Origin of the sequence: Leptothoe sp. LEGE 181152 (genome assembly GCF_032906605.1) — a bacterium.
Lineage (GTDB): Bacteria > Cyanobacteriota > Cyanobacteriia > Phormidesmidales > Phormidesmidaceae > Leptothoe > Leptothoe turfae.
The window spans coordinates 173,015-230,685 of sequence record NZ_JASATU010000006.1 but is presented as its reverse complement, the minus strand read 5'-3'; the positions used below and the strand labels follow the sequence as shown (position 1 = coordinate 230,685).

Genomic DNA, 57,671 nt, shown 5'->3' with positions numbered 1-57,671 from the left:
ACTGCGAGCACTCCAGGTATAGAGTATTCCGGCAAAAACTACTAAAATACTGCCCATGGAGAGACTAAACCACCGAGCTAGGTTAAGGCGACTGTGCTCGAACATCAGCTCTAAGACTCCGTTTCAGGGATAGCTAAGCGATATCCTATGCCATAAACAGTTTGCAGCCAGCCATGAGCCTGGATAGACTGTAGACGTTGGCGTAGGCGATGCACCAGAATCGCGACAGCTTTACTGTCGGGTTGCATGTCCCATTCCCATAAGGCTCGCTCAATCTGGTTGTGGCTGAGTACCTGACGAGGATGCCGTAGCAGATATTCCATGAGCTGAAACTCTCGCCCTGAAAGCTGAACGCTGGCATTTTGGTGTTGTAATTTTAGGGTGTCGAGATTTAGTTCTAGCTCTCCTAATGATAGATAATCTCCTACCCACAGCGGAGAGCGCCGCCCTAACGCTCGTACCCGTGCCAGAAACTCCATTAGGTTTACAGGCTTGACAAGGTAGTCATCGGCACCAGCATTGAGTCCAGTTACCTTATCGAGAATTGTATCTTTGGCGGTCAGAAACAAGACTGGAGTAGTTTTGCCCAGACGACGATACTGCTCACACAATGCTAGTCCACTGATCTGGGGCAGCATCCAGTCGAGCACGAGTAGATCGTAGGTGCGATCGCACATCAGCTTTTGGGCTGTCTCTCCGTCCACTACGGCATCGACACCATGCCCGGCTTTGCTGAGCGCTTGGTGAAGCGGTTGGAGCTGGGCTGCATCATCCTCGACCAGTAAAATTTTCATTGGGGGTACGATCCTTTGGAGACGAGTCGTATACTCACAATAGATACCGAGGCGGCAGCCATGCAAATGGGAAACACCCTCAAAATCAGCCTGGGATTTGGACTACCGATGCTGCTAACTGGGGCTGCATTTTGGCTAAGCAGCGGCTGGTTAACGAGGCAGGTTTTTGGTCAAAGTGGTTCAGACGTGGTTCCGATCGACACTACAGGCGCGCAGACAGTGAATGTTGCCTTTATGGTGAGAGTTCTGGCCATTGATGCAGAAATTGATCAGAACCTTCAGATAACTGAGGTGTCAGTACAGATTGGCGGGTCTTCTTTGCAAGAAATGGAATTTAAGTACCCCTTAGCAGACTATGACGAAATAGAGCAGGCGATTGCTCAGGATTTGGACATTCTCCCTGAAACAGTACGTAGCCTGATTCGGTATCGTATTGATTAAGATTTTTCCAAACAAGCAGAAGGCTGCCATACCCAGGGCTAACAGCATCAAAATTCCCATCATGGAGCCTTGAAGTTGCGGGTTAGCTCCACAACACAAAAGCCCGGCATGCTGCCAGGCTTTTGCCATGGGGCTTAATTGTCAGTTGTTACCCAGTCTGCGTTCTCACCCCTTAGCCTCGGTCGCCACAGAGGCTTTTACCTTGAGGTGATTGATGGCACTGCTAATTTTCTCGTAGCTGTGCAACGTAGTCGATCACTCCCTATATAGTGCAGCCAAATAGGCTGTCTAGGTAAAGTCTATTCACATGGGGCTGATTCGCACCATTTTGCATCAGAAAGAGAGAAAGTGCTGCCTGCATAACGCGTTCCTGACTCCATAGCTCGTGGGTGCTTAGATAATCTTGTATTGAATGGTGTAGCGTTTCAGGAATCTCGATCATCAGGCTGACAGTGACTGGAGCTGTTGTACTTGCTGAAGCTTTAGGAGCTGAAGTCATAAATCTAATATCTCTTAAATTAACGGGCACAACAAATCAGGGCCTAGTAGATCACCCTTACCTAAGTGCTGCAAATGGGGGCTAGCAGCAGCGGGGACACAGGGCAAGGAGGCCTTCACTAGGTCGCCTAATTCAGTGGAGCTTTATTGTGCAGGAGGAGGAGGGAATTCGCAAGCGCACCGATTCTTTATATTTTTCTAATGAGATTTTTGGGGTAACGACACCAAGAGGGTTAAGACATTTTTTTCGTTACATTCGTTTATAAAGTGAGATTGATCCCCATACTTAACCGTTTTCCACAGAATCGCTAGATCTGCTCATCAGTCGTAACACCCTGGGGAGAACTCTACTTAACCTGTGGAAAAACCAAGGAAAACCCTGGGGAAAACTTCTGTGAGTATGAATAAATGTATTTTGATAAAATTACCTAGATTGGCTGATTTTCATCAAAATGCTCCGGATGCTGGGTATTGGCCCATAAGGCTCTTTCAGAAGATAATTCGCCCTTAAATACGCCTTAATGATTGTATGAATCTCTGGGTGTAGAAATTACCAACTGACAGGTTAGTTCCTGTGGAGAACTGCAATTTGCCCCCGTAGCATTTTGAGTCGATTATCGAACTCCAGGGCAGCTGCAAACGGGTATTGGGTGTTAACACTGCGATCGCAGATGAGTCCATGTATCTTGTGTCCACTGTTAGAAAGCAGGTGAAGTAGACGTGCATGTGGTTGCCTGGGGCATCGGCTTTGCTGCATCTGCGATCGTAATGTTCAAGGCTAAATGAGTCAGTACTAACTAGACTCGGTTGAGACTGGAGCTTTCTGTTGGGCGTTGTTGTCGTATCTATTCAGCCATGGGAGCCCCATCTCAAATGTCAGGAAATCACGACGGATCAGCCAATTTTTTTGATTATGTAGCTTGCAATACGATTTGATAGGTTGTACAACTTAAGTAGCTTAAAAAGCGTATCGCTAAACACTTAATTGCCTCAAGTTTTATGGTGAGGTATCACGTTTTATCTGTTCGATCTTTCTGACTGCTTAGACAAACGCTTCGGTTCTTGAGTTGGTAGCCCATCTTTGCGATACAAACGCTGTTTGTATCGTGCATGGTCTGACTTGTTTTTTTACTGCTTACTATCTGGCAAAACTCAAACTAGCGCCTAGCTAGCCTTCTGTCCATGTCTATTTTGATTGGTTCAGGCTTTGTTGCACTGCATAGTCAACACACACTCCAACACGCTGACTGGTTGGCAGTTTATGCCCTCGCATATGATGAAGGTGTCGGTGAATGCCTTACTGCCTATGATTTTGAAGATTTTCTAGGGCTATCAGTTTATTTGTTTATTACTACTCAATCTCCAGGGACTCGCCAACAACTCTCTCAGCTATTCCCTAAATTTGGTAGCGCAATTGTTTTGCCGTTACTTAAAATTCTGTGTAGGAAAGAGCTTTTTGTTGAGCAAAACATCCCGATGTTGGCTCAACAAAGCTTAAATGAAATGACGCCCTATTCCTTAATAATTGGGCTCAATCGGGCATTAGACCTTACTGGTCAGAATAATTTGAAGGCGCTCACACTGCAAACAGTAAACCAGCTATTGCAGTCGTGTGAACCCTCTGTTCATTTAGTGTTGTCTCAGTTACTGTCAGAGACTAATCGACGCTTGGTCTCTGAATTTTCAGGAGCTCAGCTGCCTGAACGTGCGATAAGTGTGGCCGGGTACAGGCCTGATCAGCACCGTTTAAATGTCACTGTGCAGAAGCGTAAAGTCACTCAGTGTGTATAGTGTCATCGTTTGTTAACACTGGTACTTTAACGATTCAAAAACTCAGTTGTGTGTTCTTCTACAAGGGTATTGCCGGTTTCTTATACTTGGTCGGCAAATCTCTTCGGTACAACGTAGATCACCTCAAAAGATTTTTGTTGTAAAAAGTTTTAGGAGCAACTATGAGAATTTTTAACCATGATATTACCCTCAGTACCCATGACCAGGAAGCTGGTACAGCTCTCTTTTCGGGTCGAGTCCTTGCCTTGACTCATCCAGAAGACAAAATTCAGATGACGCCTGATCTCCAGTCAGAATGGGTGTTCATTGTGGATCACTATGCTCAAGTGGGGGTGTTTCACAGCCATGACGTTATTTGGTCACGTTCTCTAGACGAAATCAATCGGCATGGTGAGTATGAGCCCTCATTTTATTTCTTTGGAGATGCGGTCAACTCACACCATCAATATCGTCAATTCTTTACTCAGCTAAATCCTCAGTGGTCTGAAGTTGTTGAATTTATTAATTCTAAAAATAACTTTATTCAATTAGCAGAAGCTTTAGGTGTACCTGTTCCTAAGACGTTGCGATTTGCCAATCTATCAGCGGCGAGAGCAGCAACAGATATTCCATTTCCTTGCTATGTTAAGCCTGCTGTCTCAGATCATGGTGCAGGTATTACACGCTGCTTCGATCAAGCTGCTTTAGAAAGGGCATTTACACAACTGGCTCCAGATGCAGCACTGCAAATTCAAGCCGAAGTTCAAGCCTCTGCTTTTTTGAACTTGCAATATCGAGTGACCGCTGATGGTGTGCAACCTTTACTGGTGTCAGAGCAGATTTTAGAAGGCTGTGTCCATCGCGGTAACCGTTATCCGTCTCAACATGAGCCTTGGGAGAGTATGGAGCCCCTAGCAATGTGGTTAGGTGAACATGGCATGCAGGGGATCTTTGCTGTTGATGTTGCCGTTGTGCCAACACCTGATGGGGTGCAGTATTTAGCGATTGAATGCAATCCACGCTTTAATGGTTCATCTTATCCAACCCTCGTTGCCCATAGAATGGAGATTCCTTGCTGGAGCAGCATTACCTATAAAACGCCGTTGCGCTCACTTCAAAATGTTGATCTAACTGATATTACGTTTGATCCAGACAAAGGCCGAGGTGTCATTCTGATTAACTGGGGCACGATTAAAGTTGGTGAAATCAGTGTACTCTTGGCGGGATCCCTGGTGGAACAGTTTGCGCTAGACCAGGAGTTAAAGGCCCGATTAAATGGAGACTTTGTAGCACAGCCATCACCCAAGGCAACCCAACAGTTAGTATTGCAGAGATAAGCTGGCTATTTTTGTTGAATTCAGTAGGTAAACTAAAGCTCTGGTGACTGCCGGGGCTTTTTTCTGTTCTTTACCTTTTGCAAATACTGTGTTCCTTTTTTAGGCAAAAAAAGTCCCTACCGATCGATAGGGACTGAGAGGTTTTGCGCTAGCAAAGCGAGATACGAATTGAGCGTGAACGTCGAATCACCTAAATGTCATAAATTCGAGATTCAAGGGCATGGGGATTTTCGTCGCAGTAACGTGCAAAGGCCTCGTTGGCACTCACCCGTGGCTGGCGCGCCTTTGCCGTTTGTAGTTCTTCTACGGCTTCCCAAGCAATGGCCGCGTCAATGCTTCTTGGACCATGCATCTCTGTTAGGCGACGGGCATGTTCCAATGCGGCTTTGAGGCGGGTTGCAAACGCTGAACTATCAGAAGATGGCTGCTGTAGAGAGATAGGGATTAAAGGCGCTGTTGTCGTCGCGATAGTCGTGTAAGACATGGTAAAAACCGGGTGTATCGTGAACTGTTTATAGCTTATCTATAAACTCTGTAAATGAGTAGACGAAAATCATATAAGTTTCATCTATGTCTCATTAGCTTTCTTTACCTATCAGCATTGGCGGGAAACAAAGAATAGTCGGCTCAGCTTGCTTAATGGGACTGGCTACAATGCAAGGGATAATTGTGTTTGTCGCAAAACTGGGATGTCCCCCTCTCTTCTAGTCAGCCATCGACTTGGAAGCACCCTCTTCCAAGCTGAGAGTAGACTGGGTCAGTAGATGGTCTCAATTAGCTATAAGATATCCAGGCTCCTTCTGTCACCCAATTTTGGGGAAACTAGATTCAAAGGCCCCCAAATTAGGGAGTTGGGCTTCGGTTAGCTCAGCTGCATGGGCAAGCTCTAGGCAGTTGAACAACCTGTTTAACTCTTATCAAGGCTTGAGTTCACCTACTGATATCGTTTGGTCAGATAATTCTATGCGATCGCCCTTTTCCAAAGCTGCGTCTATTTTCTTTAATCCTGAAACTTTGTTGCCCTTTCTAATTGGGTCTATTTTTCTAGCGGTGTTGGGAAGTGCTGTTTGGGAGGTTTTGTTTTCCCTGGTTACTGACCTTAATGATAATAATGCGCTAGCTGCCGCTGTCCAGTTGGCGATCGGCTCCCTGTTAATATTTCTCTTGTCGGTGCTGTTATTTGCTAGAGGTCTAAAACAGCTGGAGCCTGAGACGCTGGCTGATGCTCGCACTCCCATCAAGCATCGTGGTTTGATTTTGCTGGTCAGTCGAGAGGAACCTTGTCGCGTGGCAATCCAGCATCATGCTGATCGCTTAGAGCGTTGTTGGCTGCTGCATTCAGACCAGACTAAAGCCATGGCAGTTGCAATTGCTGATACCTATTCTGGTAATCGCATGAGTTTCAAACTGATTCATGTGAATGATATCTATGACCCGATGGAGTTTTTTCAGCATATTCGTCGCATTTATGACCAGCTGCCCATTGGCTGGTTGCCACAGCAGGTGATGGCTGATTACACTGGCATGACGGCCCATGGTTCGGTCGGCATGGTGCTGGCTAGCCTTTCACCGAAGGCTCCTTTGCAATATACGCCGGTCAATCCAAATCGTTTGAATGAGTCTATGATGCCAATTGAGATTGCTCTGCGCTCAAGGGTAAAATCAGTGAGGCGCTAACAGGTTTCTCAATCACGACTGTAGCAACAGAGGTTGGTGTTCGAGCCAGGGTACTTGTTTGCCCAGCATTTCGATTGCGATCGCGACCACCATTACCCATTGCACCACCACCTTTGGCAAGCCGATTTGTTGCGCTAACCAGCTGGCCAGGTCTTCTAGAATCAAGCTGGATACCATCGCCTAAGATGCCCAAGCCCAAAATACCGACCAGGAAGTATATCACCCAGCTCTTGCCAGGAGCATTAGCTTTTTCTAAAAAACGACTACCTTTCATATGCTTCAACTAGATACTATCCCTGAATAGTTAAAAACCACATAGTTCAAGAAAATGTACGCGACCAGATTTTTCGCCTGCAACAATAATCATGTCAGGTGAGATTGCACAGGTTGTTATCTCACTGTCACCGGTGAAAGTTGCGATCTCACCATAGCTACCTTTTTCGTTTTCAGAATCCTCATCTTCAGGTTGATTAAGGAGTTCTTCAAGGTTCCAGACCTTTAAGCTATAGTCTTCTGAGGTTGAAACGACATAGCGATTGCAAGGTGATATAACTATTGATGTAATAGGCTGAGTATGTGCTGGGGTAGAATACTCCGGGAAATCTTTTCTTAATTTCCATGCTTCTAGGTCATTATTTTTATTTGTCGAGATTAAATATTTGAGATCATGAGTTACTGCAACAGCAGTTATATAACTATCTCCATCTTTAAAAGTATGCAATAATTCCCCAGTGCTCAGATCCCAAAAATTTATATCTGCATCATTCACGGTAATTCGATAATTATCTGGTGATTCAAATGCAATGTTGTTAAATCTATCTGGTTGTTTTGCAGCAGTCGCTTCTTTTGCTTCAAATGTGTATAAGCATTCAAAACTCTTCAGATCCCAGACAATAGTTCTATTTTCAGAGCCTGAAATTAGCCAATCTCTTTCGAGATTTATAGCCAGGAATTTAACATCATCATTATGTCCTAATAAAGTTTTATAGAGTTCTCTTGAACTTATATCCCATATCTTTAAATTATCATCTTTTCCAGATGAAGCAGATATCAAATGTTGTCCATCAGGTGTGTAAATAATGGAATTAATAAAACTACTATGGTTACCTAATGAAATCGGTTGAGTAGCTTTTGACAAATAATCCTGAATATAAAATATATCTTTCCCTATTTCAGTCTGTAGGCTATTTTCTGCTTCATAATTTTCTATTTTAGAATCAGATATAAAAACTATTTGTTGATTTTTAATCATAAAATGGCTGATTTGATTGTCAAATTTACATACTCTGAAACAAGAACCATTTTTGATTTGCCAAACCCTCAGAGTTTTGTCGTAAGAGGTAGAAATTGCATATTCTCCATTAGAAGTCACTTTAATACTGACAACTGTGTCTGTATGTTTCTCCTCAGGTAAAAGATCTTGCTTACTCAGTAAGTCCCAAATTTTAATTCTTTCGCCGGGTGATGCAGAAACAAAGCGTTGACCATTGGGCGCAATAGTGACTGCATTTATTGTTTGCTCATGATCTTTTAAGGTTACTGATCTTTTCTTGTTTTCCAAGTTCCATACGCAAATAATTTCATCAACTGATTTATCTGAAATAGGTTCGCTAGATGCAGTAATTATTTGCTTGCCATCAGGAGTAATGGTTAGAGCATTGATAGGTCTTGAGTGGCCTTCAATAAAATCTAATTTTTCAGATTCCCATTCCCAAATCCTAACTAAGTTATCGTCATCTATAGTGGTAAAAATAATAGAGTTTTCTATAGGATTTATGAGTATATCTTTGACTAAATATCCAGATCGAACCTTGGGTTTGGGCTCCATCTTAGGATTATGAAATATTTCGCTCAAATTCCAGACCTTTATAGTTTCATCATCAGAAATAGAAATTAAATTTTCTGAGTTAGAAGACAATAAAAGTAAATTAATACGTTCGCTATGAGCCGGAATTGAACAGACTATATCTTTGCTCTTAACCTGAATAATCTTTACAGAATTATCTACTGCAAGGAAAACATACTCATTGTTATGTGTTATGGCTATGCTAGTGACAGCATCATCATATTCTTCAGAATGCAGGCATTTTCCACTTTGCAAACACCAAAACTTTATTCTCTTATCATCAGATGCTGAAATGATCATCTGATTATCTGGAGTAACTGCAACAGCATTGATTGCTTCTTTATGGGCATTTATTAGAGGAATATTTATTAGAGGAATAGAAGTATCATTTAAGAGATTCCTGATCTTCAATGAGCCATCATCAGATGCTGAAATGATTTTTTCGCTATCAAATGTAATAGTAAAATCATTAATCAATGTTTTATGCTCTTGATATGTATGACTTTTTTTCCCATTGCCCAAGTCCCAAATGATTAAACTCCCATCGCTATAAGAAGAAAGGAGTTTACTGGAATGTACATCAATTTTTATATCTAATAGAGTTCTCTTTCTCTCTCGTATATTATAAATTAAAGAGGTGACTGGAGGTTCCAAGCTACTAGAAAGAGGTTTCAGCCAGGCTTTTTGATTCTGCTTCTGAGACTCTATGAATTTGCTAGATATTTTTCTGATTTCAGCTTCTTTAAAGACGAAAAGTCTTCCTAGTAATTGACTAGCCAATTGATTCAGGTCTTTACTTAAAACTTTCTCGGATTTCCTTAATGCCGCTTGAATGAGGCAGAGATTTTTTTTCTTGTCTCTAGGGATAGAAGCAGCGGGTTTAAGCGCAGCTGAGTAATCTTCAAACAGTGATGATAAGCTGGAATCAATGATCTCATTCCTGATAAAATCCAAATCGGTTAGATTTTTATATGTATTACTTTCTCCTTCGAAGAGCATTCTAGCTTTCTTCTTGTCATCAAGGATATTTTCTCTTTCAGTAGGATCACATATATCAATCGCTTGGTTATGTCGAATAAAAGTAACTGTTTTTGAATATGTTTTGTTTCTACCAGTCGTTAATTTCCTGGTTATCGCATGCAATGTGAACGTTGGTGGTATGGAAATCACGAATATCTTGGATTCTTCTATTTTATGTAGGTCGCATACAAGGCTCTGAATGGGAGGGCTGCAAGCATTATTAACTATCTCTAATAATGTTTGTTCTAAGGCAGAAAGGTTTTTGATCTCATTTTCCGTCGCAAAATATTCAAAGGAAAAGTCATAAAAAATATTCTGTCCATCAGACTCTGCTATTCCGTAAATCAGATAAGCAGTCTGATTAGCAGTTCCAATGCCGCCGTTTGTCAAAGCAAGAATATCTTTAATGAATTCGTCTCTTTGCCAGCGTTTTACATCTTGATTGGGATGATTTATCTTGTGTGGTTCTCGCTTGAAATCAAGTTTCAAACCTTCCCGTTCTTTCAATAAATTCTGAAGCTCTTGCTTGTTCATAACCTTTGAGTCAAGCTATAAATGACAGACTAACCGGTATATTTGATTTTTTTGGGAATTCCGGTATCTCGAAGCTCTAGGACTTCAACTTTTACAGCTTGACCTATTTCTAAGCTGTTATATCTTTTGGGCTCTTTTACCGTGAGTTTAATGCCACCTTCTAGTTCGTAAGTGACTGCATTACCCTTCTTTTTAGCTTTAACTTCTGCTGTTACTTGTTGCCCTACCTCATAGTTTTGAGTTTGAGCGATCTCACGAAGTTCAGCCTGTCTAGCCGACTCAGGAGGAGCAGAGCTTAAAGTAGCACCAGCTGTTAGGTTCTCGTCAAATGTTCCGCCTTCCTTGTAGTACCGCATCAAGCGAGCCACCCAGCCAAGGGTGTACAGCATAGCCTTAGGTTTGAATTGATAGTCTTGCAAATAATCACTACAGTTCTTTTCAATACTGCGGTAGTAATCCAAGGTTCTACCACTATGACCAATACTTCTACCTTGATTAACCAGAGTCTTCAAATAGTCAAAAAAACGAGTGCCTGCATCTGGCTGCTTCTGGTTGATTGCATTACGCAAATAGGCAATGGCTTTTCCTAACTCATTTACATCAGTTTTTTGGTTGATGAGGTTCTGAGCGATCTTATGGGCAGTTGCCCAGTCAGCTTCAGTCATTGTTGAAGATGGCGCTTCAGTTGTGATTTCCATTGTTAGTGTTCAAAATTAGTACATACCAGACGGAGGTTCCCGATCGCTGGGATAACGTAGAACATCACCCAACTGTTTCAGTTGTGAGGTTTCAATAAGGTTCTTATGGGCTGCATGGATTGCTTGCTTTATAAACTCCTGCAGTACATCCCCTGTAAGAACAGAATTTTCAGGGCCTTGATAAGACATATAGCGATCCCGAAGCTGAGTACCTTCAACTTTTTCAAGGGCATCTACTGTCACCGTCATCGTGCCCATGCCAATAGGCTTCCCTCCACCTACTTTAAGGGCAATGGGTTGGTTGGAATCTTGCCCCAATGCCACTAACAATGTTCCTAATTCTGCTTTGGTCAGGTTCTTAAATGTCAGCTGAGTAGTGAATTGATAAGCTTTTCCAGCTTGCTGCGTAGCAATGCCTTTGTTTTGGCCTCTGTCGATAGCTCGCTTAGTGTGGTAGTAAAATTTGCGTCCAGCAACTCGACCTCGCAGAAAGTATGCTCTTCGCTGGTCCGGGCGAGGTCGATAGAGGGAGGGCATAAAACCCACCTTAAAATCACTGCCTGTGCATCTAGCATCGCTGAATTCAACCAACCCCTGCCAGTCTAATGCTCCGAAAACCCGACTGGCTGGACACAACTTTTTCTTATCTCGGCAAGGAAGTCGCTCTGTAGGAACCTTATTGCGATAACGGGAGGTGACAACCACCAGAGTACTATTGGTAATAGCCTCATACACTGCTCGAATACAGCCCTTAATGGAGCTTCCCTGAAGTGTTAGATGCCGATCCGATCCCTGCACCATCGGTTTAATTAGTGGTACCCGATTGCCAATGTCCTTGCCCATAACAATAACCCCAGTCGATATATGGACAGGGGTTTCTACATTGAGAGATAGGGAAAGTTTCCCATGGAGGCAATTATCCAGATATTTCTGATGTCCTGCCGGATGCTTTAAGGGTGGGCGTTTACTGGGAAAGGAAACAAATTCATAGGGCTTTGGTGGCAATGACTCATCTGAGAAGTTTCCACGACCTTTAGGTGGTGACGGTGGATTGGCAGAACGGGGGTTGGGACGAGGTGTATTAGTCATGATGAGCTTGCAATGGTGAGAGCAACGAAATGAACGGTGGCAGTACGGCGATCGCAAAAATAACGCTGCTTGATATGCTCAGGCTCGACCCCACGGCCAAAGTCGAAACCTTTAGGGTATTGCGTTTCTTTTGACTCATGGTGATGAGCAGATCGATCAACTGCTTCCCAGTCACCCGATATAGCAGTAAAGCCATCAGCCGTATCAGCCGTATCGCTCAGGAGCAAGACAGTGTAACCAGCTCTTTGAGACTTCCAGCGAAGTTCCATATTTGCATTGAATACCTGCCCCTCGGGACTAGGAAATTCCTCAGGTAATTCAGTTTTCATGCCACTTACGCGATGAGCCCATCTTAGAAAGTAGTAACTGGGGGATTGCTTAGCGTAATGCCCGATTAACTCTTTGAGAGCCTCTGCAGAATCAACCTGTCTATACCCTACAAAGCTCATGAAGCTACCTCCAAAGGTTGACTCCAGGCTTGAACAGCTCGACGAAATAAGTCCTTAACTTGCTCTGATCCTGTCCAAGTTTGTTGTACGCCAAAACCTAGTTCCATTGGTTCTGCAGCTACAGGAGTCTGTTCATCTCGATCATTTTCTGGAAACCCATAGGGATTTTCAGTTAAGAATTCGCTAACTCCTAATAGAGCTGTTCCTGGCCAAGACTTTTGTTGAGCAAATACCTTAATTTGGCCATCATTTTGCAATTGGCAACCGGGATATTGAACTACTGCATGTTTATATTCCACCGTGACAGTTCCTAGCCCCCGTGATTTTGCAAAGCCTAGTCCAAACCATCCTTCACTTAAATCACGTAATACCAAACCAATCAGCCCTAACTGAGCTAGGGTGAAATTCTTCAGGTGAATCGTGGTAGTAAATTCTCCAGCGGTGCAAACTTGGTAGTTAAAGGGGCCTACGGCAACGGAACCAAAAACGCGATCAATCGCTACTCCGTTACGTTCCTCTAACCTGATTTTGTCAGGATCAGTTGGATAGGCATCCTCAATGCGAATGCGGCTAGCAACTGCGGTATTGCCAAATAACTGAGAGGTAAAACATGACTGTTTATATAACTCTGCACCTGGATTAGGATGTCTATCCTCCGATTTTTTCTTCTTTTCTGCGTCCTTCCATTTTTCCAAATAAACATTGGGGTTATTTTGCTTATCATCCATGTTTAGTGGATCGCTTGCCCAAATCTGTGAATTAGTTCCTGTTTGCCTAGAACTTTCCCCTATAGTCCTGACAATTCGCTCAGCATGAGCACGAATCGCTCCTTTGAGAGAACTGCCAGGTAAATAGATAGATCTCTTACCACGATGTTCAATTTTAGGACCATGATAATAGGTTTCAACAAATTCCATATCTGGTTTTGTCGGGTCGGCTCCTTCTTTTCCAGACTTAATTAATATAGGACCATCAGGCTTGATGGATAAACTAATAGTGCAATGGTTGACCAATCGTTTATGCATGAATCTCCTCCGCTGTAGAAACCTTATTAACTTCTTGATTTAGCTTGTCAAACAAGGCCGTAGACCAACCGCTTTTAAGTGTCTCTATTTCCTGCGGAGTTTTTACGTAGGGCTGAAGTTTATTTTGAATCAGTTGTTGTAGATAGTTGATCATTTCCTTCGAGTCTTTTGGATCAATCCAAATCAGTTCATCCAAATTTAGTCTCACCACACCTAACCCTCGAGAACTGCCACCACCAAGGGTAATCTGCTCTGTTTCAAACTGATGCAGACCAATCATCAGCAAGCCTAATTCCCAATCTGTAGCATTCTCAACAACAGCTTTAAACTCGAATAGAGTGCCAGCAGGAACCACCTGAAAATCATAAAGCTTACCGTCTGAAGCAGTTTCGGTGTCTCGATCAATGGCCACGCCATCACGTTCTTGATATTGGCCAAACCATGTGTCACGCTGCACAGACAAATCCCGAATTCGCAGTTTTCCAGCTAACCAGGGTGCACCAAATAAGTGAGAGACTAAGTCTGTTCGCTCCAAAATATTTTGAGTCGTAATCTTATCATTCTCAGCCTCATCTTTTAGTGCGTTGACCGCTTTTACTCGACTAGCAATTGCAAGTTCCGAGGGATCTTCAGCAAGATTAGGAGCAATTCCTCGTAAAAAGGCTTCAAGGCGAGATCGCATCGCTCCCTTAAAGCTAGCCCCTGGAATCAGTGGCTTACCAAGAGCATCTTTAACTACAGGCAAATCTGAACCGATAGGTTCTGATGATCTACCAGCACTAATGCGTAGTGCTGTGACCGTAGTCAATATTCCGGTTAATTCCAACCGATTTTCGAATGTATCAAACATATTTACCTAACACCTTCCTTTCCTTCTACATGTTTATGAGTTCCGTAATATTTGAGTGATAGTTTCCCTCCCTCTAAAACCCTGCAACTAACTCTTAGTTCCTGTGAAATGCGGAAATGATCAATTGAAGTATTGGTGTAACGATCAAGTTGAATACCACCATCTTGTTTGAGTGCAGCAATACCGTCTTGTCTGATGTGTAATATTTGTGCAACCTTCGCTATGGTTTCTTGAAGAGCAATGCGCAAGCGATTATCTGTTTGATTTTTATAGTCTTCTCTAAAGGTGGATTCATAAACTATGTCTGGGAAGCGTAATAGTTCATCACCTCGTAGAATCTCTTTCTTACATTGATTCCATACGAGAGCACCCCACGTAGATAATGTCATATCTTTATCAAGAGTGAAAACCCACTCTTGAGGGACTTTATTGGTTTCTTCCCATGAGGCCCGAATATCGCCCATACTCATCATCGCTAAAGGAACTGCATAAGGTTTCACTTGTATAGGATCAATCCTGATCGGTAGTTTTGGAATTTTAATCAGCTCATTAGAGCCTTCAAAAACATAAAGTATTTCGTCGGCATAGAACATGCCAATTACATTAAAAAATCCCTGAAGTGCTTTGAAACCACCGACTAGATTAAAACAGATATCGTATTTCTCTTTTTGATATCCTTCAACTATGTCTTGAAGATTGAATAACAACTCAGCAATACCTTCAGAGAAAATACGTTCGTTAGCAATTGATAGTTTGTTTGCTGTTAGGATGAAAACATTGCCAATTCCCTTACTTTTTAGATGTTCCTCTAAGAGCTTTGCAGTGGTTCGCCCTTGAGCAGTATCGGTCGCAATAAGTACATGAGCATCGTTACGTCCTTGACTCAAATTATTTCTATAAAAACTATAGATACCATTAAGCTCAGCTGACAAATCTCGAATTTTACCCAGACTTTCCTCATCTAATGATTGTTTTGCCCGCTCTTCTAAATCTTTGAGTATAGGCATTACTTCTGAATGATGCGTCTGCATATCTTCTTCTGAAGCATTAACTGTTGCTAGTAATTCAGATGTCCATGAATCTGGATCAAAACCAACCTCAATTTGGTTGGTTAGCAAGCTAATTCCGACAGTAGAGACAACAAGTTTAGACATGGATTTTCAGAGAGGTTTTATAAGTTGGTTAGTTTTGACCCTTACGCTTATAAGTCAGGTGACGAACGCCATAGCCGAGATAACGACGAATCAGCTCGATGGCAATGACCTTTTTGTCTGTTTCATCAGACAAAGATATGTCTTGGTAGATTGAACTGGCTTTGTCCGTCAGTTTTGTATTGATGTCTTGAATAATTTTCTCTCCAAGAGACTCTTTGCCACGTCCCCACTTTTTATCCCGTCCCATTTGATAGCGTAGAAAGTTCTTGATTACCTCTTTGCTATCCGTTGTGTCAGCAACCCGAACTAAATTTCGGAACTGTGATTCTTCCAAATCACCATACTTAGCTCCATCCAACGCTTCTTCAATGGCAATCACCAAATCATCTTCTTCTTTGCGAATTGCTTCCTGGATTTTGAATTGTTTCTGCTGGTCTGATAACTCTGTCATACTGATTCCTCCCGAAAAACTAAATGAAACTCATCGCATATTCGTACTTGGCCAAAACCTTCGCTGGTGCGTTCTCCCACACCCTTCATTTCTAAATCTGATAACGCTTGCCACCAGGCATCAGGATTAGTGGTGCTGTAGAGATAGACCGAGCCTTTATTGGTGATCAGTTCAATATCTTTCATTAACCCCCAAGCTGCGTTCCATCCACCTCGATAGTCATAGCTGCTGAAGGTGTCATGGAGTTCTAAAGAGTCATCCGTAACTCCTGTAAATTCCTTCAACATGGATTTTGAAAGTACCGTAGTGCGCTGCCAGTGTTCAGCCAAAATGGCAGCGGCCTGCAAATCTACTGTAAAAAAGGTACGATTCTCAATTCCGTTTTTTCCAGGTGTTCCAAAAACTTGCCAATCACGCCATCGATTCTTTAAGGCCTGGTTAAATTTATTAATCCGACTTTGGGTATTCAGATTAGCAGGGATGGGAGTATGGGCGGTTATCTCGACTGAGCCTAACCCACGAGATGTGGAACCACCAACCCGAAAATGGGTTGCACGAGCATGAACATACTCTTGCAATGCTGTCGCTAGGGTATCATCCGGTACTAAAATTGAGGATTTGTAAAGGACAGGCCGTTTTTTGACTGACTTAGATTCATTCAAAACTTCAACACTGTAGAGAATTTCATCTTCAGCCGTAGCTCGGCGACGATTGATACCGACCCGTGTGAGTAAACGCTTACTGCTAGAAGGTGTGTAGTAGCGATTGTTAAATCGACAGTAAAAACCAGAGAAACTATCCACACGCTCTCCCTTCAGTGTGCAAGGATCATAGGGATAGCCATAGCTTTTGGCGCAGAATCGATCAATTACAGTATCAAATGCACCATCATCATCACGTCTTTTTTTGAAACCTGGATTGGTTTTAGAACTCAAAGCAGTTGCCGGGAGACAATAAACCTCAAGCTCTCTAGGCTGGTTCTTAGTAGGAAGAGTGGCAGGGTAAGCATTTTGAAAAATAGCAGGTTCGTCATTCAGAAATAAAGCCTGAAAATCGCCACCTTGAGTTGATAGATCCGTAGAACCTAGTCCCGATTCTCGAAGCATTTTGCCTGCGATCGCACCTCGAATAACCGTTCCCGGAATATAGTCTTCTACCTCACTAATGGAACCACCCGGTTTGCGACGACCAATGGCCAGAGGAGAAAGTGCTTTAATGTATAAATCTATCCGGTTCATGCCGTTTCCTCCTGTGCTAGAAAGCTCCATACCTCTGGACTAACTTGTCCAATTGGTGGTAGTTCCCAATGCAACCATCCCAATCCAGCTGATTTGCTACCACCCAGAGCCTGAATATGCTGGAATCCAGCCCAAATTAGTGCTTTAGCGTAATCTACAAGGTTCGGTGTGTAACTGGGCAAGATGTATAGCTTTCCTGTAAAGCGCAGTTGGGCATTAGCAGGTGATGTCTCTAGAAAAAAGAGTTTCTGGTCTTCGGCAGTGCGACGACGGCGATTAATGCTCACTCCTGGGCGCAAAACTTCAGGCAGGTTCTCTGGATTTTCCTCACACACAAGGTCATCTAAGATGATGCGCGATGGCAAAATTGGATCGCCAAATATCTGGCTAACTAAGCAATGGTAGGTATCGGGATAGTTAGGAACTTTATATTGATCCTGCTTGAATTGAGCAAGATAGCCATTTTCGGCAGCTTCAACTTCTTCCCGACGTAAACGCATCATGCCAGCAGCAGGAGCCTGACAAATTTGCCACCCTAACCCCCTAGCAATTTTTTCGCACTCATGGCGTAAACGTCCTTTAACTTGGGAAGCAGGAATTATCAAGTTATTCTCAGCATTACGCAGAATGGGTTTATCGGCCAAAGATCCCGATGAGCCACCCGCTCCTACACACAATGCAGAATCCACAATGGCGGTAATTGAAAAAGTTTCGGTTGTATTAGTTAAAGAGCCTAGCTGTATCATGACTCTACCTCCACCGAGGAGATAACCTGACCAGTAGATGAATCTGTTCCGTCAGACTCATCAATAAACTCATAAAGTTCGACTAAATCTCGCCAAATGGTTTCATAACCTGTTGTTCCATCGTCTTTTGCGTACGACATCCAGGGAGCTAGATTGCCTCCATTAGTCTTAGCGGAACACCAAGGGTCTTCAAATTTCTGTTTGAGAATTTGTTGATTGTTTTCAGGCTTAAGACGAACACGAAAGTAACGGTAGTTGAGAATAGCCGTTTGCTTACCTCGTTCAAGTAAGCTGCGAATTTGATAAAGTTGTGATTTCGGAAAATTAGCTTGTTTGGGTTTTAATGCCTTAACAGTATCAATTAATCCACCAATCTCATGCAGAGTGTAGGGCGCAGCATATTGCTTCAAGGTTTGGGTACGATTTTGGACTATGATTTCCTTAATCAATCCCTCCTCACGGAAATTTTCAATTTTGTCACTCAGCATTGTCACAGCCTTGAGAGTAAGAAAATCAATGGTGCCTCCCAAATACCCGTCTTCTCTGAGATCTTTTGCCCGTTGTTTAGCAGATTTCAGCAGTTGCGAGACCAAATTCTCAGCATAGTAAATCGGGGTGTTTTCTGCAGTAATTAGCGTTCCGATTGACATACTCAATTTGCATTGATCCCGACCCGTAGGTATTGATGTTTTTGAGTTCTGCGGTGCTTTATAGCGATGAACTGTGCTTGGGTCATAGATTTCGTCACTGCGATAAATATATTCACCTTCATTTGATTGAAGGTCAGCTAGGTAATCTTCAAATACGTCGCCAATCGTCTTAGCAATGCTGAGCGCCTGATCCGCTGGCACAATTAAAAGAACATCATCACCACCAATCGTAACGATCTCAAATGGATGAATCCACTCACCGTTACGATCAATATTATCTGGATCACTTAAGCCATTAATTTGACGAGGATTTAAATGCTGACCCAGTGCTTGATAAACAGATTTTTTAACTGCGTTGAATACATCACTGCTAAAACGCTTATGTTCTTCCGGTTGATGCACTTCTCGTTGAATATATCCGCCCATATTATTGCCATCAGCGTAAATGTAGGCAATAAATCCCTGAGGTTTACTGATATTTCCAAGTTCTCGTAATGTTCTTGCTTCACTACGACCTGTATGAGTTTTGTAATAGCGATTTCTGAGACTTAGATTCTCTTCAAGATCAAGAAAATCTTCAAAATCAGCAACCCAACTATTAATACGACAGCTAGTAGGCTGCCATTCTAGTTGAAGGCTTCTAAACCAGGAGGGAAGATTCTTTTGATAAAATTCCCGTTTAGCAATTTGTCCAGTAATTCGTTTGCGAACTAATGCTTCAGATAACCATGGACGATCACCCAGTTCAGTTACTTGAGTAATAGCTGATTGCCGGTCGCTTTTATCTCGTCGCATATATGGATGGGTTTCAAACATAGGCGGATAACAACAGGTAGGACGATAATGCTCTGTACTGTTAAATCCGCTTCGACGTTGATTGTATTGCGTGGTTAACTGGGTGATTAGTTCAGTAAAGTTCTTGCGATTCCAAAACTTTTCTTCAGGGCTTGCCATACTGCCCTGACAAAAATAAGATTGGACAATCCGACTATTTTGATTACCCAGGTATTGATCAAGCCAAAATGTTTCTTCAATTGGGTCTTTAAGTAAACCCAGTTTTATCTCTAGCAAGCGAAACGTTGCTCCAACTGCACAAGAATTAGCTGTTAGAGTTTCATGGGTATATCTTTTCTCGATGGCGTTGGCTAAATCGTTCACATGAGCAATTGGACAAAACGCTAGAATATTTCCACCAGTAGAGTAAATAATCAGTTCTGGAATTAAAGCATCGCGTAACCCAGGGAAATTTCCTGACCTATCTAACCACTGCTCAACACTGACAGACCTATTTTCAGATTCTATTGGACCGAAAAACGCAGGGAGATCAAATAGATTAATACGATCTAGTAAGGCTGAGGCTCCACGAATATCAGGCAATTTCGCAGCTTCAAACACATATTGCTTAATTTTGGTTGCTCCACCATAAACGAGCCCAATTTTTGAGTTCCATAACTCAGACTGTTCCTGAGTCAGGTTTTTTAGTTCATCTAGTGTCTTTGGGGTAGAGATCTGAGCTAATTGACGAACTTGTTCAACATATGATCGTACTTCGTCTGGTAATTGCTCATTACCAAGCATAGCCCGCCGCATTTGTTGTAAAACTTCGATATCTACCTGGGGCTGTTTACTCTCCCCCCAGGCGAGACACCAGGTAAGCCCAATTTCAATCATGTTCTTTTCTTGGCCAGAAGTAGGGAATCTCTTTACTCCATTAGTCATGATTTCTTGTCATAGATGAATTTTTGTAGTCTTTCTAATTTAGGAATAAGCTCGTTTGCACACATAAAGAGTCAAAATCTATCTCAAGAGAGATGCCATGCTCTCTATCAACGCCCCTGGCATTTTAGCCGTTTCTCCCTGCACCCATGGTCCACAGCGTAGCTCTAAAAACGGCTCATGCTGTAAGATTTCAACTGTAGGCTCCAAAGTACTGTGAATCACTGCAATCGGCTGTAAATTCCCCTGATTTCCACAAAACTCATGCCAGGGCTCAATCTCTTCAGGCTTTGAGCTAATAATCAAATAATGAGTACAAGCATCCAGAATCGATTGCTTTTCCGGTTGCACCATTCCCCCTGCGTCAACAATCACCAATGATTTTTGTTGCCGCAGATTACGAATCGCCTGCCCCTGATAAGGAAAAAATCGCTCTGTTAAAGTTCCTTTGTTAGCCAACTTAAATGCCTCTCGCTCGGATGCGTTTTCCGGCAGCTCTAATGTCCAATTACCCTCACCATCCCATTGAGCGCGTTGCAAATACACATCCGGATAATCTTTAACCAAAGTTACAAACAACTGGTGAGACAAAACACTCTTGCCACTGTCCGGCGGCCCCACCACCAATAGAGCAGGCCCCAGCTTATCAGGTTGAATAGACGGTACTCCCAAATTTAAATCCTCAAGCGGGAGCACCTGCCCAACACTGACAAGTTTAGAATGAGTTGTCGTCACAACCGCCCCCAAGCGTGGGTCAAAACAAGCAACCCACACCGTCGGATGACATTCATGCACCAGATACGCATAGAGCCAGACCGGAGCCCGCCCAGAGAGCACCACACCCTTGCGTGGATCTAGACCCGCCGGTAAACGCAATGTTGCTAACTCTTGCGGTTCAATAATGCGATCGCGACTTACCAACTCAATAGTTACCAACTGATACGCCAATCCCTGAGTCGTTTGATGATGGCTCAGCGTCAGTTGAATCGAAGCATCGGCCACAGATCATTCTCCAAAGCCAAACATTAGATATAGAAACACAACACTTTAATGTCATTGAGATGTAGCAGATGCACTGTGGATTCTTTTCACCACTAATCCCGTTATATGGTTTCCTTTTGCCAATTATGCATACACTTTAGAAGAGGGGGCTTCAAAACCAGCTTTCGCTAAAGTTGTGATGGTATTTAACTACTTACCTACACCTGAACTGTTACATGAATTAGCCAAGGGACGATTAGCAGATCGACTGTTACGGGCAGTACGCCTGTGGGTATTGCTGCATCAGCTATATGGACCTGATGCTTGGGCACAGCAGCTACCACAGCCATTTCGCTATGGTGATTTGCGCACTCTTCTCTTTGCACCAAGCCATGGCCGTAGTGAAACAGCGAAGGTACCAGAGCTAACTGCCCATTGCGACCTTGATTGTTGTTGCCAGCGTTCCCTAGCAACCTGGTTAATGGACAGTGATCCTGCCTTTTCGTTAATAGATTGGCAGCAACAAATTATGTGTTTGAGCCATCTACCAAAAGCGGCCATAGACACCGCTTTAGCCACCTGTCCATTCGCGACCGTGCATCGTTCGATTCGCAATGACTTATCCCATTTGGCCGATCTGGGCTGGCTGGCTGGGGAGAGCAAGGGACGGTTTCGTACCCTTGAGCCCCATCATTGGCCGCAGCTACAGATGCAGGCACCCATGCCGTTGGGTAATTTGTCAGTAGCACAGACCTGGGAGGTATTGCGATCGCTAGAGTCGATTTCGTTTGTGCAGCCCAATTTAAATGTAATTGTGCAATCTCTGTGGGAACAACTGACCAGTCAACAGTCAGTGACCACTGTAGAGCCAGAGCGGCGTATCTTTATCCATCTAGATTACATCCTGTCGGAGGCGATGCAGGAGCAGGTGGATACACTGCAAGAACAAATCGAACAGCTATGGCGCAGTGGCGGCGGTGTTATTCAGTTTAACTATTGGCGTAGCCCGGAGGACGCTGTACCGATTACGGTTTATCCGGTGTGTTTACATTATTCTCGACGGGCTAAATATCTCAGTGCCTATGGTGATGATCCAACCGGTGTATTCGGTTGGCATAATTACCGGTTAGATCGAATTACATCATCTCGATTGACGGTGTTTGTCTGGGGTGACCCCCAGGTCCCAGAATCGCTACGGGCGATGCGGCGCATGGGCCAATTACCAACGTCAGAAAATGTGAATGCGGCTTTGGACCAGGCCTGGGGGTTTAATTTTTATTTACCTCGTCGGTTGTTAATTATGCGTTTTCCGTCTGAGTTTGCTCGGTGGTATGTTGAGCAGACTGAGCGACACTCTACTTTTCAGGCGGTTGACTATCAAGCATTGCCAGGGTTAATAAAACAGGCGATCGGGGATAGTGACGAGCAGGCAACAGTGCTGGATATTTTAGCTCGGCGCAATCCGCAGGATGCTTATTATCGGGCTTGGATACGCCTGGGGGATATTAATATTGTGATGCGGCTCCGGGATTGGCGGCCTAAAGGTGAGGTGATTGCCCCCCTGGTATTACGTCAGCGGATGCAAGCAGAGGCGGATGCTGAGTTGAGGCATTATCAGGGTTGATGGGGCTAAACTAATTTAATGTCTGGTGCTGCCATCGGCTGCGCGACTGTGGGGCTGTGTTCTGTGGCAGGCTGAATAAAGGGGATGAAAAGCTTTGTCAGAGCGAATGAGCGGCTTTTTGCTTGTCTTTGGGATCCGCGCAAGGGCTGGAAGGCTTATTAGTTCAATGTTTTGTAGGATTAAGGTAACTTGAAGAAGTGCACATTTACTGGGCTGAGAACTATAATGGGGTAGGTTCGCGCAAATGTACCTTGAAAACTAAATGCAGCCAACGTTTCAATGGGCTGCCGTCACAATCAACCACTTCCCCTCACGGGGATTGAAACAAATAGGTAACACTTTTCACCGTCAGCATTGCTATGTCACAATCAACCACTTCCCCTCACGGGGATTGAAACTCTTTATATGGGCTTCCGAAATAGTGAAAAATTTTCAGTCACAATCAACCACTTCCCCTCACGGGGATTGAAACAAGGACGCTCTCGGGCTGCTCCCCAAACGGGTCGGGTCACAATCAACCACTTCCCCTCACGGGGATTGAAACAGCGATGGACATCCTAATATCGCCTTGATCCGGGGTCACAATCAACCACTTCCCCTCACGGGGATTGAAACTTTGAATCGTGATCGCGTTACGCACCAAGGTTTGAGTCACAATCAACCACTTCCCCTCACGGGGATTGAAACGGCTGAGTGGGGTGTTGACCAGGGGGCCTTCAAAGTCACAATCAACCACTTCCCCTCACGGGGATTGAAACTCACAGACACTGGCATCTTCAAGGCGCGATTATCAAGTCACAATCAACCACTTCCCCTCACGGGGATTGAAACTAGTGCCTCAGTATTCTGGGCAACTTGCTCCGCTAGTCACAATCAACCACTTCCCCTCACGGGGATTGAAACATCTTTGAGGCCCTGGAGCCTACTGTATCTATTGAAGTCACAATCAACCACTTCCCCTCACGGGGATTGAAACAACCGAAGCAAACGGAACGCCGCAAAGCATTTTTACGTCACAATCAACCACTTCCCCTCACGGGGATTGAAACCCGGTAGACCGTGGCGGGGAGTGTAGCGTTTCCCGTCACAATCAACCACTTCCCCTCACGGGGATTGAAACGTTCAATTTATGGATCATGAGTTTGGCGGAAACTGGTCACAATCAACCACTTCCCCTCACGGGGATTGAAACAAACAGATTAACGAAGGGATTCAACCGATCATTGAGTCACAATCAACCACTTCCCCTCACGGGGATTGAAACTCAATGCTGAATCTACGCACACAGACGGGTGTGTGTCACAATCAACCACTTCCCCTCACGGGGATTGAAACACATTGTGGATATTGAGCATTACTCCCGGATAAAAGTCACAATCAACCACTTCCCCTCACGGGGATTGAAACGCCTGAAAACAGATTCAGGATCAGAGACATACGTGTCACAATCAACCACTTCCCCTCACGGGGATTGAAACTCAAAGCCTGACTTACCCTTCATCGCAAGCTCGTGTCACAATCAACCACTTCCCCTCACGGGGATTGAAACGTGGCCAGGTAGCCGGTCCAGTGCCCGGAGTGAGAGTCACAATCAACCACTTCCCCTCACGGGGATTGAAACGGCTTCAGATAGAGAAGGATCAAAAATAGTTTCCCCAGTCACAATCAACCACTTCCCCTCACGGGGATTGAAACATTATGTCGCTATATCTGAATAGTTCCAGGATTTCGTCACAATCAACCACTTCCCCTCACGGGGCTACCGTGTACACAACGGTGTATACATAAGTCAGAGAGAATGGCCAAACCCCCTGAAGATTCAGTAGTTTCAAATACCCTGCTTAGGGTTCCCCTTGGATAAGGCTATCGTGTACACACATCTCGAAAGATAATGCCCTAAAAGGTAGCCTTGGCCTTGAATTGGCCCTCATCCTAAATCCTTCTCCCTGGGGGAGAAGGACTTTGAGGTCAGGCCCCCCTTCTCCCTCAGGGAGTAAGGGGTTGGGGGATGAGGGCTCGATACTTGGAGCTACTCTTCGACTTATGTATACACGGTAGCCTTGGTAAGGGGGAGGACTGGAGCTTCACCCCTTACCAAGGGGGGATTAAGGGGAATAATGCAGAATTGTGAACTCCCTTTCGAGATGTGTGTACACCGTAGCCTCACGAGGTGAAATAGGCAAAGCGTATCTACACGCTCACTACGATATCAGAATCAGACAACCAGGCATTTCATATAAGAAGCCCCCACGAACACTACGGCTCATGGAGGCTTCGGTTTAGATATAAAGGGTTAAGTAATACAGGATTCTGTCTACTTAGATATAGGGTTCGTGCTAGGAAGTTATTCCATACAGTGCTTTGCCTGTGAATTCACTGTATGCCGAAATGGTTTACATACATCCCTTTGCCGCACAAACCTATCGTCTGCTTACACAACTATCAATTTTTCCTAGCATGTGTCAGAGATCACTGTGGGATGAGCAGATAGGATATTAACTAAAGGGTTCTCAAGTGATTGTGCACTGTTTTGCCCAGAGAATTGTAGCGTCGGGCGATTAGTCTAGTGAAGCTTTAAACACAACAGCACCCAAAACAATCAACTGAAAAGTTCTCCTAAGTTCAACAAGACTTTTTAGAGTTGTTTTAATAAGGCGACCTTACTATAAACAGGGCTCTCTAGTGCCATTAAGAAGAGATATCAGTGAGTTGTTTGGGTGCTGTCTTTGATCCGTCAATTGATTCTACTGAGATATCTATTGTCAGACCTCCTTTCGTTATGGCCATAAGCCTTTCAGCTCATGTCCTTAGGATATTCCGATAATGCTTGAATGTCTCTTCTCTGATACAAACGTTAATGTTGTTATTTGTCATTGTTTTTCTTGTAAAACAGTGAGATAACTCTATGGTGTGATAGGTGATTGGGACATTTTGATTCGATCAGCTTAGCGGGTACTTTCTTTTTGGATACCGAGATACGCAAACGCCGAATCACTCTCGACGTTTGCGTACGTTCGATGCAAGTAAGACACCTTGTCAAGGTTATGCGCTAAACATTGACGGGCTGATTACGTAGATGAGTTGCTTGCTCAATTTGGGTTAACCATTGCCGCCAACAGAGACTGGCTAAGTGCTGCAACGTTTTCCCATATTTCTGTGTATCTTGGCGCAAGGCTGCAACTGTCACATCTGTTGTCGAGCCAATCTCACAGGCATGGCCAATAAACCATTTTCCCACTGTTTGGGTGATTACTTCTGGATGAAACTGTAGGGCTAAAATCGTTTGCTTGTAGGAAAATGCTTGATTTTCATACTTAGCACTTGAGGCTAAGCGATCGCAACCATCGGGTAATGTAAAGGTATCGCCATGCCAATGTAAAACAGCGTCGGCAGTCGCGAGGGGCTGTAAGACAGACTGATGACCTGCTTCACTTAAGTTGATGGGGGACCAACCAATCTCTTTCCCTGCGCTTCCAGGGTAAACCTTGGCCCCCAGAACACGCGCTATTAGCTGGGCACCTAAACAAATGCCTAGGGTGGGCAAATCGGCCTCAAGTCGGTGCTTTAATATCCGCAGCTCATCCTTTAGAAACGGATAATCTTGCTCATCATAGGCTCCAATCGGTCCACCTAAAATAATCAGCAAATCGGGGCTAGCTGGGTCAAGGTTAGCTAAATCATCGGCCCCTGCATCTAAATACTGAAGGGAATATCGCTGATCTTCTAAGACAGGGGCAAGGCTACCTACGTCTTCAAAGGCAATATGTCGAATTGCAATGGCTGTCTTCATGGTTCCTTTTTTGAAAACTTTTACGCGTTTTGGGTGTGTGTCTATCAAGAAGCAAGGTGTTGTCCTAGTCACATAAACCTGCTTGTGCAAAGCTGTCTGCCCCTGCTACAGAATCTAGCACTCCTAATTCCTTAGCCAGTTGAATGACATCGGAATAGTCAATTCTCAGCAGATCAACGTCTGCATTTGTCGCTGTGTCTTGGATGATTGTTCTGGCATTAGGAAAATTGATTTGCTGTAGCATAGCCCCCCATACATCTAGTTCTGCATCGGCAAACCAGCGGACAGGCTTGGGCAATATCTGGCTAAAGAACATCTGTTGCTCTAGTGACAAATTAGCGTACATACACTTGGCCAACTCTAGGAAAATACTATGGTGAGCCTTCTCGTCACGTAGGTGGGTATAAACAGTCAGCTGGTTCAAAGGCTGGATCTCCTTATCATACGCAAGCAGCGACAAATAATCGCTAACAAAAACCTCTGAAACAATAGCTGTAGCCATCTGAACAAGAAGCTTTTTCCATGGTTCTGAATAGCGTTCTTTTTCTTGCGTCATCTTTCTTACCAAGGTAAAACTTGGTAATTTTAAGTGTTGTAATTGACGATGTTCACGGGTGATATTGCAAGCATGCACAACCAGTTGAATGTGATAAGCTTCATCGACTAAGGTATCGCTAGCGATCAATTGGCTTGTCTCATCATCTACCCCTGGAACTTCCCGATAGAGAATATGATTACATGCTGGGGCAATTACCTTGGATTCAATATCAATTGTTTTTTCGTTATAGGCAATCCAGCCACAGGAAAGGACTTTTTGTCTAATTTCTGAAGGTGCAGCTAAAAAATCCGGGTGATCTTTAAATGGTAGCAAATCTAAACGAAAATCTTCTCGATTTGGGTTGAAGGCCATCTCGGATGATGACTCATATGCTACTTTCTTTTTAACTTGGCTAACCTGGGACCTAAGGTGCCAATTATGGGCCATTTTCTCCAATAGCATCCGAGAGTGAGAGATATCAGCTGAAGAGTCGGGCTTGACAGTTTGTGTTTTTGAGGGTTCAATTACTGAATTCATAGCGATTCCACTGATAAGCTTACGTTTCTAGCCGAGGGATTATCTAGCCAAGGGATTAATCGGCAGGTATAATCAACTTCAAGTGTTGTTTCCACTGCACGCTGAGGTGAGTAGATATTTATTACTTGTTGTTGATAGTTATAAAAGCCAATGGGAACTGGAAAACTCAAGTGTTTTAAACTACTTTCTTGGAGAGAATATTGTGCTTGAAGCAGATACCCGTTTTAGCTATTTCAAATCAGACAAACTAGCGCCAAAATTGATATGGAATGCTTCACCGTCTATCACCAGTGCGGGTACAGATTTGACGCCCGCTGATTCGGCTTCAGCAATCCGGGATTGATCATTGCCGAGATGTACGCTCTCCACATTGTAGCGAGACGTATCTATTGCTGTTGCCAGATTATTTTCAGCAGCAATACAAACTGAACAACCAGCATGATAAAAAGTAGCTGTCTTACTCATGATTTTTTCCTAGGTTAAGTATTGGGCGATGTGCGCCTATTGCTTAGGCTAAACGTAGGCAAACCATCTAGGAAAGGGGGCACTTTTTGGTGGGGTAGGCACTTTTTGGTTTAATTCATTGAACTATCTAGAGAAAAATTAGATAACAGATGCAAAGTAGCGCTCGAAAACTTGAAAATGTTCTTGGCTGCAAATGGTCCGTACCTGTCCTGCTTGCAGTGAGCAGTGGTGTTATTCGGCCAGGGGCTCTGGAAAAGCATATCAACGGTATTTCGAAAAAAGTCCTAGCAGAGCGTTTGCGAAAGTTAAGGGCATATGGCCTTTTAAAAAAACACTCGTTTCCTGAAGTACCACCCCGTACGGAATATTCCATAACGCCATTAGGCCAAAAGCTCATTGATGTTATCCAACAAATTCAGTCTCTCAATACAGAACTTGAGGAGGAAATTATTAAGGGTATAAGAGAGAATGATTGATGCTAGAGCTAGACAGTATGTTAACCACCTGCTCTACCAGGCTCGTGGCTAGGACTGCTTACCTAAGTAATAGACCTGGTTACCCAGAATGGATGCGGTAACCAAGCCCACACTAATGGCGACTAGTCAAATACCAACTTTGAAGCCTTTTTCTTTTGTGTCTGTCCTTGTGTAGTGCAAATTGCTACATATTGTAGTAAGTTGTAAGTTGCCTCATCAAAAATAACTCACTTGTTCTGCGATAAAAGCTATGAATTACCATGGGACATCATGGCAGTCTCGGCTCACAGCCTCAGTGGGGCCGCTGACACACACATTGAATTATCAGGGTTGCTGATGCAACTTATGGAGTGCTAAACAGTCCTCACCGCACTTGTGTTCAGTGACTAGTCAGTCAGCGTGCATGCGTTAGAGGCTTATCAGTAGAAAGTGGGCGTGATCCATGAATCAGGCCCACTTCAATTAAAAAATAAAATATGATAATGACTCAATTTGATCAGGAGCTTGCTGCTGAATTATACGCATTAACATATAGCACTGACGATTGCGCGGCTACTATAGAAGCCTCCACGAACACTAAGGCCCATGGAGGCTTCGAGTTAGATATAAAGGGTGCCTAAATAAATTTAGGTCAGTAGTACAGTATTCTGTCTACTTAGATATGGGGTTCGCTATAGGAGTTTATGCCATACAGTGCTTTGCCTGTGACTTCACTGTATGTCGAGATGGCACCTACCCATCCCTTGGCAGAATAACCCCATCGTCTGTTTACACAACCATCAAGTTTCCTTGGTTTGTGTCTGTGATCACTGTGGATGAAACTGATTGGGTATTAACTATAGGATTCAGCGCCTGTTTTGTGCCATTGCCCAGTGAGGTGTAGCGTTGGGCGATTGGTCTAGCAACGCTTTAAAACACAACAGCACCCAGAACGATCTACCTGAGGAATTCTTCTACATTTAACAAGACTTTCTAGAGTATTATTTGAAGAGCTTCTTCACTATCAATAAGACTCTCTAGCGCAAGCAAGAAGAAATATCAGTGACCTGTTTGGATGCTGGTATTGATCCTTCAAACGATTCTATTGAGATATCGATTGTTGACCTCCTTTGTTGTGGATATAAGCTTTTCAGCTCATGTATACAGCATATTCCCAGGAGAGGTTTATGTCTCTTCTGGGATATAAACGTTAATGTTGTTGTTTTTTGTTTCTGGTTAGTGAACTCGGTCTATGGTGTGATGTAGCATCAACTAGTGCTCATTTTGAGTTTATCTGTCTAGAAATAGATAACTCCGTCGCAGATTAAGAATCCACGCTCCAATCAAAATACAAATGACGAGTCAAGGGCAGCTCCGTTGCCTAAATGGTGAAATGCCACTGGCAAACCAAAGGATTTTCGGCCCTGGTCGTGTCATGTAGCGCTCAGTCAGATAGCCCAGTTTAAGGCGTGAATGCAGGTGGGGAGCGTAATGTAGGCCAAGGATAGTAGTGATTTTGACCCGCCGCAGTCCCTTACCCATCCAAGGTGCTGTCCCATGGCCTATAATTGACCCAGAGATTAAAGATCGGTTGGTAGCTTTTGTTTTTAGTATTAACGAGTTTTATCGTTTTTCCATTGACATTTCCCTTCTCGAAACTTCCCTCTACATATCCCCTAAGTTTTGGAGAAAATCCATGTCAATCTATGTAGGCAATCTGTCCTATGACGTTACAGATGCTGATCTAACGACTGCATTTGCAGCCTATGGAACAGTCAAGAGTGTTCATCTGCCCACTGATCGTGAAACCGGTCGCATGCGCGGCTTCGGTTTTGTCGAGATGAGTACAGATTCTGAAGAAGAAGCTGCCATCGAAGCACTAGATGGTGCAGAGTGGATGGGGCGTGATCTAAAGGTTAATAAAGCTAAGCCCCGTGAAAATCGCGGTGGCGGTCGCAAAAGTTGGTAAAAACTTTTCCCATGGCCATTGCCTATGGCTATTGAATATATGACGTCCAGTCATTCGTAGCTGTTTGGTTGTAAAGGTTAGCTCTAACTAAAAGGGTTCAGGTAGAAGTACCTGAACCCTTTTATGTATCAGTTGTACGGGATGCACTCAGCACCCAATCTTGGTTAACCCTGACTAGCCCCCTGCTCCATCAGCGGACAATGGACTTATTACGCGCATCAAGGCAAAAACTTTCTGGAGGTTATCGATAGCCTTAGTATGAGCCTCCCATCCCCCCATCCCCCTTTGATCCTGGGCAAACCTAAGCCACAACGTACTAATCGAGCAGCTTGCCTATACTTCCATATAAGAAGCCCCCACGAACACTAAGGTTCATGGAGGCTTCGGGTTAGATATAAAGGGTTAAGTAGTACAGTGTTCTGTCTACTTAGATATAGGGTTCGCTATAGGACGTTACTCCATAGTTTGCTTTGCCTGTGAGTTCACTATATGCCGAGATGTAGCATATGCCCTCCTTTGCAGGATACCCCCACCGTCTCCTTATATAACTATCAATTTTTTCTGATTGGTGTCTTAGATCACTGTGGCACGATCAGATGAGGTGTTCACTAAAGGATTCCAGGGATATTTGTTGCTACTGTCCGACGACTGAGGCTATCGGATGATTCTCTAGTAAAGATTTAAAGTGCTACAGCACCCATAACAATCAACTGAAGAGTTCTCCTAAATCTAACAAGACTTTTTAGAGTTGTTTTATAACAGGTGAGCCTACTATAAACAGAGCTCTCTAGTACCAGTAAGAAGAGAATCAGTGAGTTGTTTGGGTGCTGTCTGTGATCCGTCAAACGATTCTGTTGAGATATCTATTATTAGACCTCCTTTCGTTATGACTAGGGCTTCTCAACCCATGTCCTTAGAATATTCCGGCGATGTTTGAAAATCTCTTCTCTGATACAAACGTTAACGTTGTTTTTGTCACTGTTATTCTTGTCAATCAGTGAGATAACTCTATGGAGGCGTTATGTTCAAGTTGGGGATAATAAAAAGCCCCTACCGATAGGGCAGGGACTTAAAGTGTACGTATTTAGAAGAGAGGCAATGCCTGAGTGCGGGTGTCTAATGCCTTAGACGTCATACACGCGAGCTTCAGCAGCGCCAGGATTCTCGGCACAGTAGCGAACAAAGGCTATGGTGGGATTGACCTTTTGGTGACCCGCTTTCGCCGTTTGCAGTTCTTCGACGGTTTCCCAGGCAAGAGCTACCTCAATGCTCTCGGGGCCTTGCATCTCAGTGAGGCGACGGGCATGTTCGAGTGCGGCTTGGAGTTGTGTTTCAAATGCTGATTTTGATGATGGTGCCTTTAGTGGTGTAGAAGCTGTTGTGGGTGTAATAGTGGTGTTAGCCATGGTAAGAACTACGTTTTAAGAACTACGTTGGTGATGGACTGTTGGTAGCTCGCACACTGCCTGTCATTTTAGCGACTGTAAATCCACCCACATATAAGTTTCATCTCTAATTGGCTAACTTTCTTTACCTACTAACTTTCGTTACCGATCTCAGGGGATCACAATCCCTTTAATCCACTATCCGTCAACAAGTTTAGGATTTTCTCATCACCTTAGATCGGCCAGGGTCGTAAAATACTAAAACTTGAGCGTTAAATCTGGAGGAGAGGGTGTGTCTGACTCGCGGGCAATTGAACGTTCCGCCGACTGGTCGTGGCCATGGTGGCCGCTGGTGCCGTTATATCCCTATGGTCAGCGACGCACACTGCGCCGTGAGGTAATCGCTAACCAGGTTTGGACCTTTGACCAAATGCAGGGCATCTTGTATGTGGTGGTGCCCATTCGCATGACGGTGATCCGGCTGGCTGCCGGAGGTTTGCTAGTCTATGCGCCCGTTGCTCCTACCCCCGAATGTATTCGTCTGGTCCATGAGCTTGTGGCTGAGCATGGCGATGTAAAGTACATTATTTTGCCCACCGTCACTGGGTTAGAGCACAAGGTATTTGTAGGACCCTTTGCCCGCAAGTTTCCTTCAGCTCAGGTATATGTTGCGAAACATCAGTGGAGCTTTCCGCTGAATTTACCCCTCAGCTGGCTAGGCTTTCCCATGGGCCGTACCCATTGGCTACCTGAGAGTCCTGCTGATGCTCCCTTTGGTGATGAGTTCGATTACCGTGTGCTCGGTCCCGTCAATTTAGGGATTGGTCCCTTTTCAGAAGTAGCCCTGCTGCATCGGGCGTCTAAAACATTGCTAGTGACTGATTCGGTGGTTTCAATTCCAGCGGAACCGCCAGCAATTGTGCAGCTAGATAGCTATCCGCTGCTGTTTCATGCCAAGGATAGTGCTGCTGATCACCTGGCAGATACGGCTGAAAATCGCCGCAAGGGTTGGCAACGTATTGTTTTGTTTGCCTTCTACTTTCGCCCCGATGCGCTTAAAGATCCTCAATGGTGGCGGGTTTTACGGGCGGCTAAAACGGCATCTGATCGGTCTAAGCGGGCTTATTTTGGTTTATATCCCTTTGATTGGCACCCCCACTGGCAGCGATCATTTGAACGCCTGCGGGGGAATGGCAGATTGATGGTTGCGCCGGTTTTGCAGTCTTTGATTTTTAACCGGTGTGCAAAAGCGGTTTTAACTTGGGCTGATGAAGTCTCCCAGCTGTCGTTTGAGCAGATAATTCCTTGCCATTTGAATGCACTGATTAAGGCGGATGGGCACACATTCCGCCAGGCATTCTCATTTTTGGAGGCAGAGAACCGGGCTGGACGAGGGGGTGATTTGCCAGAAGCAGATTTTGATTTGTTGAATCGTATCAGCCAGCAGCTAGAACGTATCCGCATTATGCCTCCGCCTGGGCCGTAGCCCCCGGTTTCTGGCGGAAAATCAGGGCGGTATAGATTTGAAACGCGGTATCCCAGTCGCTAGGCTTACGCCGCTGTAGATCCAGATAAACTGGCATATAGGGCAGTAAGGGCACCACTTCTAAAGCGCCCTGGCCAAAGTTGCTAAAGTCTTCCCACACCGGGCATTCAGTTGTACTGGTGATTTGCTGCATGAGGCCATTCCAACGAATGCGGGTGGATGTGAGATTCGTTTGGTCAGGCACTAGGGCAACGCTATTGCGGAATTCGTAGGTGCGATCGCAAATCCGCAAAATACTCTTCCGCCCATGTACATGCAAATCCATCACCTGGACATAGTCCTGAACCTGCACTTTGTCCTTGGTTTTACCCCAAGGTCCCTTTTCCGTAACGCGCTCAAAGACTGGCAGCTGAGCCCGAATAATTTGAGTGACCTCAGACCAGTCAAACTGCATTGAGCCCATCTGACCAGTTGGACTCTGGCATACAATCACTGGTTCCGGTGCGATCTCGCGAAAATGCTTAATCTGAAACACCTGCACAGTTTTTAGATCGTCAATGGTTGACCATAACGTTGGCACACCTACCGCCTGCAACGCCTCACCGTAATATTGCATTTCTCCAATGGGGCCGCTGCGCTGCAATCGCATGCCCCGCTTAGGTAGCTGCAGTCTTGCCATATACGGGTCAATGCGTAAAACGTCGGCGAGTCCCATGGCCGCTTGCTTAGCATCCTGCGGTGGTGTAATCACCAGTACCCCTGGCTCATCACTGCCCAGCACCGCCTTTGCTTCATTGAGAGCTGCTTGACGGCTAGCCTCCCGTGCTTGCTGCACACGCTTTAATCCGGCACGAGCCTGTCCCATGAGCTTAGGATTATTCACCCGTTTGAGAAAGGTGAGATAGGTTTTCTCCGCCGCATCCCACTGTAGTGTGCCTTCGTGCAATCGCCCGATCGATAGCAACATAAACGGATCTTTAGGAGCCGCCTTACGCCACTGCTTAAGCAATTGACTGGCACGACGATAATCCTGGGCTTCAAGGGCTGTAGTGACAAGTTGATGCATAGGTTGGCGGTTGCGACGGCAAATGAGCCAAAAATCTTTCCCATTGTAATCATGGAAATCGGTAGGAGCATCCCCCTGAGGAGTGCCTGGTTCAGGATAATGGCTTGTGAATGCCACCAATGATGCAGAAACCTTGTCTAAAATAAGGCAAGGTACATCGGCATTCCCCATGCGCAAATTCCCGTTTCTGACTCAGCTGTTAACGACCAGCCTCATGGGTATTGCCATTGGTTTGGTGGTGGGCTGGAGAAAACAGGCATATACAGAGAATGCCCCATCGGTTGCGCAGGCAGTCGTTGTGCCCATGGAATTTTTGGTGTTAGCTGGGGGTGGGGCTGCTTACTACAACGAAATTGCCCTGGAGAAAAACGTACGTTACTTTCAACGCACTCTCAATACCCTCAAAATTGACATCAGCAGTGTTCGCCAATATTTTGCTAACGGCAATGATGGTCAGCCCACCGTTCGCTACATCAACCTTGTCGGGCAAGAGCAGTTTAAGCCTCCAGAAATTGACAGTCTGGATGGTGCTGCCACCGTTGATAATGCTCAAAAATGGTTTGACGATTTAGCCAATAAGTCTTCACCATGCCCAGCATTTTTCTATTTCACTGGCCATGGTGCTTATAACAGCGAGAATCCCGATAACAATGCGATGATTCTCTGGGAAGAGAAATTGGTTTCAGTGCAACAACTGGGCGGTTGGCTCGATCAGCTATCATCCGATCAACCCTTTGTGGCAATGATGGCCCAGTGTTTTTCAGGATCCTTTGCTAATCTCATTTATGAACAGGGTAATCCTGAAAATCCTGTTGCTTTACAAACTCGCTGTGGTTTCTTTGCCACCGTCGCTGAGCGGCCATCGGTGGGCTGCACGCCCGCAGTGAATGAGGCCGATTATCGTGATTACAGCTCTAGCTTTTTTGCTGGATTAAGCGGTGTTGACCGTGTAGGCCAGCCAGTGGCATCGGCTGACTATAATATCGACGGAACAGTCTCCTATGCTGAAGCCCACGCCTTTGCAAAAGTGGATGAAGAGACCACTGACTGGCCCGTGTCTACCTTAGAAGTGTGGTTGCAAAAACAAGCCAGCAAAGACAAGATTGCTGAGGTTTTGGCCCGGCCTATGGATGACATTCTGAACCAGGCTGAACCCCATCGCCAGCATGTAATTCGTGCGCTGAGTGAGAAGCTTTCTCTGGATCTAAAACAGTCCTATTCTAGTCAAATGCCCCCGATTGATTTTGAATCTGTTACCGGTGCCTACTGGGTGCGTTTAGGCATGGAACTGGTCAACATCTCAATGATGCAACAGATTCAGCAGGGCGATCAAGATGACTTAAAACTAGTGTTAGAACAAATTACGAACTGTGAAAACAGCAGTATTGCCACACCACAGTCGTAGGGGCGCTGGGGCTTATCCGTTTGAAGTATTTGTCTGGCAAATAGTCCAGATATCTTTTTATAAGAAAATATTATCAATTGATTTTAAGATTGACATTTTACAAATCATGATAAACCGCTAATCATAGGAATTAACCTATCAACCATTCCAGCAGATAGCTCCTGTGGTTAAGCTGACTGGTTGGTACTCATCCTTTCAAGAATCTGGGCGTTTACGCGACAGTTCGCAGTACTGATCCAACGGTTCCCGGCAATCTGTCGTTATATCTGGGATTAAGACTGCTTCGCTCGCCTGACCATTTACCTTCTAACTATTATGGAATCCTTATCGGCATCAAAGTCCCCTCGCTGGAGCAGCTGGTTCAGTGGCACCCACGTTGTACGCTTCTTAGAGCTGATACAAGACTTGATTGTGATTTCTCTCTGCATTGGTTTGTTTAGCTTTATGGTGATGCAGCTACGAGAGATGTTTTTGTCACTGTTACCCCCTTTGAATTTCCCTCAGGTCACCGCCGATATATTGTTCCTGTTGATCCTGGTAGAACTGTTTCGGTTGTTGATTATCTACTTGAAAGAGCACCGTGTTTCTATTGGTGTGGCGGTGGAAGTCTCGATTGTGTCAGTGTTGCGGGAAATCATTGTGCGGGGCATTTTGGAAACCCCGTGGGTGCAGGTCATGGCTGCCTGTTCTTTTCTGCTCGTGTTGGGGACTTTATTGGTGGTCCGTGCCTGGATTCCGCCCACATTTGATGGCATTGACCCTGAGCAGCAGGTGTCTCGTCGTCATCGGATACGCTTTGCCAAAAAATTAGCTGAAATGGAAAACAAACTGGATGCTGAATTACGACAGTCTTAACTGGGCAGATGCGAGAGATTGGCAGCTCAATCTTGTCGAGAGCTGCCTGGATTCGACAACAAGCACTGATCTAGTTCGCGACGATGTTTAGTGTTTTTAGACATTTATCAACAACACTGCTCCAGCTTGATGGATATGGGTACTAATGCTCGGAGCAGCCATAACCAAATCGGCGGCTTAGTTGTGCTTGATTGCCAACTGGCCGCCATACTCAGTGGGGATTTGACTTTCAGCAGCTATTCCCTTGATCTCGCTATAGAGTTTGATGTATTCCAGGGCAGAGTTTTCCCAACTAAAGTTTTCTGCCATGGCCCGCTGCTGTAGTTTTTTCCAGAACGGCTTGTACTGGAAGCCTTCCCAGGCACGGACCATACAGGTAAACAAATCTAACGGCTCATAGCGGTCAAAACAGTAGCCGGTACCAGTGCCAGTGACGGGGTCGTGATGGCTAACGGTATCCACAAGGCCACCTGTACGCCGCACAATCGGTACACAGCCATAGCGCATCGCAATCATTTGACTGATGCCGCAGGGCTCAAATTTTGATGGCATTAGGAAGGCATCAGCGCCAGAATAGATTTTTTGGGCTAGCTGGCTACTGTACATCAAATAAACTGAGACGCGACCGGGGAAACGGTTGGATAATTCCCAAAGCTGTGTTTCGTAATGGCGGTTTCCAGAGCCCAAAAGTACGAGCTGTGCATCGGTATAGGCCAAAAATCGATCCATCGTCTGCAAAATTAGGTCGATACCCTTTTGCTCGACTAACCGGCTAACCAGACCAATGAGAAAACGCCCGTCGTTAACTTCTAAGCCCATTTCTTTCTGGAGGGCTTCTTTGTTGAGCGCGCGTTTTTCTAAGGTTTCTGCTGTATAGGTCTGGGTAATTTGCGCATCGGTTTCAGGGTTGAACTCATCGAGGTCAATACCGTTGACGATGCCGCTCAGTTTCTCACTGACATAGGACAGCAGTCCTTCTAGTTTCTCGCCGTATTCTTTGGTTTGGATTTGTTGAGCATAGGTGGGAGAAACGGCATTCACCCGGTCGGCATATAGTAGGGCGGCTGCCATGGTGCTGTCACCCTTCATGTACCAGGGACACCAGGTGATTTTGTCGAGTTTCCAGCGCCAGGGGCCTTGATAAGCCAGATTGTGAATGGTAAATACAGTGGAAATTTCAGGGGATTGATGCATCCAGACTGGAATCATGCCCGTGTGCCAGTCATGGCAGTGAATGATATCGGGTTTCCAATGGTTCCAGCAAAATTCGGCAGCACCGTTAGCAAAGAAGGTAAAGCGCCAATCTTCGTCTGGAGTGCCGTAAATTTCATTGCCATCAAAGGCAGGATGACCAAATAGGTATAGCGGGACCTCTGATTTTGGCAGTGTGGTTTCGTACACTGCAAAGGCATTGAACATGGCATACCCCCACCAGGTGGGCTCGTCGGGGATCCCTACCTTGTCTCCCATAAAGCCGTAATAGGGCATAAATATGCGCACGTCGTGCCCCATGGCGCGCAGTGTTTTGGGTAATGTGCCGACCACATCTCCCATGCCACCGACCTTTGCTAAAGGTGCGGCCTCTGCTGCCACAAATAAAATTCGCATCGCGTTCCTATTGCCCCGATGAAAAACCCATCTTCCACGGGATCAAGTCTAGAGGGGGATTGGATTTGTGCATAGTGTTTAAGCCTACGGAAGGGCAAGTAAACCAAACAATTCTTAGGGGCGTTGCAGGCAACGCCCCTAAGAATGTAGACCGCTCGACTATGGACGAATGCGCAATTAACGGTTTTCAGCGTTGATCGTATCCAAAATTGCTTGGGCACCGGCATCTCTAGCTCGCTTAGCCAAAGTAGTTCCCATTTCATCCGCTGTCGTCACAGGACCTGAGATTTCATCCTTCACCACTGTCTGACCATCCAGGCTAGCGACGATACCGGTCAGTGTGAGAGTATCTCCCTCAATCACGGTGTTCACACCAATGGGGACCTGACAGCCACCTTCTAGCTCCCGCAGGAATGCGCGCTCTGCGTAGCAACGCTGGGCAGTGGGTAAATGCTCCAGTGTTTTAATAACCGCCAGAATATCGTCGTCACCGCTGCGGCACTCGATACCCAGGGCACCCTGGCCCACAGCATGCAGAGAAACATCGGCAGGAACCACTTGCTGAATGCGATCAGCCATGTCCAGACGCTTTAAGCCCGCGACAGCCAAGATAATGGCATCGTACTGGCCTTCATCGAGTTTACGTAGACGGGTATTTAAGTTGCCGCGAATATCTTTAAATTGGAAAGACGGGTAGTGATGACGCAACTGGGCGAGACGACGTAAGGAAGACGTCCCAATGACAGCGCCTTCAGGTAGCTGATCCAGGTTTTTACCCGCATGCTTCTCGTGGGCAACCATGGCATCGGCGGGGTTTTCTCGCTCGGTCACGCAGCCTAGCATTAGTCCTTCGGGTAGGCGAGTGGGTAAGTCTTTCAGAGAATGAACGGCACAATCAACGGTGCCGTTGAGCATGTCGTCCTCAAGTTCTTGGGTAAAGAGGCCCTTGTCGCCAATTTTAGAAAGGGAGACATCGAGAATTTTGTCCCCTTGGGTTTCCATAGTTTTAACTTCGAAGTTAATCTCAGGAAAGCGTTTTTGTAGCTCACCCTGCACCCAGTGGGTTTGCACTAGGGCAAGCTGACTTTTACGAGAACCAATCCGAATAGTGCGGGTTGCTACATTTGGGGACATAGTTAACAGATTTGTTTTATGGTTAGACAGCCAGCAAAGGCCTGCTGACAAAAGATTTACACAAGATCTTAAGGTTACAGCACGGACGACCGCTCACGGTTGCAAAGCAGCGTAAGTACAAAGTTCTGTAAATGAGTGTTTATTTTAGTTTACGAAAGCGGCATTGGTTTCGATGCTTGGGCCAGCGACTAGCGGGTAGTTTAGCTGTCCTTACATTAATGTCGTTGCCAGCCTATGGTCAGCGTTTAGACCCGGTGCTGCTGGATGCATTTCTGAGTGATCCGTTGGAGGAGGAACCACGGGATCCATTGCTACCGACGGCGGTGGTGGATCGTCCCCTGAGTCCTCTAGAACTTTACGCTCTGGAACTGGCGCTATTTCAACTGGATGCTGAAGCGCGGGCACTGCTGCTGGCGGAACAGCCTGATGAAGCGTTTGAACTCTGGATGCGTGAGTTGCAACTACGTCGTGTATTTGGCCTTGAAGCAGAATTGGAAGCGTTGAGCCGTATTGGTCAGCAGGCTTGGAATTCGCAGCGATCGCAAGAGGTCCGTTTAATGTCGGTGCGGCTGGAGCGGATTTGGGAAGCAGAAAAGGAATCGGCCACCTTAGAACGGGTGGAAACCATTGCGACGATTGCTCAGACGTTGCGGATGCGGGACACGTCCACGGAGATTTATCAGCAACTGATCGACATGACCGCTGCGGATACGCTGACTCAGCAGGGGTGGGTGGTGGTGCTGGCGGCCCACTATTTACAGTGGTTTGATTTTGATAATGCGGCTCAGCTATATACCCAGTTAATTGACAGGGCTGACATCCAAGGCAACACCCTGGAGCATACGCAATATTTAAAGGAGCTGATTTATAGCTATCAGCAAGCCAAAGACTATGCCCAAGCACTGCCGGTGCAAACCGAGTTGCTAAGACTGTATAGAGCGACGGCTCAAAATGATCGCGAACCCCCCCTAGAAATTGATATGGCTCGTAATTTTCGAGCCATTGGGGTTTATCCCCAGGCGCTGCAATATTACAACCTGGCCTACGTGACGGCCCAGAGCCTACAGCTGTATGGTCATGTGAGTACTGTGCTGAAAGACTTGGGCGATTTGTATGCCGAGCAAGGCCTGACCAATGAAGCGCTCACCATGTATAACCTGCTGGTCAGGGCTGAGCAGCAAGCGTATAACCAGCACGGCATTTTAGAGGCCTATGACCGCCTGGGGCAGCTATACCTGAGCATTGATGATCGCGACAATGCTTTGGTTGCTTTTCGTGCAGGGCTGGCGTTTTCGGAGTCCCTTCAATACCGTGAAGCCTACTTTAGAGGTGAGGTGGCCAAGCTCAGTTTAGACCGTACCCCAGAGGACACTGCTGAGGCTGAAGAGACTGAGCCCACCCTGGGGGACTCTTTAAGGGAGGAACTCAAGGATAATCCTCCCTTTGATGTTGCTCCGGTGGAAATTGAGCCCCCCGACGATGGCGAGCTCAGTGAAGAAGATCTCACGGAGGATGCAATCCCTGAGGAACTACCTGAGGTGGAAGTGATCACCGACGAAACCATTGATATTACACCCGAGGAGCCTACACCTGAGGCTCCACCAGCACCAGGGTCAGATAATTAAATCAGCAGTTTTAAGCCAATTGCCCCCAGTAGCACGAGGACAATCTGCCGAAAGTTAGCGGCATCAATATATTTAGATAGCCAAATCCCGAGGCCTAAACCTGCGACAAAGAACGGTGCTGCATATTCTACCTGGGTGAGTAGGGCGGCGCTGAAATCGCCTTGCCAGATGTGGGTTGCGATCGCAACCAACGACAGCACACAAAACACCCCCGGTAAGTTGCCCTTAAACTGCTCAGGGCTCCACTGATTGCAGTTGCCATAGATCACAATCGGCGGCCCACCAATATTAAAGGCCCCTGTCAAGACGCCCGAGGCTGCACCAAAGGCATAGGCCCAGGGGCGTCCGGTCAGTTCTGGTAGCGATAGCTGTAGCCATGAGTAACCAACATAGGCCAAAACCAGAACACCGAGCGCCTGTAGCGCCAAATGCTCTGGGACATAATGCAGGCCCATAACGCCCACTGGAATTGTCACCAGGGCAGCCACCGATAAATGTATGATCCGGGACCATTCAAAATTCTCCCGGTAGTACCACCAGAGGACGACGTTGCCAATCAGCCCCACGGCGATCACTAAAGTCACCGCCAGCTGTAGGTCCATAAAAAATGGCAGCAATGAGACTGCTACCAGGGCAAACCCAAACCCTGTCAGGCTCTGCACTAGAGACGCCAGCCCCACAATTAAACCAATCCAGAGACTGTCAGCCATACTCGCATTGAGGATGTCCATAGGGTCCCGCCATGATTACGTACTTCTAAATCTTACTGATTATTAAGAAAAATGTTGTGATGTAAATCTTAGCTTTTCAGCCTAATGTGCTAGCTACTGATGTAATTTACGAGTTTAAGTGCTAAATGGTTGAATATACAACTAGTGAAGTGTGACTTAACCATGGCGGCAACCTACGGTACCCCTAAAGAAATTGCTCGTCAGATGACCAATCACTGTATTGCCATGCGATTACGACAAATCAATCGTATGGTTACGCGTCTCTATGACGAGGCTTTGCGCCCCTTAGGCTTAACCGTTAATCAGCTCAACATCTTAGCCACAATTATTAGTCGGGGGCCAATTGCCCCTGGCCAGCTAGGGCAAATGCTCGGCATGGAAAAGTCCACCATTAGCCGCACCATTGACCGCATGCAGAAACATGGTTGGATTGAGATTGGGCCTGGCAAAGACAAACGGAGTCAGTTCCTCAAGGCCACGCCCCAAGGTCGGCGACTGTTACTCACAGCAGTTCCGATATGGCATGAGCTTCAGGCCAATGTGCTAGACTCCACCGCTGAAAATGCAGGAGTACTGGCTGCATTTGGCCTTACAGCACCTAAAACTGAGAAAAACCAACAAGAAGATCCAGATGACTTCTACAGCGATGAATTTGCTACGGATTTCTATTCTTAATACTGTAGGGGCGTTCCATGGAACGCCCCTACAGTAGGTTATTCATTCGCTAGCGCCATCGCCTTCTGCTGCATTGTTTTAAAGATGTTGTAGAACCCATTGGCTCGCGATGGCGTGAGGCTCACATCCAGTTGGGTCTCTTTTATAAAGTCGGGTTCCAACTGCACGATGTCGCGAGGTGGTATTCCCTTGAGACCCTCAATCAATAAGGCGACCAGACCCTTCGTAATTTGTGCATCTGAATCACCTTGAAAACAAACATTGCCCTCTTCATCTGCATTGGCAAGGATGTAAACCTGTGAGACGCAGCCTTTTACCTTATTTTCAGGTGTCTTAGCATCTTCAGGAAAACCCTCTAGACGTTTGGCGTACCACAACAACTGCTCGTAGCGACGTCGCGGGTCTTGAATCCGTTGAAAACGTTTGACAATTTTGTCTAAGGCGGGAGGACGAGCGGAATTAACGGACATCTGCAAAATGCGATTTTTTTGCCATTACGAATGTCTCTAGTGTAAACCGCTCAAGTCTCTATCAAGGCTTTATTGCTCAATAAGGTAGGATTATTAGCCGCCATTTGCCTGTCAATCACCGTTTTCCTTGTTAATCATGAAACGATTGGCAACAGTCTCAGGCTGTAGCGCTGACAAAATCACATGGTCTGAGTCGGTGACGATCACGGCCCGTGTACGCCTGCCGTAGGTGGCGTCAACCAGTTGTCCTGTGTCGCGGGCATCGCCAATCAATCGTTTGATCGGTGCAGATTCGGGGCTAACGATGGCAACTACCCGATTGGCAGATACGATATTGCCAAAGCCAATGTTGATAAGCTTAATATCCATAAGTTCAAAAGCAAGCATCTAGAGCACAAAATTGCAAAAGCAGCAACAGCTACCATGCTTAATAATGCGCTCGTTTAAGTGCGTAAATGACTAAATCCTAGTACCGAAATGTTAACTAAAAAAATAGGAATTAAACATGAGAAAAATGAGGCCTAATGATTGAGAATGACGAATTCTTCATGGATTTACTGACCTCCAGTGTGCTCGCTTCTTAAGGAGCTTGAATAAAAAACGGGTAAATCTTTCAAAAATATCCAAATTTGCTGATAACAGAGGATAAAGAGTGCAACCGGTTGATATAACAACCCTTAGAGCCATTTGTAGTGAATTGTCTTCCGAATGGTTGCCTGCTCGCTGTGAACAAGTTGTGCAACGAGATCGTAATACTGTTTGTCTTGGACTGCGGACATTTAATCGACGTGGATGGCTGACAATTTCTTGGCATCCTCAGGCGGCGCGTATCCACATTGGGATGGCTCCTCCAAAACGGCCTGACACCTTTACCTTTAGTCAGCAACTGAAACATCAGTTCAGTGGACTTGCCTTAACGAAGATTAATTTTCTTGCCCCTTGGGAGCGTGCTGTTGATCTGCAATTCGCTCGGCGTCCTGATGAGCCTGCAGAATGGCATCTCTATGTGGAAATTATGGGTAAGTACAGCAATGTTTTGTTGACCAATGCCCATCAGGAAATTGTGACCGCTGCACACCAGGTGAATGAGCAGCAATCAAGTGTTCGCACTATCCGCACAGGGGGGCGATACAAGCCACCGCCGGCCATTGTGGGGACGTTGCCCCGTTTAGACGAGCCATGCACTGACTGGCAAGAACGGATTGGCCTGGTGCCTGGCAAGCTCAGCAAAATGATGGTGAAAAGCTATAGCGGTCTAAGTACAGCGTTAGCAAAACAACTAAGCCGAGCAGCTGGTCTAGACCCAAATCAAACCACCGATAGTTTGACAACTGATGATTGGCAGCAACTCTATTTGCAATGGCAACGCTGGCTTCAATGTCTAGGGAAAAATGACTTTCAACCAGCCCATGCCGATCAGGGGTACACGGTGTTGGGCTGGACGCAATCATCACCAGGGTTTTCTGGTTCTATCCAACAGCTGTTAGATGATTACTACACGACGCAGCTCAACCAGCAGACATTTACGCAGGTCCATCACCAACTCACTCAAAAGATAAAAGGTCTGACGAAAAAACTGCGGCAGAAAGCGGTTAATTTCCATCAGCGGCTAGATGATTCTGACCAGGCCGAGGGCCATCGTGTGCAGGCAGATCTGCTGATGGCTTATCTGCATGAGTGGCGACCGGGCATGACATCAATCCAACTTCAGGATTTTGACTCGGGCAAACCCGTTATTCTGGCACTAAACCCCGAAAAAACTGCGGTGCAAAATGCCCAAGCATTATATAAGCGACATCAAAAATTAAAGCGCACCCGTCAGGCCGTCATGCCTTTGCTCGCAGAGGTAGAAACGGAGCTGCATTATCTTGAACAGGTAGAAGCCGCCCTCAGTCAAACCCCTCGATACACCATGACTGACGATCTCGCCGCCCTTGAAGAAATTCGAGATGAGTTGGTGCAACAGGACTATATAGCCGATCCGCACCAACGCCAATGGAAACAACAGGGACGGGGACGGGAAGAGAAACTGCCCAATTTCTATAGATGCCAAACTCCTAGCGGGACTGAAATATGGGTGGGACGCAACAATAACCAAAATGAGGCTTTGTCATTTAAAGCGGCCAATGACTATGATCTATGGCTACATACTCAAGAGATTCCGGGTAGCCATGTGTTGCTGCGTTTAGAGCCTGGTGCTGAAGCCAGTGATGAAGACCTGGGCATGGCAGCCAATATTGCGGCCTGGTTTAGTCGAGCCCGTCAGTCGGAGCAGGTGCCGGTGGTTTACACCAAACCCAAACATGTTTATAAACCTAAAGGCGCTCGCCCAGGCATGGTGATTTATAAGCATGAACACGTGCTTTGGGGCCAGCCGCAAAAGGCAAAAGCGTATTTGGAAAAGCAGGGAGATGAGTGATGAGTTTTGACCCACCGTCCCAACGTCTGCACCCTCTCAGTGTGGCTCCCATGATGGACCGCACGGATCGTCATTTTCGCTATTTCATGCGGCAGATTACGCAAAAAACGCTGCTATATACCGAGATGATTACGGCTCAGGCGATTCTCCATGGCGATCGCACCAAGCTTCTGGGGTTCGATCCCCTCGAAAAACCCCTTGCTTTGCAGATTGGGGGCGATGACCCTCAGCTTTTGGCCAAGTGTGCGCAGATTGCTGAAGATCTGGGGTATGACGAGGTCAACCTGAATGTGGGCTGCCCTAGCAATCGGGTGCAAAGTGGTAACTTTGGGGCCTGTTTAATGTCGCAGCCAGAGTTGGTGGCGGATTGTGTCGCGGCGATGCAGGCTGTGGTCGATATTCCGGTGACGGTGAAGCACCGCATTGGCATTGATGATTGCGATCGCTACGAAGACATGGTCAGATTTGTGACCACCGTAATGGCAGCAGGCTGTCATCGCTTTACCGTCCATGCCCGTAAAGCATGGCTCCAGGGACTGAGCCCCAAAGACAACCGCACGATTCCCCCCCTACGCTATGACGATGTTTACCGTCTTAAGCAAGAGCATCCCGAATTGTGGATTGAAATCAATGGCGGTATCAAAACCCTAGAAGAGGCTGACACCCATCTACAGCAAGTGGATGCTGTGATGATTGGTCGCGCTGCCTACGATACCCCTTACCTATTTGCCGTTGCCGATCGAGATATTTATGCAGCCAATGCTCCCTTGACTCGCCATCAAATAGTGACTGCCATGCTGCCCTATATTGCTCGCTGGACTGAACAGGGCACAAAGCTACATTCCATTACCCGCCATATGCTACAGCTCTTCCATGGTCAGCCAGGCAGTCGGGCTTGGAAACGACACTTAACTGACCATAGCTGTCGTGCTGGTGCAGGTGTGGATGTGGTCAAAGAAGCCGCTGCGCAAGTTGTAGAGGCAATGAGTAAAAATACCTATAACACCATGCTTTTGTCAACGTAAATGTCCTAGATATAGACAAAAACAAATACCTTGGTGACAAAAATTTTAGCTCTTAATAAAACTTAAAAAAGTATTACGATTTGATACAAAATGGGGGCATAAATTAGTTCACCCCTTAGATGTCACGAGTAAAGATTACGGTTTATGGACGGGTGCAAGGTGTGGGCTTTCGTTATCACACACGCCAAAAAGCACAAGAATTAAAGTTGACAGGCTATGTCACCAATAAGCCTGACCATACGGTAGAAATTGTGGCGGATGGTTCTGATGAGCAATTAAATGCCTTGATTGAATGGGCAAAAAAAGGGCCTGAACGAGCTAGCGTCAGGCAGCTTGAAGTGGAAGAATGTTTGCCCATCAATCGTTTTGATGAATTTGTTATCGAGTCTTGATAGGAAGTGCTCGGTAACGTCTTGACTGCTTCTTAGCGGTTACAGCAGCGTGAATACCATGACTAGGCCGATGGTTGCCATGAAGGTCAGGATAAAAATGTCACGTCTCAAGGTGCCACTGCTAGTTCTGTGAAAGTGACTGCGATCGCTGAGAGTGGCTGCAGCAGCAATGCCACCATCAGGATATCCAAGGGCATAGCCATTCGGATTCTGGGTTGGAAACACCGGTATGGTGGTCGGGTAGCTAACATAGGCAGGCTGTTGAGGGGCCAGTTTGGACTCCTCTAACGGCACAAACATGGATTCTCGGATAACCAGGTCAATTTCGTAACTGTTCCAGCCTTTCTCCCGCAGGACTGAGGCCGCCGCATCGGGACCACGATTTAAAAAATCCAGATCCGATTGACTCGATTCAGCATGCTCAGAACGCAAAGAGTTAATCGGTGGCCCAAACACCTGTTGTAGCTCGTCCAGTTCCCTGGATTGGGCTTGGATCGTTTCAAATTGCTGGTGGCTGATGTCAATGTTCTTTAAGACTGCATTGATCTGCTCACAGGACCAGCCGTCTCTACACAATGTACGAGCGGCTCTAATATCGATTGCTTGCTCTAAGGCATCATGCTGAACGTGTTTCATATACCCCTAGATTCTTCAGCTACATAGCTAGGTAGATACGCTGGTCTGAGTCGAGAGCCCTTCTTCGACGGTGTATGCCTGCTATGGGTTAATTAGCAGGGTAGCTATATCCAAACCTCAAACTAATCAGGTTTTAAATATGCCTCCCTATGACTACATATAAATGACTGGTTCAGAGAACAGTAGTTCCACCTAAAATGACCTTTGAGAAACTTCATAGCACGTGAAGGATTAATGAAACTCCTATAAAAATTAGTCCTCCCAGCCAAACCAAGAGGGTGAAGGCTTTGAGTGTGGTCGCCGCAGCGTTTCTACGGGGGGACGGGTGGGGCGGGGTGAGCCGTGGGCGATGACTACGGTGATTTTCGACCTGGAGGTCGTGGAGGAGGGCAAAACCGATGTCGTCTAAGGGGGGGATTGCGGGTTTTAGCACACTGCGAATCTGCTCAAGATGCCAACCATGGTGACTCAAAATAGAAGCGGCTTCTTCCACACCTCGGTTCATTACCAGCAGAGTTGGCCTCTGGTGAATATTGATTTTTGTAACGTTAATTTCGGTTGACCGGCTCAATTTAGGTGGGGGACCAAATTTACGCTGTAGCTTTTCTAACGTGGTTGCTTGCTCCTGAATTCTCTGAAAATTTTCCACACTGATACAACCATTTTTGAGAACGCCGTTGATTTCAACTAGCATCCATCCTGCTCTACATAATGAGTGGGCCGCCCGTACATTTAAGTCTTGTCTAGACAAGTCATAGCGGTAAAAATCTTCCATGGGAGCAAGTTCGACTGAAGATAGAAGATATCCACACCGTGGATCACGCTACAGTCCGACGAGGTTACTGGATAAAGGTATCAATGATTTTCACGTCATCTAACGACCTTAAGAATTAATCAAGGGTGTTGGCTGTTAAGGGCAGGACGTATGGAACCCAGGGAAAGGTTGCACTATATACCTACCTAGTGGCGACGGAGCCAACTTTTAATTGGGGCGTTCCATAGAAGCTGTCTATGGAATTGAAGAATAAAAACAGCTTGCAGGTAGAAATAAGCCTTTGTAAGATTTGGTCATCACGTTATTCGTGGGCTAGCGATTTTAGAATCATGAATCAGCCAGTTTCTGAGATGAGAGATTGCACTATACCAATGGAGATGTTCACCATGGGGCTGAAATTTTTATAGATAGAGGCTTAGAGGTGCCTGCTATTACAACAGAAAAAATGATTGCAGTTGCTCCCATGGCTGTTGAAGCAACGGATTCTCATCTGTTGTCAATGATGAAAAATGCAGGTTGAAACCTTTCTCCATAGGCGATTTCATGTCTGAAAGAACAATGGCGACAGACCCAGATTGTTGTTTTAGTGGGTAGGGGTGGAAGTGGCGATGATGGCATTTGTGCCGCCAAGCATTTAGCTAGTCGGGGAAGCCATGGGACATAATGTCTCTCCATTTGAGGAGCCTTGTTGTATTTGCCTGATGGCTAGCAATTCATGTGTCTAAAAGTAAATTTAGGTAAGTAATGTCATGCCAGTGCTGCCCTTTGTATCACTATTGTCAAAAGAACGCTCATTTTTTAGAGTTAGAGACCTATTATGACTGGACCAGGGTTTGCGTTAGCGGTTGGCCTAGCATTTATTCATGCGTTTGTTTCTAAATTAAATATTTTTTCCTTCATTCCTGAATTTCGCTGGATGTCCTTTGCGGGCGGAGTATCTATTGGCTATGTCTTTTTGGAGGTTTTTCCCGAGTTAAGTCATGCTCAAGAGACGATAACGCACTCTAATATTCCATGGGTTGCGTATGTGGAAAATCATGTTTATATACTGGCGCTGTTGGGTTTGTTGGTGTTTTATGGGTTAGATATTTTGGCGCTTAAATCTCGCCTGCATAACAAAACTAAGAACAACCAAGACAGCACCCAGAATCCTGTTTTCTGGATTCACATTGCGGCGTTTGCGATTCTCAATATGGTTGTTGGTTACTTACTGCAAGAACTGGCTAACCACACACTGCTGCAATGTCTATTATTTTTTGCCGCCATCGCCCTGCACTTTTATATTATTGACCATGGCTTACGGGAGCATCATCAGGCTCCTTATGACAAATATGGTCGTTGGCTGCTGACAGCTGCAATTATGGTGGGTGCGATCGCAGGCCGCTCCCTCCACCTCAGTGAAGCCGGAATTCTAGCTGTTTGGTCCTTCCTGGCTGGCAGCATCATTCTCAACATTTTGAAACGAGAGCTGCCCGACGAAAAACAAAGCTGTTTCTTTTCCTTTGCCACGGGGACAGCGCTTTACACAACTTTATTGTTGCTTGTTTAGGGAGTTCTCATAAACACTTGCAATAATCTCCCTGCTCGAAGATTTTAGGAGAACGACCATGCCTGATGTCACAACACAGTGGTATCGCGTTCTAGATCTAGATGAGTTACCTGAAGGCCGAGTTAAAACCGTTGTAGCTGGTCATAAAAGCCTGGCCCTCACCCACTACCAGGGCCAATATGGTGCTTTAGACAACCGCTGTCCTCACCAGGGTGGTCCACTGGGTGAAGGCTCCATTGAGAATGGTCTGTTGCGTTGTCCCTGGCATGGCTGGGACTATTGCCCGTTAACGGGGGCACCACCTGGCGCTTTGGAAGTGGATGATGCCTTAGCAACCTTTCCCGTAGATGTGCGTTCAGATGGTGTGTATGTGGGGTTAGACATTGAACAGCCCCACATTCGTACCGTTAGCGATGTAATGGTAGAAACCATGGTGAACTGGGGCGTGACCCATGTGTTTGGCATGGTGGGCCATTCTAATTTGGGTCTGGCAGATGCCATGCGTCGCCAAGAAACTCAGGGAAATCTCAGTTATATCGGTATTCGCCATGAAGGGGCAGCGGCGTTTGCAGCTTCGGCCTATGCCAAACTAACGGGCAAACCTGCCGCCTGTTTAACCATTGCGGGTCCTGGTGCAACAAATTTACTGACGGGTATGTGGGATGCCAAGGTTGATCGTGCGCCCGTATTGGCCCTAACCGGGCAGGTCAATACCCAAGTGTTGGGCACTGGCAATTTTCAGGAGTGTGATCTATCAGCGGCTTTTAGTGGCGTTGCGGCCTGGAGTCATACAGTTCTAAGCAATAGCAGACACGCTGAGCTGATGACCCTGGCCATTAAGCATGCTCTGCTCAAGCGGGATGTCTCCCATCTGATTTTCCCTGATGAGATTCAGGTGCAGACAGCGGTCGATGTGCCTGCCTCAGATCCCATTGGTCGGATGACTCCGTTACACATTGCGCCACCACCGGAGTCGTTGCAAAAGGCCATGGATACATTGCAAAAATCTCGTCGACCGGTGATTATTGTTGGCCACGGTGCCCGTTTTAATATGGCTGCGGTCATTGAGTTAGCAGAAACGTTAGGGGCTCCAATTCTGACCACGTTCAAAGGCAAAGGATTAATTTCCGATCACCATCCTTTAGGTTGTGGTGTTTTGGGACGTAGTGGAACCCCCATTGCCAGCTGGTTTATGAATGAAGCGGATGTTCTGCTTGTCTTGGGAGCCTCGTTCTCAAATCATACGGGTATCTATCCTGGTAAGCCGATTATTCAGGTGGATTTTGACCCGCTGGCCCTGGGTAAGTTCCATGCGGTGGAGGTGCCTGTGTGGGGTGAAATTAGTGTTGTTGTGGCGCAGTTGCAGGCGGCGTTGGTCGGAAACGTGGAGACGGAGGATCAGCGATCGCAAATTGCAGACCGCTGGGCCATCTGGCGAGCCGAAAAAGCCCGCCGCGAAGCCGACGACCGTGGACAAGGAGTTAATTCTGCCAGTGTTTTTGCTGCCATGACCCGCCATGTGCCCGCCAATGCCGTCATTGCCGTGGATGTGGGCAACAACACCTATTCCTTTGGCCGTTATTTTGAATGTCAGGCCCAGTCTGTCTTGATGTCTGGCTATCTCGGCTCGATTGGGTTTGCCTTCCCGGCAGCCATGGGGGCTTGGGCAGCCGCAGGTCAGGAGCGACCGATTGTGTCAGTCTCTGGCGATGGTGGTTTAGGTCAATATCTCGCTGAGTTCACCACCGCTGTGAAATATGGCATGAACATTACTCACATTTTGCTCAACAATTCTCAGCTTGGCAAAATCTCTAAAGAACAGCGTGCTGGAGAGTGGGATGTGTGGCAAACGTCACTCCATAATCCTGATTTTTCAAAATATGCCGAAAACTGTGGTGGTTTGGGTATTCGGGTCACTCAAAAGGAGGAACTGGATGAGGCAATTACTCGCGCCCTTGCCTATCAGGGACCCGCCCTGGTGGAGATTATTGCAGATCCAGAGTTGATTTAGGCGCTTGCGCTTAAAGATATCACCCCATTCCCCCATCACTCATCCATCCACCCATCCACAACACCAAGCCCACTCTAGTTGACTCAAAACTTTAAACCATGACAGAACAACTTTCTAAAATTACCCAGCATCAATGTGAAAATGCGCCTGCAAAGTATGATGACCTGAAGGCCTTATTCCTCAATTGCACCCTCAATCGTACGCCAGTGCTTTCCCACACTCGCGGAGTGATCAACATTGCCAAAGAGATTTTTGAAGCCAATGGTGTGCAAACCAAAGTGATTCGTCCCGTTGATTACGAGATTCCGGCGGGTTTAGGCTTAGATATGTCTGAAACCCCCGAATGGGATAAAGATGACTGGCCTCAGTTGCAAAAACAGATCGATGAGACTGATATTTTGGTGTTGTGTACTTCAGTGTGGCTAGGAGAAAAAAGCTCTGTGTGTAACCGTGTTTTGGAACGGATGTATGGCTACACTCACCTGCTGAATGAGAAAGGCCAGTACCGTGACTATGGCAAAGTGGGGGCCACATTGATCACAGGCAATGAGGATGGTGTAAAACACTGTGCGATGAATATTCTGTTCTCACTGTCTCACATTGGCTATACAATTCCTCCCCAGGCTGATGCTGGTTGGCTCGGTGAAGTGGGGCCTGGACCGTCGTATTTAGATCCAGGTTCCGGCGGCCCCAATAACGATTTTACGAATCGGAACACCACGTTTTTGGCCTGGAACTGTATGCACCTGGCACGCATGCTTAAGGATCATGGCGGGATTCCAGGCCATGGTAATCAGCCTGATGCTTGGGATGCTGGATGTAAGACGGACTTTAAGAACCCCGAGCACAAGGTGTAGGTTGGGTTGTCATACGCCGAAACCCTTGCCTCTGAACCAATTTTTTATGAACCCAACAATGCCAGCACCCATTGTTCTCGTTTTTTGTGGGCGTTGGGTGATCGGTAATGTTGGGTTCATAAGGGTTTTGAATAGTCTGAGAGCTTTTGGTGTGGGGTAACCCAACCTACGTTAATACCCTGTATGTTTCTGAAACTCTGCTCATCAATGGACACTTCACGGTCAATCTTTGTAAGATTTGATGCAAGGGACATCATGGGCATTTGCCGTTTGGGTATCAGGAACTATGACAGATGCTAGATCTCCAGAGCAGCCTGGAGAAACCTTGCTCACGGCGGTGGAGCCGTTGAGCGCTAATCCTCGCTCATTAAGGTATCGTGCGATCTCAATCTGGTTGTTGGGCTTTGCTGCCTTAGCGGGGGCAACTACCTGGGGCTATATGCGTTATCGGGCTCCTAGCTCAGAGCCGATTGCCGTTCCCCTGCATACGGTGGAACGCTCGACGGTGGAGCTAACGGTCACCTCTGGTGGCACCCTGGCTTTGGGAGGTCAGCAGACGCTGAAATCGCCGCAAAATGAAGCGACCGTTGAGCAGGTGCTGGTGGAGGTGCGCACCCTGGTGGAAACTGGTCAGCCGTTGCTGATTTTGCGCGATCGCAGCAACGAGCGAGAGGTGCGATCGCAACAGGTCGAAATCCAAAAAATCCAGCTGGACCTGAATCGTAATCAAGAAAAAGTAGCCGAAGTCGAGCAGCGAGTCACTGCTGCGATAGAGCAATACCAAGAGTCTCAGGAGTTAGCAGCTCAAGGATTTATTTCAGAAGATGAGGTGCGCGAAGATGAAAACGCCTTAGATCGAGTCCGTTCCGAACTCAAAGATGCCCAACTGACTGTCATCAAGTCTGAGTTAGACCTCAAGACAGCTGCTGAAACCCTGGATTTGCTAGAACAGCAGTTTAATGATCGAGTGATTACGTCACCGATTGATGGGGTTGTGCTTGAAGTGCAAGTGAGTGCTGGTGAAGCCATTGCCACTGATAAGAGCCTGCTGACGCTGGGGGACCCCAATCAAGAGATTGTTAACCTACAGCTATCTACCTTGGATGCCGCCAAAGTTAGCCTTAATCAACCTGCTAGAATTCGTGCCATTGGCCCGGATGCGCAAGACTTTGACGGACGGGTGGTGGCTTTAGCACCCCAGGCCCTATCGGCGAGTAACGGTGGTAGTTCTCAAGAAGGGCAAGCCAGGGTGACCGCCAAAGTAAAACTAGACAGTGCCAGTCAGGCATTGATTCCTGGCAGTTTTGTCAGTGTTGACATCATTACAGAGCAACAAAAAAATGTGCTGGTGGTTCCCCCTGAAGCGATCCAGCGCGATCAGGGCGAGCCATTTGTTTGGATTAGAAATCAGCGGGGTAATGCGATCCAACAGCCCATTGAACTGGGGCTACAAGGGTTAGATTTAGTGGCGGTAACAGAGGGGTTGAGCGTAGGCGATCAAATTGCCCTGGTCCCCCCTACCATGACCGTTACGCCTGGCATGCCCCTTAGTGAGTCTCCTGCACTCCCTATCCCTGAAGAATTTAACCAATAATTGTCATGGGACTTCCCTTACCAGATCTATTGTTTATGACCTGGCGCTCCCTGACCAATCAGTGGCTGCGCTCTGGTCTGACGACATTTGGCGTGTTTATGGGGGTGGGTGCGGTCAGTGCCACCCTCAATATTCAAACCATTACCCGTGAACAAATTGATCTCAAACTAGCCCAGCGTGATCGACCATTTGTTAGTCCCTGGGTCTATGCCAGGAATGGCCCCCAACCTGAGTTGGATGAAGCCTTTCAAAAGGCGCTTACCAACTCAATTACTGAAATTCGCTCCGTTAGCTCTATTAGCAACGTTTACAACATTAACAATGTTCAATACGAAGCCAATGAAGCCGAAGTGGATGCCCGCAGTGTTTCCCTTAACTATTTAGATACCACAGGGCGACAGATGTTGCAGGGACGGTTTTTTGATCCAGGAGATGTGGAACAGTATCGCCCTGTGGCCATCATCGACGAACAGTTGGCAGTGGGCCTATTTCAGGAGAAATCACCTTTAAATAAGGCTGTTTATGCCAATGGTAATCGCTTTATCGTGATTGGTGTGATGGAGTCCAAATCTAACTCTGAATGGGGCACAGGGGGGGAGTTGTGGATGACTGAGACCTTTGCAACTGTTTTGTCTGGGGGATATCGTTGGGATTCATTGCAAATTAGCTCCCACTCCTTGACTCAAATTGGCGATCTTAGCGAAGCGGTCGAAGCTTTTTTGCAACAGAGTTTTCCCCAGGCCGAGGTTCATGTTTGGAGTAATGCGGATGATTTGTTAGAAGACTTAGAAGTGCAAAAAATTGCCTCAGCTGCCCTCACTGCGGTGGGTCTAATTGCCCTGGTCATTGGCGGCGTGGGCATTGCCAATATTACAGTTGCTGCCGTGCTAGAGCGGACCAAAGAAATTGGTATTCGTCGAGCCATTGGCGCATCTAAGTTAGAGGTGATGAGTCAGTTCATTTTAGAGGCGGTGATATTAAGCCTGCTAGGGGGGGCGGTAGCTGTTGCCACGGTCCACGGTCTGACCCAAGCGGCCACAACGATTGTCATAGAGGCTCCCTATCGATTCTCATCTCGTAATGCTGCCTTATCCATGGGGGCAGCGGTGGTCGTTGGTGTGGGTGCTAGCTTTATCCCGGCTTTGCGCGCTACCCAAGTTGATATTGTTAAAGCCCTGCGGAGTGACTGATGCGATTTCAAAATCAGCTACACATCTTTTTTATGGCCAGTGCTTTAGCAACATCAATGCTTCAGCCAGCAATTGCGCAACCGGTTGCGCAACTGCCTGAGCTACCGCCCACACCAAATTCCCAGTCTGAACGGGAATCTGACTCATCTCCGAGTATTGATCCGAGTACTGAGTCTCCCTCGGCCCCATTATTGGCCCCCTCTGAGACGCAGAATAACTCTGCCCAGACTTTGGCATTAACCCAGTCAGACGTTGTTACGCTGTTACTGCAAAACAATCGTGACCTGAGAAATGCTGCCTTAGAGCGGATTGCCCAACAACAAGATCTACGAGAAGCGGAGAGTATCTTTACCCCAGATTTAACACCAACCTTAAGCCTGGGCCTGAGCGATCGTACGGCTGATACAACCGAAATTACCCGTGAAGCTCGTCTGGGGGGAGAGCTGCTGACCCCCTTGGGAACGACGCTGGAGGTAACGGTTGATTTGATTGAGGATCAAGAGGTGGATTTAACGGTGACTCAGCCGCTGTTGCGGGGGGCTGGGCGAGCGGTTAACACATCCTCTGTAAAAATTGCCCGTTTACAAGAAACTAGTAATCAGCTTGATCTGCAACAGCGACTAATTACAGACATTACTGGCGGCATCAACACTTACCATGCGTTAATTCGCGCTCAAGCCAGTCTACAGATTCAACAGCTATCTTTTGAGACTCAGCAACAACAGCGCCGTTCAATCGAGGCATTGGTAGAAGCAGGACGGAGAGCCCGATTTGAGTTAGTGGAAATTGATGCCAACTTGGCAGCTACTGAAACTAATGTTTTAGAAGCTGAAAATGCGCTACAACAGGCGAAATCGGATCTCTTAAATCTGCTAGATTTGGACGACTCGCTGGAAATTACAATTCCAGAAGAAGCTTTGACCATATTGAGTACGGTTGCTGAAGATTCTGAGGTTCCGCCCTTAGAGGAGCTGGTGGAGATTGCTTACGGGAATCGACCAGACTATCGCCAGGCTCAGCTAGATTTAGAAATTGCTGAGATCAATGGTGTGGTAGCTACTGACAATCGCCGCTGGAATTTAGATTTACGCGCCAATGCCAGCACAAGAGAATTTTCGGAAGCATCAACAGAGTTAGTATTGACGCGACTGTTGGAAGATGAATCAACGGAAACTGCTCTGCTGCGTAACCGGGTATCGCAACAACAGTTACAAAATGATCTGGATCGACTTGAGTCTGATATTCAACTTGATGTTGCAGACCAGCTACGAGATGTAGAATCTGCCCGCAATCGCATTGAGGTAACACGTCTAGCTCGGGAACTGGCTGAGCAGCGTTTAGAAAATGCCCGAGCCCGAGCACGCCGGGGTCGCACTCGGGACATTTTTGAAGTATTGGAGCTGCAAAATGATCTGGTCGAGGCGCAAAACAGTGAGGTCACTGCTGCCATTGACTTTGCAGATGCGATCGCATCCCTCAATCAATCCCTTGGCACCACCCTTGATGTCTGGTCTGTGCAAGTTGAGGAGAGTCAGTTGCTAATGGTGCCAGAGAGCTTAGAGTCTGATGAAGATGAATAGAGAGATGTTCTAGGTTGCGATCGCGTCTAAACTGAGCTGCTTAGAACAGCATACGCAAACCCATAACAGTCACAGCACTCAGAATCATCAGGATTGCCAACACCATATCCTGACTGCGTTGCTGCTCAGAAGCATCCATCTTGGCAGAATACACAGCGACTTTAACGTGGTCTTGATGATAATTACGCATCTTGATTTTCCTTGAGTCGTTAGGAGCTGGTTGCCCTAATTGCATGGCGGGCAATACCGATTATTAGAAACCCTGAAATGAGCCAATGATATGGAAAGCCCTAAAGCTGCATCAGACTAATATTTCAGGAAATGTTTCTAAATATTAGTATTGCATAAACAAATGTAAACAAATGTAATAAAGGCTGTCCTTTGACCCATCCTCGGCCTTGAAACAAAAGCAATGGACTGGATGCTTAAAACTATTAAGAGAATGTTACGTTTTGATTTTCAATAATTTGCAGTAGTAGATTCTCTGGTTGGCCATAGGCCATGCGACCCATAGCCAGTAATCACACTCTACGATTTTGCCCCGTGGTTTGGCTTAGTGCCACCACCCTTATTAGAGGAGGAGTGAGCGTCCGCTGGTCGGATGTCGGTTGCTTTAAGCCCAAGAGCCTTCGTCAAAGTCCGGATGGTGCAGTAAAGGTAACTCCTGCCAAGATGCAGCTTATGGTGCTAGTCATGCTTCGTTAATGGCACATCAATGGAGTTTCCCTATGGAATTTCTCAGTACATCTTAGGCAAGCCTTTTGAGCGGCTGGCTATGTGCTGACGTTAAGACTTATAGCTCTGGAATAACTCAGATAAGAAAAATAAATGCAATAGTTTGTAACGTTATTGTTACATTGC

Annotated in this window: 52 protein-coding genes and 1 CRISPR repeat array (1 of these 53 cut by a window edge); of the genes, 22 read left to right on the top strand and 30 right to left on the bottom strand. The window is 46.1% G+C overall.

From position 1 onward, the window contains the following. Window positions 1-105, bottom strand: partial view of a sensor histidine kinase gene (locus tag QGP82_RS04250; protein ID WP_499057253.1) — the 5' portion only. It extends 1,176 nt beyond the left edge of the window; only the first 105 of its 1,281 coding nucleotides appear in the window; the start codon lies at window positions 103-105; its stop codon lies off the left edge, out of view. Window positions 106-110: 5 nt separating this feature from the next. Next, on the bottom strand, window positions 111-794 hold the full coding sequence (locus QGP82_RS04245) for a response regulator transcription factor (protein WP_499057251.1): 684 nt from the start codon (window positions 792-794) through the stop codon (window positions 111-113). 60 nt (window positions 795-854) lie between these two features. Here QGP82_RS04245 and QGP82_RS04240 point away from each other — a divergent pair, with 60 nt between their 5' ends. Then, window positions 855-1,235: a hypothetical protein gene (locus QGP82_RS04240; protein ID WP_163666156.1), complete on the top strand. Its 381-nt coding sequence runs from the start codon at window positions 855-857 to the stop codon at window positions 1,233-1,235. A 262-nt stretch (window positions 1,236-1,497) separates the two neighbouring features. Here QGP82_RS04240 and QGP82_RS04235 read toward each other — a convergent pair whose 3' ends face one another. After that, the gene (locus QGP82_RS04235; RefSeq protein WP_163666158.1) at window positions 1,498-1,734 is read right to left on the bottom strand and encodes a DUF2811 domain-containing protein; all 237 of its coding nucleotides are present in this window, start codon (window positions 1,732-1,734) and stop codon (window positions 1,498-1,500) included. Between the two features lie 1,181 nt (window positions 1,735-2,915). Here QGP82_RS04235 and QGP82_RS04230 point away from each other — a divergent pair. Further along, window positions 2,916-3,524, top strand: coding sequence for a hypothetical protein (locus QGP82_RS04230; RefSeq protein ID WP_499057249.1), 609 nt, complete (start codon window positions 2,916-2,918; stop codon window positions 3,522-3,524). 161 nt (window positions 3,525-3,685) lie between these two features. Next, complete coding sequence (locus QGP82_RS04225) at window positions 3,686-4,840, top strand: ATP-grasp domain-containing protein (RefSeq protein ID WP_499057247.1); 1,155 nt, start codon at window positions 3,686-3,688, stop codon at window positions 4,838-4,840. Window positions 4,841-5,030: 190 nt separating this feature from the next. Here QGP82_RS04225 and QGP82_RS04220 read toward each other — a convergent pair whose 3' ends face one another. Continuing rightward, window positions 5,031-5,324, bottom strand: a complete 294-nt coding sequence (locus tag QGP82_RS04220; protein ID WP_499057246.1) for a Calvin cycle protein CP12 — start codon at window positions 5,322-5,324, stop codon at window positions 5,031-5,033. Between the two features lie 479 nt (window positions 5,325-5,803). Between QGP82_RS04220 and QGP82_RS04215 the strand changes: the two genes are divergently transcribed. Then, window positions 5,804-6,517, top strand: a complete 714-nt coding sequence (locus tag QGP82_RS04215) for a CRISPR-associated protein (protein ID WP_499057244.1) — start codon at window positions 5,804-5,806, stop codon at window positions 6,515-6,517. A gap of 12 nt (window positions 6,518-6,529) precedes the next feature. Here the strand turns inward: QGP82_RS04215 and QGP82_RS04210 are convergent, their stop codons facing one another. The 13 genes from QGP82_RS04210 to crn3 form a co-directional block, all read right to left on the bottom strand. Further along, on the bottom strand, window positions 6,530-6,694 hold the full coding sequence (locus QGP82_RS04210) for a hypothetical protein (RefSeq protein ID WP_499057241.1): 165 nt from the start codon (window positions 6,692-6,694) through the stop codon (window positions 6,530-6,532). 127 nt (window positions 6,695-6,821) lie between these two features. Beyond that, on the bottom strand, window positions 6,822-9,917 hold the full coding sequence (locus QGP82_RS04205) for a WD40 repeat domain-containing protein (RefSeq protein WP_499057240.1): 3,096 nt from the start codon (window positions 9,915-9,917) through the stop codon (window positions 6,822-6,824). A gap of 29 nt (window positions 9,918-9,946) precedes the next feature. Continuing rightward, complete coding sequence (locus QGP82_RS04200; RefSeq protein ID WP_499057238.1) at window positions 9,947-10,615, bottom strand: hypothetical protein; 669 nt, start codon at window positions 10,613-10,615, stop codon at window positions 9,947-9,949. A gap of 15 nt (window positions 10,616-10,630) precedes the next feature. Next, complete coding sequence (locus QGP82_RS04195) at window positions 10,631-11,704, bottom strand: RAMP superfamily CRISPR-associated protein (RefSeq protein ID WP_499057236.1); 1,074 nt, start codon at window positions 11,702-11,704, stop codon at window positions 10,631-10,633. After that, on the bottom strand, window positions 11,701-12,033 hold the full coding sequence (locus tag QGP82_RS04190) for a hypothetical protein (protein ID WP_499057234.1): 333 nt from the start codon (window positions 12,031-12,033) through the stop codon (window positions 11,701-11,703). Before QGP82_RS04190 ends, QGP82_RS04195 begins: the two co-directional genes overlap by 4 nt. A gap of 116 nt (window positions 12,034-12,149) precedes the next feature. Further along, entirely contained in the window at window positions 12,150-13,178 is a 1,029-nt protein-coding gene (locus QGP82_RS04185) for an RAMP superfamily CRISPR-associated protein (protein WP_499057232.1), read from the bottom strand. After that, window positions 13,171-14,028: a type III CRISPR-associated RAMP protein Csx7 gene (gene csx7 / locus QGP82_RS04180; protein ID WP_499057231.1), complete on the bottom strand. Its 858-nt coding sequence runs from the start codon at window positions 14,026-14,028 to the stop codon at window positions 13,171-13,173. The genes QGP82_RS04185 and csx7 overlap by 8 nt, the downstream gene beginning before the upstream one ends. A 2-nt stretch (window positions 14,029-14,030) precedes the next feature. Continuing rightward, window positions 14,031-15,182, bottom strand: a complete 1,152-nt coding sequence (locus tag QGP82_RS04175) for a putative CRISPR-associated protein (RefSeq protein ID WP_499057229.1) — start codon at window positions 15,180-15,182, stop codon at window positions 14,031-14,033. A gap of 28 nt (window positions 15,183-15,210) precedes the next feature. Then, window positions 15,211-15,633 carry a hypothetical protein gene (locus tag QGP82_RS04170; protein ID WP_499057228.1) on the bottom strand — a complete coding sequence of 141 codons (423 nt, stop codon included), beginning with the start codon at window positions 15,631-15,633 and terminating at the stop codon, window positions 15,211-15,213. After that, on the bottom strand, window positions 15,630-16,871 hold the full coding sequence (gene csx10 / locus QGP82_RS04165) for a type III-D CRISPR-associated RAMP protein Csx10 (protein WP_499057226.1): 1,242 nt from the start codon (window positions 16,869-16,871) through the stop codon (window positions 15,630-15,632). The genes QGP82_RS04170 and csx10 overlap by 4 nt, the downstream gene beginning before the upstream one ends. Next, the gene (locus tag QGP82_RS04160; RefSeq protein ID WP_499057225.1) at window positions 16,868-17,617 is read right to left on the bottom strand and encodes an RAMP superfamily CRISPR-associated protein; all 750 of its coding nucleotides are present in this window, start codon (window positions 17,615-17,617) and stop codon (window positions 16,868-16,870) included. Before QGP82_RS04160 ends, csx10 begins: the two co-directional genes overlap by 4 nt. After that, window positions 17,614-19,986, bottom strand: coding sequence for a type III-B CRISPR-associated protein Cas10/Cmr2 (gene cas10, locus QGP82_RS04155; protein ID WP_499057224.1), 2,373 nt, complete (start codon window positions 19,984-19,986; stop codon window positions 17,614-17,616). The genes QGP82_RS04160 and cas10 overlap by 4 nt, the downstream gene beginning before the upstream one ends. Window positions 19,987-20,064: 78 nt before the next feature. Next, window positions 20,065-20,985, bottom strand: coding sequence for a CRISPR-associated ring nuclease Crn3/Csx3 (crn3, locus tag QGP82_RS04150; RefSeq protein ID WP_499057222.1), 921 nt, complete (start codon window positions 20,983-20,985; stop codon window positions 20,065-20,067). Window positions 20,986-21,163: 178 nt separating this feature from the next. On the opposite strand from crn3, the gene QGP82_RS04145 reads away from it, so the two are divergent. Then, window positions 21,164-22,588, top strand: a complete 1,425-nt coding sequence (locus QGP82_RS04145) for a TIGR03985 family CRISPR-associated protein (RefSeq protein WP_499057220.1) — start codon at window positions 21,164-21,166, stop codon at window positions 22,586-22,588. Window positions 22,589-22,877: 289 nt separating this feature from the next. Further along, window positions 22,878-24,355: a CRISPR direct-repeat array (repeat unit 37 nt; unit sequence GTCACAATCAACCACTTCCCCTCACGGGGATTGAAAC). A gap of 1,282 nt (window positions 24,356-25,637) precedes the next feature. Here QGP82_RS04145 and QGP82_RS04140 read toward each other — a convergent pair. The 3 genes from QGP82_RS04140 to QGP82_RS04130 all read right to left on the bottom strand — a co-directional run bounded on the left by QGP82_RS04140 (window position 25,638) and on the right by QGP82_RS04130 (window position 27,918). Next, window positions 25,638-26,378, bottom strand: coding sequence for a glutamine amidotransferase (locus tag QGP82_RS04140; protein ID WP_163661400.1), 741 nt, complete (start codon window positions 26,376-26,378; stop codon window positions 25,638-25,640). A gap of 64 nt (window positions 26,379-26,442) precedes the next feature. Next, window positions 26,443-27,378, bottom strand: coding sequence for a diiron oxygenase (locus tag QGP82_RS04135; RefSeq protein ID WP_250566179.1), 936 nt, complete (start codon window positions 27,376-27,378; stop codon window positions 26,443-26,445). Between the two features lie 303 nt (window positions 27,379-27,681). Next, window positions 27,682-27,918 carry a thioredoxin family protein gene (locus QGP82_RS04130; protein WP_006517148.1) on the bottom strand — a complete coding sequence of 79 codons (237 nt, stop codon included), beginning with the start codon at window positions 27,916-27,918 and terminating at the stop codon, window positions 27,682-27,684. Between the two features lie 149 nt (window positions 27,919-28,067). Here QGP82_RS04130 and QGP82_RS04125 point away from each other — a divergent pair, with 149 nt between their 5' ends. Next, entirely contained in the window at window positions 28,068-28,394 is a 327-nt protein-coding gene (locus QGP82_RS04125) for a winged helix-turn-helix transcriptional regulator (RefSeq protein ID WP_163661396.1), read from the top strand. Window positions 28,395-30,069: 1,675 nt separating this feature from the next. After that, window positions 30,070-30,342: an RNA-binding regulator gene (gene rbp, locus QGP82_RS04120; protein ID WP_163661394.1), complete on the top strand. Its 273-nt coding sequence runs from the start codon at window positions 30,070-30,072 to the stop codon at window positions 30,340-30,342. A 1,124-nt stretch (window positions 30,343-31,466) separates the two neighbouring features. Here rbp and QGP82_RS04115 read toward each other — a convergent pair. Next, a complete protein-coding gene (locus tag QGP82_RS04115) occupies window positions 31,467-31,748 on the bottom strand; it encodes a Calvin cycle protein CP12 (RefSeq protein ID WP_499057218.1) in 282 nt (93 codons plus the stop codon). A gap of 271 nt (window positions 31,749-32,019) precedes the next feature. Here QGP82_RS04115 and QGP82_RS04110 point away from each other — a divergent pair, with 271 nt between their 5' ends. Beyond that, window positions 32,020-33,213 (top strand): DUF4336 domain-containing protein, encoded by a 1,194-nt coding sequence (locus tag QGP82_RS04110; RefSeq protein WP_499057216.1) that lies wholly within the window; start codon window positions 32,020-32,022, stop codon window positions 33,211-33,213. Here QGP82_RS04110 and QGP82_RS04105 read toward each other — a convergent pair. Then, window positions 33,191-34,450: a tetratricopeptide repeat protein gene (locus QGP82_RS04105; RefSeq protein ID WP_163661388.1), complete on the bottom strand. Its 1,260-nt coding sequence runs from the start codon at window positions 34,448-34,450 to the stop codon at window positions 33,191-33,193. The two genes, QGP82_RS04110 and QGP82_RS04105, sit on opposite strands and share 23 nt — an antisense overlap. Between QGP82_RS04105 and QGP82_RS04100 the strand changes: the two genes are divergently transcribed. Together QGP82_RS04100 and QGP82_RS04095 are read left to right on the top strand one after the other, a co-directional pair. After that, window positions 34,449-35,684: a Caspase domain-containing protein gene (locus QGP82_RS04100; protein WP_499057213.1), complete on the top strand. Its 1,236-nt coding sequence runs from the start codon at window positions 34,449-34,451 to the stop codon at window positions 35,682-35,684. The genes QGP82_RS04105 and QGP82_RS04100 overlap by 2 nt on opposite strands. Before the next feature lie 315 nt (window positions 35,685-35,999). Continuing rightward, window positions 36,000-36,539, top strand: a complete 540-nt coding sequence (locus QGP82_RS04095; RefSeq protein WP_163661386.1) for a phosphate-starvation-inducible PsiE family protein — start codon at window positions 36,000-36,002, stop codon at window positions 36,537-36,539. Between the two features lie 177 nt (window positions 36,540-36,716). Here the strand turns inward: QGP82_RS04095 and glgA are convergent, their stop codons facing one another. Then, window positions 36,717-38,147, bottom strand: coding sequence for a glycogen synthase GlgA (gene glgA / locus QGP82_RS04090; protein ID WP_499057209.1), 1,431 nt, complete (start codon window positions 38,145-38,147; stop codon window positions 36,717-36,719). A gap of 177 nt (window positions 38,148-38,324) precedes the next feature. Further along, window positions 38,325-39,281 (bottom strand): hydroxymethylbilane synthase, encoded by a 957-nt coding sequence (gene hemC / locus QGP82_RS04085; RefSeq protein WP_163661382.1) that lies wholly within the window; start codon window positions 39,279-39,281, stop codon window positions 38,325-38,327. Window positions 39,282-39,412: 131 nt separating this feature from the next. Here hemC and QGP82_RS04080 point away from each other — a divergent pair, with 131 nt between their 5' ends. Continuing rightward, window positions 39,413-40,906 carry a tetratricopeptide repeat protein gene (locus tag QGP82_RS04080; RefSeq protein WP_499057207.1) on the top strand — a complete coding sequence of 498 codons (1,494 nt, stop codon included), beginning with the start codon at window positions 39,413-39,415 and terminating at the stop codon, window positions 40,904-40,906. On the opposite strand, the gene QGP82_RS04075 is transcribed toward QGP82_RS04080, so the two are convergent. Then, window positions 40,903-41,637: a sulfite exporter TauE/SafE family protein gene (locus tag QGP82_RS04075; RefSeq protein WP_499057205.1), complete on the bottom strand. Its 735-nt coding sequence runs from the start codon at window positions 41,635-41,637 to the stop codon at window positions 40,903-40,905. The two genes, QGP82_RS04080 and QGP82_RS04075, sit on opposite strands and share 4 nt — an antisense overlap. Before the next feature lie 162 nt (window positions 41,638-41,799). On the opposite strand from QGP82_RS04075, the gene QGP82_RS04070 reads away from it, so the two are divergent. Beyond that, entirely contained in the window at window positions 41,800-42,312 is a 513-nt protein-coding gene (locus QGP82_RS04070) for a MarR family winged helix-turn-helix transcriptional regulator (protein WP_499057203.1), read from the top strand. Between the two features lie 38 nt (window positions 42,313-42,350). Here QGP82_RS04070 and QGP82_RS04065 read toward each other — a convergent pair whose 3' ends face one another. Together QGP82_RS04065 and remA are read right to left on the bottom strand one after the other, a co-directional pair. Next, complete coding sequence (locus QGP82_RS04065) at window positions 42,351-42,782, bottom strand: SufE family protein (RefSeq protein WP_006517161.1); 432 nt, start codon at window positions 42,780-42,782, stop codon at window positions 42,351-42,353. A gap of 111 nt (window positions 42,783-42,893) precedes the next feature. After that, complete coding sequence (remA, locus tag QGP82_RS04060; protein ID WP_006517162.1) at window positions 42,894-43,151, bottom strand: extracellular matrix/biofilm regulator RemA; 258 nt, start codon at window positions 43,149-43,151, stop codon at window positions 42,894-42,896. A gap of 283 nt (window positions 43,152-43,434) precedes the next feature. Here remA and QGP82_RS04055 point away from each other — a divergent pair, with 283 nt between their 5' ends. From QGP82_RS04055 to yccX, 3 genes are all read left to right on the top strand, one after another. Further along, complete coding sequence (locus QGP82_RS04055; protein WP_499057200.1) at window positions 43,435-45,201, top strand: Rqc2 family fibronectin-binding protein; 1,767 nt, start codon at window positions 43,435-43,437, stop codon at window positions 45,199-45,201. Then, window positions 45,201-46,226, top strand: a complete 1,026-nt coding sequence (gene dusA / locus QGP82_RS04050) for a tRNA dihydrouridine(20/20a) synthase DusA (RefSeq protein ID WP_499057198.1) — start codon at window positions 45,201-45,203, stop codon at window positions 46,224-46,226. The genes QGP82_RS04055 and dusA overlap by 1 nt, the downstream gene beginning before the upstream one ends. Window positions 46,227-46,345: 119 nt before the next feature. Further along, entirely contained in the window at window positions 46,346-46,618 is a 273-nt protein-coding gene (gene yccX / locus QGP82_RS04045; RefSeq protein ID WP_499057196.1) for an acylphosphatase, read from the top strand. A gap of 39 nt (window positions 46,619-46,657) precedes the next feature. Here yccX and QGP82_RS04040 read toward each other — a convergent pair whose 3' ends face one another. Further along, window positions 46,658-47,254, bottom strand: coding sequence for a hypothetical protein (locus QGP82_RS04040; RefSeq protein WP_499057194.1), 597 nt, complete (start codon window positions 47,252-47,254; stop codon window positions 46,658-46,660). Between the two features lie 214 nt (window positions 47,255-47,468). Then, window positions 47,469-48,029 (bottom strand): hypothetical protein, encoded by a 561-nt coding sequence (locus tag QGP82_RS04035; protein ID WP_499057192.1) that lies wholly within the window; start codon window positions 48,027-48,029, stop codon window positions 47,469-47,471. 538 nt (window positions 48,030-48,567) lie between these two features. On the opposite strand from QGP82_RS04035, the gene QGP82_RS04030 reads away from it, so the two are divergent. From QGP82_RS04030 to QGP82_RS04000, 7 genes are all read left to right on the top strand, one after another. Continuing rightward, the gene (locus QGP82_RS04030) at window positions 48,568-48,693 is read left to right on the top strand and encodes an NAD(P)H-hydrate epimerase (protein WP_499057279.1); all 126 of its coding nucleotides are present in this window, start codon (window positions 48,568-48,570) and stop codon (window positions 48,691-48,693) included. 153 nt (window positions 48,694-48,846) lie between these two features. Then, complete coding sequence (locus tag QGP82_RS04025; protein ID WP_163661363.1) at window positions 48,847-49,578, top strand: hypothetical protein; 732 nt, start codon at window positions 48,847-48,849, stop codon at window positions 49,576-49,578. Between the two features lie 58 nt (window positions 49,579-49,636). Next, window positions 49,637-51,589 (top strand): thiamine pyrophosphate-binding protein, encoded by a 1,953-nt coding sequence (locus tag QGP82_RS04020; protein ID WP_499057189.1) that lies wholly within the window; start codon window positions 49,637-49,639, stop codon window positions 51,587-51,589. Between the two features lie 98 nt (window positions 51,590-51,687). Then, window positions 51,688-52,446: a flavodoxin family protein gene (locus tag QGP82_RS04015; RefSeq protein WP_163703142.1), complete on the top strand. Its 759-nt coding sequence runs from the start codon at window positions 51,688-51,690 to the stop codon at window positions 52,444-52,446. A 286-nt stretch (window positions 52,447-52,732) separates the two neighbouring features. Next, window positions 52,733-54,040: an efflux RND transporter periplasmic adaptor subunit gene (locus QGP82_RS04010; protein WP_499057186.1), complete on the top strand. Its 1,308-nt coding sequence runs from the start codon at window positions 52,733-52,735 to the stop codon at window positions 54,038-54,040. Window positions 54,041-54,045: 5 nt separating this feature from the next. Further along, complete coding sequence (locus QGP82_RS04005; protein ID WP_499057183.1) at window positions 54,046-55,230, top strand: ABC transporter permease; 1,185 nt, start codon at window positions 54,046-54,048, stop codon at window positions 55,228-55,230. Further along, window positions 55,230-56,810, top strand: coding sequence for a TolC family protein (locus tag QGP82_RS04000; protein WP_163661353.1), 1,581 nt, complete (start codon window positions 55,230-55,232; stop codon window positions 56,808-56,810). Before QGP82_RS04005 ends, QGP82_RS04000 begins: the two co-directional genes overlap by 1 nt. Before the next feature lie 40 nt (window positions 56,811-56,850). Here the strand turns inward: QGP82_RS04000 and QGP82_RS03995 are convergent, their stop codons facing one another. After that, window positions 56,851-57,000, bottom strand: coding sequence for a hypothetical protein (locus QGP82_RS03995; protein ID WP_163661351.1), 150 nt, complete (start codon window positions 56,998-57,000; stop codon window positions 56,851-56,853). Window positions 57,001-57,671: the final 671 nt, after the last annotated feature.

Excerpts from the sequence above, each read along its gene's own strand:
- QGP82_RS04025 (WP_163661363.1), top strand. The coding sequence starts at position 48,847 with ATGACTGGACCAGGGTTTGCGTTAGCGGTTGGCCTAGCATTTATTCAT.
- cas10 (WP_499057224.1), bottom strand. The coding sequence starts at position 19,986 with ATGACTAATGGAGTAAAGAGATTCCCTACTTCTGGCCAAGAAAAGAAC.
- QGP82_RS04015 (WP_163703142.1), top strand. The coding sequence starts at position 51,688 with ATGACAGAACAACTTTCTAAAATTACCCAGCATCAATGTGAAAATGCG.
- QGP82_RS04070 (WP_499057203.1), top strand. The coding sequence starts at position 41,800 with ATGGCGGCAACCTACGGTACCCCTAAAGAAATTGCTCGTCAGATGACC.
- QGP82_RS04140 (WP_163661400.1), bottom strand. The coding sequence starts at position 26,378 with ATGAAGACAGCCATTGCAATTCGACATATTGCCTTTGAAGACGTAGGT.
- QGP82_RS04215 (WP_499057244.1), top strand. The coding sequence starts at position 5,804 with ATGCGATCGCCCTTTTCCAAAGCTGCGTCTATTTTCTTTAATCCTGAA.
- yccX (WP_499057196.1), top strand. The coding sequence starts at position 46,346 with ATGTCACGAGTAAAGATTACGGTTTATGGACGGGTGCAAGGTGTGGGC.
- QGP82_RS04195 (WP_499057236.1), bottom strand. The coding sequence starts at position 11,704 with ATGACTAATACACCTCGTCCCAACCCCCGTTCTGCCAATCCACCGTCA.
- QGP82_RS04235 (WP_163666158.1), bottom strand. The coding sequence starts at position 1,734 with ATGACTTCAGCTCCTAAAGCTTCAGCAAGTACAACAGCTCCAGTCACT.
- QGP82_RS04115 (WP_499057218.1), bottom strand. The coding sequence starts at position 31,748 with ATGGCTAACACCACTATTACACCCACAACAGCTTCTACACCACTAAAG.
- QGP82_RS04075 (WP_499057205.1), bottom strand. The coding sequence starts at position 41,637 with ATGGACATCCTCAATGCGAGTATGGCTGACAGTCTCTGGATTGGTTTA.
- QGP82_RS04000 (WP_163661353.1), top strand. The coding sequence starts at position 55,230 with ATGCGATTTCAAAATCAGCTACACATCTTTTTTATGGCCAGTGCTTTA.
- QGP82_RS04065 (WP_006517161.1), bottom strand. The coding sequence starts at position 42,782 with ATGTCCGTTAATTCCGCTCGTCCTCCCGCCTTAGACAAAATTGTCAAA.
- QGP82_RS04210 (WP_499057241.1), bottom strand. The coding sequence starts at position 6,694 with ATGGTATCCAGCTTGATTCTAGAAGACCTGGCCAGCTGGTTAGCGCAA.
- QGP82_RS04020 (WP_499057189.1), top strand. The coding sequence starts at position 49,637 with ATGCCTGATGTCACAACACAGTGGTATCGCGTTCTAGATCTAGATGAG.
- QGP82_RS04170 (WP_499057228.1), bottom strand. The coding sequence starts at position 15,633 with ATGACAGAGTTATCAGACCAGCAGAAACAATTCAAAATCCAGGAAGCA.
- glgA (WP_499057209.1), bottom strand. The coding sequence starts at position 38,147 with ATGCGAATTTTATTTGTGGCAGCAGAGGCCGCACCTTTAGCAAAGGTC.
- QGP82_RS04190 (WP_499057234.1), bottom strand. The coding sequence starts at position 12,033 with ATGAAAACTGAATTACCTGAGGAATTTCCTAGTCCCGAGGGGCAGGTA.
- QGP82_RS04095 (WP_163661386.1), top strand. The coding sequence starts at position 36,000 with ATGGAATCCTTATCGGCATCAAAGTCCCCTCGCTGGAGCAGCTGGTTC.
- QGP82_RS04225 (WP_499057247.1), top strand. The coding sequence starts at position 3,686 with ATGAGAATTTTTAACCATGATATTACCCTCAGTACCCATGACCAGGAA.
- QGP82_RS04145 (WP_499057220.1), top strand. The coding sequence starts at position 21,164 with ATGGTATTTAACTACTTACCTACACCTGAACTGTTACATGAATTAGCC.
- csx7 (WP_499057231.1), bottom strand. The coding sequence starts at position 14,028 with ATGTTTGATACATTCGAAAATCGGTTGGAATTAACCGGAATATTGACT.
- QGP82_RS04080 (WP_499057207.1), top strand. The coding sequence starts at position 39,413 with ATGAGTGTTTATTTTAGTTTACGAAAGCGGCATTGGTTTCGATGCTTG.
- dusA (WP_499057198.1), top strand. The coding sequence starts at position 45,201 with ATGAGTTTTGACCCACCGTCCCAACGTCTGCACCCTCTCAGTGTGGCT.
- QGP82_RS04135 (WP_250566179.1), bottom strand. The coding sequence starts at position 27,378 with ATGCTATTGGAGAAAATGGCCCATAATTGGCACCTTAGGTCCCAGGTT.
- csx10 (WP_499057226.1), bottom strand. The coding sequence starts at position 16,871 with ATGAACCGGATAGATTTATACATTAAAGCACTTTCTCCTCTGGCCATT.
- rbp (WP_163661394.1), top strand. The coding sequence starts at position 30,070 with ATGTCAATCTATGTAGGCAATCTGTCCTATGACGTTACAGATGCTGAT.
- QGP82_RS04005 (WP_499057183.1), top strand. The coding sequence starts at position 54,046 with ATGGGACTTCCCTTACCAGATCTATTGTTTATGACCTGGCGCTCCCTG.
- QGP82_RS04035 (WP_499057192.1), bottom strand. The coding sequence starts at position 48,029 with ATGGAAGATTTTTACCGCTATGACTTGTCTAGACAAGACTTAAATGTA.
- QGP82_RS04175 (WP_499057229.1), bottom strand. The coding sequence starts at position 15,182 with ATGTCTAAACTTGTTGTCTCTACTGTCGGAATTAGCTTGCTAACCAAC.
- QGP82_RS04125 (WP_163661396.1), top strand. The coding sequence starts at position 28,068 with ATGCAAAGTAGCGCTCGAAAACTTGAAAATGTTCTTGGCTGCAAATGG.
- QGP82_RS04160 (WP_499057225.1), bottom strand. The coding sequence starts at position 17,617 with ATGATACAGCTAGGCTCTTTAACTAATACAACCGAAACTTTTTCAATT.
- QGP82_RS04185 (WP_499057232.1), bottom strand. The coding sequence starts at position 13,178 with ATGCATAAACGATTGGTCAACCATTGCACTATTAGTTTATCCATCAAG.
- QGP82_RS04245 (WP_499057251.1), bottom strand. The coding sequence starts at position 794 with ATGAAAATTTTACTGGTCGAGGATGATGCAGCCCAGCTCCAACCGCTT.
- QGP82_RS03995 (WP_163661351.1), bottom strand. The coding sequence starts at position 57,000 with ATGCGTAATTATCATCAAGACCACGTTAAAGTCGCTGTGTATTCTGCC.
- hemC (WP_163661382.1), bottom strand. The coding sequence starts at position 39,281 with ATGTCCCCAAATGTAGCAACCCGCACTATTCGGATTGGTTCTCGTAAA.
- QGP82_RS04100 (WP_499057213.1), top strand. The coding sequence starts at position 34,449 with ATGCGCAAATTCCCGTTTCTGACTCAGCTGTTAACGACCAGCCTCATG.
- QGP82_RS04200 (WP_499057238.1), bottom strand. The coding sequence starts at position 10,615 with ATGGAAATCACAACTGAAGCGCCATCTTCAACAATGACTGAAGCTGAC.
- QGP82_RS04230 (WP_499057249.1), top strand. The coding sequence starts at position 2,916 with ATGTCTATTTTGATTGGTTCAGGCTTTGTTGCACTGCATAGTCAACAC.
- remA (WP_006517162.1), bottom strand. The coding sequence starts at position 43,151 with ATGGATATTAAGCTTATCAACATTGGCTTTGGCAATATCGTATCTGCC.
- QGP82_RS04040 (WP_499057194.1), bottom strand. The coding sequence starts at position 47,254 with ATGAAACACGTTCAGCATGATGCCTTAGAGCAAGCAATCGATATTAGA.
- QGP82_RS04130 (WP_006517148.1), bottom strand. The coding sequence starts at position 27,918 with ATGAGTAAGACAGCTACTTTTTATCATGCTGGTTGTTCAGTTTGTATT.
- QGP82_RS04010 (WP_499057186.1), top strand. The coding sequence starts at position 52,733 with ATGACAGATGCTAGATCTCCAGAGCAGCCTGGAGAAACCTTGCTCACG.
- QGP82_RS04240 (WP_163666156.1), top strand. The coding sequence starts at position 855 with ATGCAAATGGGAAACACCCTCAAAATCAGCCTGGGATTTGGACTACCG.
- QGP82_RS04205 (WP_499057240.1), bottom strand. The coding sequence starts at position 9,917 with ATGAACAAGCAAGAGCTTCAGAATTTATTGAAAGAACGGGAAGGTTTG.
- QGP82_RS04105 (WP_163661388.1), bottom strand. The coding sequence starts at position 34,450 with ATGGGGAATGCCGATGTACCTTGCCTTATTTTAGACAAGGTTTCTGCA.
- QGP82_RS04220 (WP_499057246.1), bottom strand. The coding sequence starts at position 5,324 with ATGTCTTACACGACTATCGCGACGACAACAGCGCCTTTAATCCCTATC.